Source organism: Nocardia sp. NPDC056100 (genome assembly GCF_042266325.1).
Taxonomy (GTDB): Bacteria; Actinomycetota; Actinomycetes; order Mycobacteriales; family Mycobacteriaceae; genus Nocardia.
Window position 1 is genome coordinate 1,493,123 of record NZ_JBHJVY010000003.1, and the last position, 57,671, is coordinate 1,550,793.

Annotated in this window: 27 protein-coding genes (2 of these 27 running past the window's edge); 19 read left to right on the forward strand and 8 right to left on the reverse strand. The window is 66.9% G+C overall.

Annotation, left to right across the window (positions count from 1 at the left end; genetic code table 11):
• The 8 genes from ACFC0O_RS28795 to ACFC0O_RS28830 form a co-directional block, all read left to right on the forward strand.
• Positions 1-28,720 carry the 3' portion of a hypothetical protein gene (locus tag ACFC0O_RS28795; RefSeq protein ID WP_375963049.1) on the forward strand. The gene continues 5,729 nt to the left of window position 1, outside the view, so only the last 28,720 of its 34,449 coding nucleotides appear in the window; its start codon lies beyond the left edge, outside the window; the stop codon is at positions 28,718-28,720.
• Between the two features lie 104 nt (positions 28,721-28,824).
• Positions 28,825-29,094: a hypothetical protein gene (locus ACFC0O_RS28800; protein WP_375963051.1), complete on the forward strand. Its 270-nt coding sequence runs from the start codon at positions 28,825-28,827 to the stop codon at positions 29,092-29,094.
• 49 nt (positions 29,095-29,143) lie between these two features.
• Positions 29,144-30,697 (forward strand): hypothetical protein, encoded by a 1,554-nt coding sequence (locus tag ACFC0O_RS28805; protein ID WP_375963053.1) that lies wholly within the window; start codon positions 29,144-29,146, stop codon positions 30,695-30,697.
• Between the two features lie 77 nt (positions 30,698-30,774).
• Positions 30,775-32,565, forward strand: coding sequence for a WXG100 family type VII secretion target (locus ACFC0O_RS28810; protein ID WP_375963055.1), 1,791 nt, complete (start codon positions 30,775-30,777; stop codon positions 32,563-32,565).
• A gap of 5 nt (positions 32,566-32,570) precedes the next feature.
• Positions 32,571-33,347, forward strand: coding sequence for an ESX secretion-associated protein EspG (locus ACFC0O_RS28815; RefSeq protein WP_375963057.1), 777 nt, complete (start codon positions 32,571-32,573; stop codon positions 33,345-33,347).
• 23 nt (positions 33,348-33,370) lie between these two features.
• Entirely contained in the window at positions 33,371-33,712 is a 342-nt protein-coding gene (locus ACFC0O_RS28820; protein ID WP_364640942.1) for a hypothetical protein, read from the forward strand.
• A gap of 183 nt (positions 33,713-33,895) precedes the next feature.
• On the forward strand, positions 33,896-34,213 hold the full coding sequence (locus ACFC0O_RS28825; RefSeq protein ID WP_375963059.1) for a type VII secretion target: 318 nt from the start codon (positions 33,896-33,898) through the stop codon (positions 34,211-34,213).
• Complete coding sequence (locus tag ACFC0O_RS28830) at positions 34,210-35,451, forward strand: hypothetical protein (RefSeq protein WP_375963062.1); 1,242 nt, start codon at positions 34,210-34,212, stop codon at positions 35,449-35,451. Before ACFC0O_RS28825 ends, ACFC0O_RS28830 begins: the two co-directional genes overlap by 4 nt.
• Here the strand turns inward: ACFC0O_RS28830 and ACFC0O_RS28835 are convergent.
• Positions 35,438-36,187, reverse strand: coding sequence for a hypothetical protein (locus ACFC0O_RS28835; protein ID WP_375963064.1), 750 nt, complete (start codon positions 36,185-36,187; stop codon positions 35,438-35,440). The two genes, ACFC0O_RS28830 and ACFC0O_RS28835, sit on opposite strands and share 14 nt — an antisense overlap.
• 18 nt (positions 36,188-36,205) lie before the next feature.
• Complete coding sequence (locus ACFC0O_RS28840) at positions 36,206-36,577, reverse strand: hypothetical protein (RefSeq protein ID WP_364640931.1); 372 nt, start codon at positions 36,575-36,577, stop codon at positions 36,206-36,208.
• Between the two features lie 153 nt (positions 36,578-36,730).
• Between ACFC0O_RS28840 and ACFC0O_RS28845 the strand changes: the two genes are divergently transcribed.
• Together ACFC0O_RS28845 and ACFC0O_RS28850 are read left to right on the forward strand one after the other, a co-directional pair.
• Positions 36,731-37,129 (forward strand): hypothetical protein, encoded by a 399-nt coding sequence (locus ACFC0O_RS28845; protein WP_375963066.1) that lies wholly within the window; start codon positions 36,731-36,733, stop codon positions 37,127-37,129.
• Positions 37,130-37,202: 73 nt separating this feature from the next.
• Positions 37,203-39,083, forward strand: coding sequence for a serine/threonine-protein kinase (locus tag ACFC0O_RS28850; RefSeq protein WP_375963068.1), 1,881 nt, complete (start codon positions 37,203-37,205; stop codon positions 39,081-39,083).
• A gap of 352 nt (positions 39,084-39,435) precedes the next feature.
• Here ACFC0O_RS28850 and ACFC0O_RS28855 read toward each other — a convergent pair whose 3' ends face one another.
• The 5 genes from ACFC0O_RS28855 to ACFC0O_RS28875 all read right to left on the reverse strand — a co-directional run bounded on the left by ACFC0O_RS28855 (position 39,436) and on the right by ACFC0O_RS28875 (position 43,187).
• Positions 39,436-39,759 carry a hypothetical protein gene (locus ACFC0O_RS28855; protein WP_375963070.1) on the reverse strand — a complete coding sequence of 108 codons (324 nt, stop codon included), beginning with the start codon at positions 39,757-39,759 and terminating at the stop codon, positions 39,436-39,438.
• Positions 39,760-39,782: 23 nt separating this feature from the next.
• Positions 39,783-40,280 carry a YbaB/EbfC family nucleoid-associated protein gene (locus tag ACFC0O_RS28860; RefSeq protein ID WP_375963072.1) on the reverse strand — a complete coding sequence of 166 codons (498 nt, stop codon included), beginning with the start codon at positions 40,278-40,280 and terminating at the stop codon, positions 39,783-39,785.
• A 3-nt stretch (positions 40,281-40,283) separates the two neighbouring features.
• A complete protein-coding gene (locus ACFC0O_RS28865; protein ID WP_375963074.1) occupies positions 40,284-40,607 on the reverse strand; it encodes a hypothetical protein in 324 nt (107 codons plus the stop codon).
• Positions 40,608-40,693: 86 nt separating this feature from the next.
• A complete protein-coding gene (locus ACFC0O_RS28870; protein ID WP_375963077.1) occupies positions 40,694-42,220 on the reverse strand; it encodes a hypothetical protein in 1,527 nt (508 codons plus the stop codon).
• 112 nt (positions 42,221-42,332) lie between these two features.
• On the reverse strand, positions 42,333-43,187 hold the full coding sequence (locus tag ACFC0O_RS28875; RefSeq protein WP_375963080.1) for a hypothetical protein: 855 nt from the start codon (positions 43,185-43,187) through the stop codon (positions 42,333-42,335).
• Between the two features lie 263 nt (positions 43,188-43,450).
• On the opposite strand from ACFC0O_RS28875, the gene ACFC0O_RS28880 reads away from it, so the two are divergent.
• From ACFC0O_RS28880 to ACFC0O_RS28915, 8 genes are all read left to right on the forward strand, one after another.
• Positions 43,451-50,998: an alpha/beta hydrolase gene (locus ACFC0O_RS28880; protein WP_375963082.1), complete on the forward strand. Its 7,548-nt coding sequence runs from the start codon at positions 43,451-43,453 to the stop codon at positions 50,996-50,998.
• Positions 50,991-52,325, forward strand: coding sequence for a hypothetical protein (locus tag ACFC0O_RS28885; protein WP_375963085.1), 1,335 nt, complete (start codon positions 50,991-50,993; stop codon positions 52,323-52,325). Before ACFC0O_RS28880 ends, ACFC0O_RS28885 begins: the two co-directional genes overlap by 8 nt.
• Positions 52,325-53,110, forward strand: a complete 786-nt coding sequence (locus ACFC0O_RS28890) for a hypothetical protein (protein WP_375963087.1) — start codon at positions 52,325-52,327, stop codon at positions 53,108-53,110. Before ACFC0O_RS28885 ends, ACFC0O_RS28890 begins: the two co-directional genes overlap by 1 nt.
• Positions 53,111-53,152: 42 nt before the next feature.
• Positions 53,153-53,599: an SUKH-3 domain-containing protein gene (locus ACFC0O_RS28895; protein WP_375963920.1), complete on the forward strand. Its 447-nt coding sequence runs from the start codon at positions 53,153-53,155 to the stop codon at positions 53,597-53,599.
• Positions 53,600-53,635: 36 nt separating this feature from the next.
• A complete protein-coding gene (locus tag ACFC0O_RS28900) occupies positions 53,636-54,565 on the forward strand; it encodes a hypothetical protein (RefSeq protein WP_375963089.1) in 930 nt (309 codons plus the stop codon).
• A gap of 5 nt (positions 54,566-54,570) precedes the next feature.
• On the forward strand, positions 54,571-54,912 hold the full coding sequence (locus ACFC0O_RS28905) for a toxin-antitoxin system YwqK family antitoxin (RefSeq protein WP_375963092.1): 342 nt from the start codon (positions 54,571-54,573) through the stop codon (positions 54,910-54,912).
• 511 nt (positions 54,913-55,423) lie between these two features.
• Positions 55,424-55,855, forward strand: a complete 432-nt coding sequence (locus ACFC0O_RS28910) for a hypothetical protein (protein ID WP_375963094.1) — start codon at positions 55,424-55,426, stop codon at positions 55,853-55,855.
• A gap of 38 nt (positions 55,856-55,893) precedes the next feature.
• Positions 55,894-56,127, forward strand: a complete 234-nt coding sequence (locus ACFC0O_RS28915) for a hypothetical protein (protein ID WP_375963096.1) — start codon at positions 55,894-55,896, stop codon at positions 56,125-56,127.
• Between the two features lie 10 nt (positions 56,128-56,137).
• Here ACFC0O_RS28915 and ACFC0O_RS28920 read toward each other — a convergent pair whose 3' ends face one another.
• Complete coding sequence (locus ACFC0O_RS28920) at positions 56,138-56,746, reverse strand: DUF4126 domain-containing protein (protein ID WP_375963098.1); 609 nt, start codon at positions 56,744-56,746, stop codon at positions 56,138-56,140.
• Positions 56,747-57,108: 362 nt separating this feature from the next.
• Between ACFC0O_RS28920 and ACFC0O_RS28925 the strand changes: the two genes are divergently transcribed.
• A protein-coding gene (locus ACFC0O_RS28925; protein ID WP_375963101.1) for a YncE family protein crosses the window boundary here: on the forward strand, positions 57,109-57,671 show its 5' portion. The gene runs 967 nt beyond the window's last position; only the first 563 of its 1,530 coding nucleotides appear in the window; it begins with the start codon at positions 57,109-57,111; its stop codon lies beyond the right edge, outside the window.

Sequence of the window (57,671 nt, forward strand, 5' to 3'; positions counted from 1 at the left end):
CCTGGATGATGGCACCTGGCAGCAGGATGGTGCGCCGGATCAGCTGCGTCACAACGACGGCAGTTGGGAGCCGGACGGCCCGCCCGAGCAATCCCGGCAGTCCGACGGCTCATGGGAATCGGGTGCGGAGCCGCCCCGCACGTCGGATGCCGCGTCACCGGACGCGCCGCGTAATCCGGACGGCACCTGGAATTCGGACGACCCGAACACAACCCGGGTCGATGGCACCCGCACCGATTTGCCGGTAGCCGACCACACCCGTACCGATGACACGCGGACGGATCTCGCCGGTCCCGACCGCACGCGCACCGACGACACGCAGACGGATCTCACCGCCCCCGAGCACACCCGTGCCGATGACACGCGAACCGATCTGCCGCCTGCCGAGCCGACCCCGGTGGCTCCCGCGCATACGGATGCTCAAGTGTGGCCGGAGGTTTCGCCCGCGGCCGTGCAGCCGGAGCGTCCCGCGACCGCACTCGGCCGCGCGGCCCAGCAGTTGCGGGAGATCGGGACCGAGATTCGCCGTCTGCTCGGCGAGCACGCGCCGATTCTCAAACATGCCTCGGGCAGCAGGCTCGACGGATTCGGTGCGAAGTTCACCGAGAACGCCATCGTGGAGTTGGCCGGTGGTCATGTCGATCAGCACGAAACTTCGAACGGTGGCGTCCGAGCGCTCAAGGAATTGGTCGAGCTGTTCCGGCAGCGTCGCCGAATCATCGAATTCATGCGCGGTATCAATGCCGCCCGCCCCGATGATTTCGTCATTCCGCGTAATCCGGACGGTTCGGAGAACAGGTACTGGGAGACCGAGGCCGATCCGCGCCTGGCCGCAGGCGTCGATATCCCGGAGCGCATGCGCGAGCACTGGGAAGCCTTGGATGCGGCTCTGCCCCAGCCGGATCCGTCCGATACGAACTCGACCGCCGACACCCGCGCGGATATCGCCCTTCCTTCGCGCGACGATATCGACCGCCATGCCCTCCAGTCCGAGTTGTCCCGTCTGGCAGAGCATTTCGGTATCGCCCTGCCGGATTACAGCCCCCTGTCACTGGGATTGGCCGAAGGCGAAATCCGTGACCGAGCCCAGCAGCGCCAAGCGGATATCGACCGTTTCGACGAGGTCGCGAACCGCTACGACGAGGAGGATCGCCGAGCGCCGTTCAGCCGCGAATTGCCCCTGGATCTCAAGGGCCTGCTCGGCGACGATCCCGGCCGCCGTTTCCTGCGCGAACTCATGGGCCCCGAAGCGTTTTCGGCGCTGGACCACCCCGGCGTCAACAACGGTCACGAAACCGGTTCGCTGGACACCGAATTCATCGACCGCTACCGCGAAATCGCCGAGCGCCGCCAGGAGTTGGCGGGCGAGCGCGCCGACCTGGCCGACCTCCTCGGCATCGACCTCGAACACGAGAACCTCCTCCCCGCCCTGGAGCGAGTGCGCGCCGACGCCATGCGCCAGGAACTCCTGGCCGACGTCTTCGCCGAATACGTCGCCCAACACCAACTCCTCCCCGAACCCACCCGCCCCACCCCCATCGACTCCGCCCCCACCCGCCCAGAGCCACTGCCCCCGAATGCAACTCGCGCCGACGACACCCGCCCGCAGCCGCTCCCGGCGGATGTGACTCGTGCGGAGGTGGCGGACTCCGCACCGGAGCAGCCGCGCCGCCAAGACGGTTCCTGGCTCACTGACGAGCCCGGCGCGGACGCGGCCGACCGGACCCGATCCGATGCGACTCGGCCGGAACAGGTTTGGCCGGAGCCGGATCAGACGCGTCGGCCGGACGGCTCCTGGCGCACGGATGGCCCGGCGGGGGAGCAGTCCGAGCCGGGATCGCGGCGCTCATCCGAGGACGAAGCCGAAGGTCCCGAGTTCTTCGACGACGATGACTGGGGAACGGTCGATCACACCCAGCCCGTCGCCGATTCGCCGGATGAGTCTGCGCCGGAACATCATTCGCCGGACGATTCTGGTTCCGGCGATGGTTCGCCCCCGCCGATCGCGCCGGATTGGCAACCACCCCCGGATGATTCGTGGTCCGGCAAGAATGCCGAGGAGATCGAGCAGGAGCTGCGCACGCGCTTCGGCCTCGAGGTCGAGGGCTTCGGCAATACGAACGTGCATCCGGAAGTGTTGCGCGAGTTCGCCCGTGCGGTCGAGGACATGCTGGCCCGCCATCCCTATATCGATCTCCGGGGCGTATCCGTGGGCCCGATCAGGGACGCGAACGTATTCGCGGTCGCGGTGGACGGTGAGGGCCCCGGCGGCCGCAAGCACACCGATCGACTCGTCCTCAACGAGCGTTTCGCCACCGATCCACAGGAGTTCCACCGCCGCGTCGTGGCCGATGAGGCGGAGGGCATCCGCGTCCCGGGAGCCGGTGAGCGCCCGGTGTATTCGTCCCTGGTGCACGAACTCGGCCACGGCGTCGATTTCGCGGGCGGCGAGGTGGCGAACCAGCGCGCCTTCAATGACCTGGCGGACTACTACGAACAGCGTTACGGCCCCATCCGGGACAACAGCGCCGCCTTCGACACCTGGCTGAAACAGCTCAGCGGGTACAGCTTCCGCGAAGACGGCATGTTGTTGGCGCAGGAGGCCCTGCCCGAAGCCTTCGCCGATGTCGAACTCAACGAGGATGCCGCGAGCGAACCCGCCAAGGTATTGAACCGCACCCTGGTGAATACCGCCCGCGAACACTGGCGCGCCCTGGGCCACGAGATCGAGGATCTGGGCCCGGTTCAGCACACGGAACAACCGCGCGCCCGCCCGATCGAGTCCCCCGAAGCCCCGCTGGGCGATGCCGACGTGCGCCCGATGGAATCCTCGGAAGCCCCGCCGGACGATGTCGACGCCCGAACCGATGAGCCTCCGGAAGATCCTGGTGCACAGCCGGTTCGACCGAAATCCCCGGATGATTCGGGTGACGGTGCGGGCAGCCTGCATCCCGAACCCCTTCCCGAGGACCCGGCTCCCGCGGCCGGGGACAGCGACCGGTCCGATCGGCAGGACCGGGACTCGGGTTCGCATCGGCCCGACGATGGCGTTCCGCCGGAGCAGCGCGCCGTTCGCGACCTGGCCTATCCCCACAACGCGCCCGATACCTGGGCGGGCCGCCCCGCCCGTCCGGAGGTCATCGCGATCTCGGAGGTGCTGGCGCACACCGAGATCGGGCGCGAGGCCCTGGCCGCGCTTCGCGATGCGGGCGTCACCCTCCGCCTCACCGATACCGAGGGCCTGGGCCACCCGGACTCCTTCGACGCGGACACCCGTGAACTCGTCATAGACACCCACGGCCGTGACCAACTGGGGCAGGCGTCCGCGGTGGTCGCCGCCGTCGCACACCTCGATACCCTGACCAGCGCCACCCAGGCCGGTCCCGCCGACCGCGCACCCGACGAGCACGCATCGCGCGAGGACTCCCTCGGATTCGGCAGCGATGCAGTGCGTTTCGGCGACGACAGTCTTTCCGGCGATTCGGTGCGGAACAGCGCGGACGCGACTCGCGTCGGCGCGGACGATCCGCTGCCCCCGGATCATGCTCCGGCCCGCGAAACCGCGCCCACCCGCGAGGAGGCGCTGCACTCGGCCGCCGAATCATTCGGCAGGCAAGCCGAATTCGAGCGCGCCCTGCGCGATGCGGGCTATGACCCGAGCGGTGGTCCACTGCGGGATCGCGCGGAATCGGAATACCGTCGCGGACTGCAGGACGACTATCTGACCGCCGGTGACGAGGCGGCCGCCGCCGCGCGCGCCCGCACCCCGGAGATCTCCGAAGCCGAACTGCGCCGTATCGCGCACGAGGCGGGTATCGAAGCACTGCTCGCGGACCATCGCTTCACCGGCGGCACGGATGAGAACCTCCCGCTCGGCCTGGCGGACGAGCACACCGCCCCGCCCGTGCACGGTCACGAGCAGCCGGACTCGGACCGCATCCCCGGAGCCTGGGCGAATCATCCGGAGCCACTGGCCCTGGATGTCGCCCGCGACCAGATTCGCCTGACCGCGCTCAGCCACGACAGCGGCACCGACATCAGCCGCTGGGCGGTGCAAACGCTGGACCGGCACGGTGTCGATATCCGATTCAGCGGCGAGCCGGAGGCGTCCACCGGCCTCGGACCGGACGGCCGCACCCGCCAGGGTTCGCTGCTCGGGTACGACCCGGCGACGAATACCGTTGTGCTGCCCTACCCGGTGAGCTCGTTCAACCACGCGGTCGGCGAGCTCGTGCACGCCGCGCTGGTGGCGGATGCGATCCATGCGGTCGACGGCCCGCTCGAGCGCTTCGACCTGACCCGCGACGAATACGTGCAGACCATGCTGGGCAGGCATGCCGAGGGACTGGCGCTGTCCTTCGAGAATCACCGTGTCTGGTACGCGAATTCGGGCTTCGAACGCGCGCCGGTGCGCGATCCGCTGGAGCGCGCCTTCCTGGCGACCCGCGAACAGGCGCTCGAAACGGCGCAGCGCGCGTACAAGGGAAATGACAGCGCCACCCAGCGCATGCTGGAGGCCGCCGCCTATCGCGCCGCCGTTCGCGAGGTGACCGCGCGCATCACCACCGACGGCCCGCTGGTATCGCAGCGTGATCTGGGTGTCGTGCACGGCGCGGCATGGGATCGCGCACACGGCATTCCGGCGAGCACCGAACCGACGCACGCCCCGGCCCCGCAGGGCAGGGACACCCCGCAGGCCCGGGATCGCCGTGCCGCCGACTACGCCGTGGAGATCGAGCACCTCCGCCTGCTGCGCGAATCCGGTACCCCGATCCTGGTCGGCCCCGCCGAACGCGCCTATACCGCCGCCTACGACAGGGCGATGGACCGCCCCGGCCGTACGGGTACTCCCGAGTCCCGCGCCTACGAGGCGGGCGTCGACGCCCTGCGCAAATACCTCCGGAAGACCGGCCTGGACGCCGCCGAGGTCGCCTTCGACGTGGTCCGCTCCTACGGCGAGGCCGGCGACCCCCGCTGGGGCAGACCGGCTTTCACCGACACCCCGCATATCGACACCCCCGCCGACACCCGGTCGGACCGCCCGAACACCGCCGATCCGCACCCGGACCTCCCGCGCATCGCCGAACCTCGTTCCGACCTCCCGTGGGCGAACACCCCGGGCTCGGAGGTGCCCCGGCCGATCGACGCCCCAGGCGCAACCGACCCCCGCCCGGAAGCACCCCGCACGGATCCCGCCGCGGATCGCGTCCCCGCCGATGGTAGCGACGAGTCCGATACGCATCCCGCGCGCCCGGATGCGACCGAATTGTCCAGGGACGCTTCGGAAGCGGAGTTGCAGCGGACATATCCCGCGGGGGAGCGGCTTTCCGATCAGGTGATCCGGACGCGCGATACGGTGGGCACCCGGGACACCCTGGTGGTCTTCGCGCCCGAGGGTGGGCATATGCGCGCGCTGCGTGAGCTGGCCGCCGCGGATCCGCGTTACGCGGACGCGCTGTGGGACGGCACGCACCGCATCGAATACCGCGAGGTCACCCCGCACGGTGACGGCGTCCGGATCCGGAACCTGTTCGCGAGCGAGGCCGAGGGCCCGATGCGCAGGCCCAATCACCGTGAAGCGGTGGCCGAGATGCTCGCGCACTATCTGCGCTATCGCGAAGAGGGTTCCACCACACTGGGTTTCGAGCAGTGGCTGGGCCAGCTCGGCGGGGACGCCTTCGATCACACGACGCGCCCGAAATTCTCGCTGCGCCGCGACGGTATGCACGAGCAGGTGCCGACCAGGCTCTCCGACCGGTTCATGGAGGCCGGTCACCGGCAGGCCGAGAACGATCCCGCGGTGACCTATCCACATCCGGCCGCCGTCGCCCGCGACCTGATGACCCGCCGCCTGTCCATGCCCGATCTCCCGGACGAGGCTCCCGATGAGCACCGCGTCCGAGATCGCGACCGCTACAGCCGATTCCCGCTGAAGATCGGCAAGGTCGAACTCAATCTCTGGCTGGAGCGCGACGGTCACGGCGGCTGGCGCGTGCCGCCGCCCACCGGCGCGGGCACCGCCTCGGATCATCTGGCCGCCAGATTCCAGCACATGTCCGAAACCGACCCGCAGCACCTGGTGGACCGGATCGCCGCGCGTGTGCTCGATGGTGCCGCACCGTTGACCGCCGAACCCGAACGCGCCCGCGGACTTTGGGAACGCCTCACCGACCGCTTCGGCGGCGGCCGCGATGCCGACGCGCCCCGCGCGCTGCCCGCGCACGATGACGCGTCCGGGACCCGGCCCGAGGGTTCCGATCGGCCCGGCGGTGAAACCCCGCGTGCCCGACCCGAAGCCGACGGCGACGGCCCGCGCCCCGAAGACGGCCCGCAGCGCCGCATGACCTTCCCGGACGACGCACAACCGCATCCACGGGATTCGCCTGCCCAGCACGAGGATTCGACGCACCCGCACGACGATTCACCGTCGGACGACAGCCATGACCCCGCACCGGACTGGTCGCCGCGCCCGGATGACGAATGGTCGCAAATGGATTCGCGGCAGATCGAGGATCTGCTGACCGAGCGCTGGGGTCTGGAGATCACCGGATTCCAGGACCCCCGAATCAATGTCGAGGTGCTGCGTGAATTCGCGCGCGCGGTCGACGACCGGCTGACCGCGCATCCCGGTACCAAACTGCGCGCTCTGGAGGTCGACGATTTCACCGCCGACCCCGAGGACGGCGAATCCGGCGATGAGGGCGAATCCGGTGGCGGCCTGGAGAACACCGCAGCCTTCGTCGATGACGAGACCGGACCCGACGGCAGGGTGTCCGCCGAATGCATCGTGCTGAATATGGACGTGGCCGAGAACCCGGAGAAGTGGGCGGCGCAAGCCAGGAGCGGCGATGCGGACGGCAGCTTCGCACCGGGTCACGGTGAGCGACCGATCTATTCGACGATCGTGCACGAATTCGGCCATGTGCTGGAGTTGCACGGTGAGAGCAGGGCCCTGGCTCTGGCCGACCAGACGCTGCTCGATCACTACACCGAAACCCGTGGCACCACGGTCGGCTACGCCGTGTGGCTGGATCAGCTGAGCCGGTACTGCTTCGACGAATACGGGCTGCTCAACCCGGAAGAAGCGGTGGCGGAAGCCTATGCCGACGTCACCCGCAACGGCGACGCCGCCAGCGAGCCCGCGAAGGTCCTGCACAAGCTGTTGCTCGACACCGCGGCCCTGCGCGGAACCGAACCGATCGAACCGCCCGCCGCCGCGAACGCCCCCGAACCGGCCGCCGCCATCGCCCCGCCCGCCGACCCGTACACCCCCTTCAATCCGGACGGCACCCTGAAGCCGCCGGAACCAGTCACGCCCGCCGAGGCGTACACCCCGTTCAATCCGGACGGCACCCTCAAACCCCCGGAAGCCACCCCGCTCACCTCGGAGGGCACACCGGAGCCCCCAGGCGACGCCGACTCGAATCCCGATCGCGGTGACGGACCGCAGCGCCGCCAGATGGCCTACGGCCCGAACGAAAATGACCCGACGGTCCCCCTCACCCCGGGTGATCCGGCGGCGAATGACCCGGCCGCACCGCGGCATTCGCCCGACGCGGAAACCCTGGAACTGCCGGTGCCCGCCTCGGAGGCTCCGACTGTCGAGTTGCCCGCGCCGAGCCCGGAGGGGGATAGCGCGAATACCGTCGCGCCCCCGATAGATCCGGCCATCGCCTCGCCCGTCCTGCGCGATATCGCGGATCATCTGCGTCAGCTGCCGCCGCAGCAGGAAACGATCCCGCGCACTCCCGAGCAGCAGGCGCAGATCGCCCGCCTGGTGGACGCGCTGGGCCTGGGTGATGCACTCGGCAGGCATCCGGATCCCCTGGCGGCGCTGCGGGAAATCGCCGAAACCGCGCATGCCCGAGACCTTTTCGGTGATCCGGACCAGAACCGCCCGCCGACGCCCATGCGTCCCGAGGATCTGGTTCCGCTCACCGCCGAAGAACGCTACGCGGGTGAGGAATACTGGCGCACCGAGGCGGATCCGGCCCAGGTAGCGGCCATGGAGGCCGAGCTGCGCCGACTCGGCCTCGATGAACGTCTCGCCCGCGCCGGTGCCGAGGAAGACGCCGCTCAGGCGGCACGTGAACTCGCCGGACAGCCGGACCGCCCCGAGCTGGCTTCGGGTACGAACCGTCCCGAGTCGACTCCCGGCGATCCCGACCTGAACTCCGGCGCGAACCATCCGGAGCACGAATCCGGCGCTGCGCCACGGGAACTCCCACTCAACCCGTGGGACGGCCCCGTCCGCGAGGGTGTCCCGGCGGAGCCGCGCGCGCTGTCCATGTCCGAACTGCGCGACGATATCGCCGCCCGCCTGCACCTGGACGAATCCGATCTGTCCCCGCACCGCCTCGCCGAACTCGCCGGTGAGCTGCAATACCGAAATCTATTGCGCGCCGGTGCCATCGAGGAGCTCGCACGCCTGGCCGAACATCACGACGCCACCACCGATCCGGCGCACCGTGACCGGATCGCCGCCCTCCGTGATGACTGGGCGCGCCTGCTGGGCCGCGACCCGCAGGATCTCGCGCCCCAGCACCGCGAGGCCACCCTCACCGAGCTGCGCGATGAAACCCTGCGCCGCGCAGAGGATGTCGCGGATCTGGTGCGCGCGGCCAATTACACCGGCGATACCCCGACCAGCCGTCATATGGTGCTGGAGGCCGACGGCGAGCGCGTACACGTGCGGGTCAGCACCGATGCGGACGGTCATCAGCGCATCGAGGTCGCCACCCGCCCCGGCCTCCCCGAACAGCCGGGTGCGCCCAAGACGACTCCGGAGCAGCCGCATCGTTCGCTGCTGCGCAAGCTCTGGGATGCCTTCAAGGGCGGATATGGCGGCTACTCACCGAAATACGGCTCCGGCTCCAAACAGGACGGCAAGTATCAGGTCGAAATCGTTCACGATGTCGGCGCCCTGATCCACAGTCACGAGCTGGAGACCCTGAAGGACGGCTTCAACCCCGTCCGGCTGGGCAAGGAGGGCGCGACCATCTGGAAGGCGCGCGAGCGAATGCCGCTGCTGCGCCTGCTGAGCCGCCGGGTCGCGACCATCGCGGGCGACGGCGTGCCCATGCGCACCCGGAACGGCGAGTACCAGCCCTGGCTCACCGAGGGCGACCCGAAGGTGCGCGCGGCCATCGAGGAAAGTCTGCGCCTGTCGGGTCTGGAGATCACCGCGGGACCGACGCATGCCGAACTCCCGCCCGGCCAAGCGCATAACGAACTCCCGCCGGGGGAGGGGCAGCACGAACCGGCTTCCAGCGAATCACCCACCGAACCCCAATCGGCACAGGGTGATCCGTCCACCCCCGAGCACCCTCGGCACCCCGCGGACCTGCCGCAGCCTTTCGCCGACGCCCTCGACGCCCGCGATACCGCACTGGCCGAATTGCAGCGGCACGCCGGTCGCGCCGGTATCGACCTCACGGACGTGGACGCCGCCACCCTGCGCCGCGCCCTGGACGAGTCCAACTACCTCGCCCTGCGCCAGGCCGGTGCCATCGAGGGCCTGCGCAGCGCATCGGAGCGCTACAACACCGAGAATGCCAGCATCGCCTACAGCGATGAGGTCAGCATTTTCGATAACGACCCGCTCAGCGGATTCCTGCGCGAGGTCGCACGCTCCCAGGGTCTGAGCACCACCATGCTGCAGTGGGAGGGCGTCAACAACAGCGCCGAACCCGGCCGTGAATTCGACGATCTCGGCGATGACGCGAACACCTCCAAGGGCGGCCCGCTGTTCGAGCGGTCCCTGTTGCGCGACCAGATTCGCGATGAACGGTCGAATTGGGCGCAGTTGCTCGGCGTCGAGCTGGATGCGCTCGCACCGGACGAGCGACTCAATCGCACCCTTGCCGAACTTCGCTTGGATCTGCGTGACCGGATCGACGCGATATCCGACTTCTCCACTGCCGTGGACGATTTCCTGACCGCGGATGCGGCCGCGCGCGAACAGCGGCAGCTGGTCGTCGACGATATCGCGCACGGCTGGGTGGATGAGCACGGCGGCGTCACCCTCGATCCGAGCGTCGGCGTCTACCCGGGTGACGCGTCCGGCGATCCGCACCGGCTGGTCGTCATGCGCGCCGAGGATGACCACGACACGCATCTGGCGGGCTTCCTCGCCGAACACCCGCATATCGGCGAACTGCTGAATTCCGGTGCGCTGCACCTGGATTACCGCCTGGCGCTGATCGATGACGCGGGCCAGGTGCACATCATGGAGAGCGAGCGGCCCCCGGAGGCGCGCTTCCAGGACGTCGATGTGGACGGCCGTCCCATGCCGGTCACCATGCTGCGCACCGATGACGGTCCCTGGCGGGTGGCCTCACCCGGTCTGGATGCCGTTGCCCCGCACCCGGATTCGGTCACCACGCACCCGGCGACACCGCACGATCCGGACGCGGTGCGCGCGGCTCGCAATGAGATCGCGGCCCGTCTCACGCAGTACCACATGGACCTCAACTCGGCCCGGCTGGCCGACACCATCGCGGCGCTGCATCACGACAATGCCCTGCGTGCCGCGCAGATCGAGGGCATGGCTGATTTCATCCGCAGCAGCGATGCCATCGACAACTTCCACAAGCTGAACGAGGCGCGGGACAACCTGGCGAACCGTCTCGGGCTGGAGCCGGACGAACTCGACCCGGCGCGGGTGGCGCAGCTGCTCGCCGATCCCAAGACTCCCGCCGTGCTGCGCGCACAGCAGGTCAAGGATCTGGCCAACTACGCCAAACTGCTGCGCGGTATGGATGAGCCCGCGGCGCTGGCGGCCCGCGATCGGCTCGCGACGCGACTCGGCATCGAGCCCGAGGAGCTGTTCCCCAAGAAGCACAGCAAGGATCTGTCCACCTACGCACCGGATCCCAAGGGCATTCACCCGCCGGCGCTGCAGGAAGCCATCGCCAATCTGATGCATCGGCCCGGCGACCGGCCGAACCTGCTGGCCGCGCTGACCGAATACGTCGGTGCGCTGGACCGTATCGACCCGTTCACCGACGGCCTGCGCCTGGATCCGAACCTGGATCCGCGCGTCGCCGAAGGTGAACTGCCGATTCACAATTCGACGGACGTCGCATCGCTGCGCGGCCTGATGACCGACCGCGTCGGCGAGCCGCAGACCTCGGACGCGCCGTCCATGGCCACCGACGCGTGGTCGCGACTGCTGGGTGTGGAGCTGGGCAGCGATCCCAAGCGCTGGGCCGAGGTGTACGAGGTCTACCGCGACGGCAGGATCGATCAGCATGAGCGGCTCACGCCCAAGATGCTCGACGAGGTGCTGGGCAAGCTGCGCGAGGAAGTCGCGACCCGCACCGCCGATATCAACGAGCTGGAGCGACTGGCCGCCGCGCATAACGCCCTCACCGAACCCGCGCCCGCGCCGCATGCGGCCGATCCGAGGCAGCTGGCCGCCGAATTGGGCAGGGCGCGAGCGGATCTCGACGGTGCGCGCACCACCAGGGACTACGACCTCGCCCGCATTCCGGCCGATCCGGTGCGCGCCATAGGCGATTCCGATCTGACGCCGGGGCGACTCAACGGCACCCTCGACTACCTGGGCACCCGGGAACCGGTGGGGACGTCGCAGGCGCAGCTCGACCAGCGGGTGGAAGCCCTGCGGGCCTCCGCCGAGGAGCACAACCGGCTCACCGACCGCGTGGCGGAGCTGCAATCCGCTTTGGACACAGCGGTTTCGGAGTCCGCGAATCCGGCGGAGACGCCGATCGAGGCGTGGCGAAGCGAACTCGAGCGGGCGCACGCCGATCTCCGCGAAGCCATCGGCAACCTGCCGCTCGACCCCGCCGACCTGACACCCGACAACTACCTCGCGGCAATCGACGAGGTCGCCGGACGGCGACTGCCGGTGGAGGAGCAGGCCGCCTGGCATGACCGCATACAGGACATCGTCGACGGTGCCCGACGCGTGCACCTGGCCGAGAATGGTTTGGCCGCAGCGCAATCCGACGCCGTCGACGCCTTCCGCGCCGCCGAGACGCCGATCGACACCGCGCGCCGCGCCCTGACCGATGCCGAATTCGACCTCCGCACCGCCGAAATCCTGCGCGATGTCACCGGTATCGGCCGCGACGGCCAGGACCCCTCCCGCCCCCGCCCCAACGATCCGCAGGCCCGAGCCGAAATAGCCGCCGCCACAGATCGAGTGGACCGCGCCCGCGACACCGTCTCCCGCTGGCAGGCGGAACTGGCCCGCCTCGAATCCGCCGCCGCCGTCGCGGCGGAACCCGTCACCGACGCCGCCAACCGCGCCCGCGACACCGCCCGCGATGCCCTGCGCGACGCCATCACCAACCTCCGAGAAGTAACCGGCCTGCACACCTCCGAAGCCGACCTGACCCCCGCCCTCCTCGCCGACACCATGGCCGACCTGCAATCCCGCACGGTCCGCGTCGACCAGGGCGACCCCGTCGCCGCCTTCACCGAACTCCATTCCGCCGCAGCGAATTTCCACCGAGCCGACGCCTTCGCCGACTGGGTCGCCGACAACCTCACCCCCCGCCCCGACCCCACCCCACCCACAGACCCCCGCGCGCAATGGGCCGACTACCCCCGCCCGGATCCCGCCACCCCACCCACCGACCCCCGTGCCGCCTGGGCCGACTACCCGCGCCCGGACTCGGAGACCGCGCCGACCGATCCGCGCGCCGCCTGGGCCGACTACCCGCGCCCGGATCCGGAGACCACGCCGACCGATCCGCGTGTGGAGTGGGCCGACTACACCCGTCCCGATCCGGAAGGTCCCGCTGATCCGCGGGTGGAGTGGGGCAACTACCCGCCGCCGCCCGATGGTGAGGTGCCGCCGCAGGAGCCCGGTACACCGCCGGGTTCCGATCCGGGCGGGGCCTCGCCCGCGCGACCGGGTGGTCCGAAGCCGGGTATGGATCCCGCGGCCGGTCAGTCCGCGCCCGCCGATCCCCGTGCGCGGTGGGCGGATTACCCACGGCCACAGGATGGTGCCTCGACGGACTCGCCGCCGGAGCCGGGTATGGCGGGCGGCGATGAGCCGCCGGGTGAGACTCCGCCTGCTGCGGGAGCTTTCGACTCCGGGGATTCGGCATGGCTCGAACAGCAGTTGGCCGTGCAGGCCGAATGGCGTGCGCGAATGGACGCCGAGCACGACGCCTGGGTCCGGGAATTGGCCGATGGGGGTGAACCCGGCAGTTCGGCTCGGGACGATGACGCGTCGTCGCCGACGGATCCGCAGCCGGAGGCGGGTATGGCCGGGGGCGATGAGCCGCCGGGCGAGACTCCGGTCCCCGCCGCGCCTTTCGGGCCCGACGATTCGCCGTGGCTCAAGCATCAGCTCGCGGTGCAGGCCGATTGGCGCGCCCGGATGGACGCCGAGCATGCCGCATGGTTGCGGGAGATCGCGGATGCGAGCGAGCCCGGCAGCTCGACCGAGAGCTGGGCGCGCTTCCAGGCCGACGCAGCCGAGGATCTGGCCCGCATCGCCGCCGAACGCGCCGACTTCCTCTGGGAGCACGCGGGCGGCCGCCCCGACCCCGGCGACGATTCCGCGCCCCCGGTCGGTCCGCGCCCCGACGGCCCACCGGACTCCGGACCCTCCGACACCGGTGCCGCCGCTCGCCCCGACACCGATTCGGACACCTCGGCCACAGATCGCACACAGTCGGAAACCGCTGAGCTGCCCACCGATCCGCGTATCGACTGGGCGGACTACCCGACGCCGCCGAATGCCGAAGCCCCGCCGACGGATCCGCGTATCGAGTGGGCGGATTATCCGACGCAACCGAATGCCGAGGCCCCGCCGACAGATCCGCGCGTGGAGTGGGCAGACTACCCTCGCCCCGATTCGGAAGCGCCGACCGTAGAGGTCGATACCTCGAAGTTCGCGGTGCCGCCGAGTGAGGCTCCGACGGTTGAGGTCGATACGTCGAAGTTCGCGGTGCCGCCGAGTGAGGCTCCGACGGTTGATCTCGGTGCGCCCGCGAGTGAGGCGACGACGGTTCCGAATCACGGGGAGGCCGGACCGGCGCATCCGGCGACCGCCGAGGTCACCGTGCGGGATCCGGGCGCGGTCGCACCCGCGAATTCCACTGGGACGGAACCGCATTCCGCGCCGACGCAGGCAGCGGAGGTATCCGCGCCCGCGCATCAGCACCCGGTGGATCCGGCGGTGGCCTCGCCCGCGCTGCGTGCACTGGGGGATCACCTGCGGCAGGCTCCCGGCCCGATGGCGGGTCCGCGCGATCCGGCGCGGGAGGCGTACGGGCGGCAGCTCGCGCATGATCTCGGGCTGGGCGAGGCCATGCGGCGGCATGGCGATCCGCTGGGCTCGCTGCGCGAAATCGCCGAGATGGCGCGTGCGCGCGGGCATTTCGGCGATCCGGATCAGGGACGCCCGCCGGTGTCGATGCGCTCGGACGATCTCGGCAAGCTCGGCCCGGCGGAGCGAGACGCGGGGCAGTTCCCGCAGAACCGTCCGGAGCCCGCCGGTCAACCGCGCCGCGATCTGCCGCTGGAACCCTGGTCCAGCGTGCCTCGCGATATGTCGCACGATGACCCGCACGTACTCACCCTCGACCAGCTCCGCACCGAGATCGCCGACCGCCTCGGCCTCACCGATCAGCAGCGCAGCCTGTCCCAGCTGCCCGATGTGGCCGGTGAACTCCAGTTCCGAAACGCGTTGCGCGCCGGTGCGATCGACGCCCTCGACCGCGCCATGCGGCACTACGACCAGGCCACCGATCCGGGCGAACGCGCCCGCCTGGCCGCCGATCGCGACGAATGGGCCCGCCTGCTCGGCGTGACCGATCCGCAGAGCCTGGATCCGAGCCGCCGCGATGCCACCCTGGCCGCGCTGCACGACGAAACCCTGCGTCGCGCAGCCGATATCGCGGACCTGATGGCCGCCACCTTCCACAATCCGTACGCCGAGGACGGCACCCGCCTGGTCTTCGCGGCCGGTGACGATCGCGTGCACGTCCGCATTACCGAATCCCCCGACGGCACCAGGCATATCGAGGCGGTCCAGCGCCCCGACCTCCCGAAACCGGTGAGCGCCAAGGCGGTAGAGGTAGCCAAGCGTCCCGGTCTGCTGCGCCGCATCTGGCAGCGCATGATGGGCGGCTACCACGCCGACACCCCGAAATACCCCTCCGGTTCGGGCTGGGATAAGAAGGGCCAGGTCAACCTCACGCACGGCCTGGGCGATCTCATCCACAACGATTTCCTCGCCCATATCGACGACGATTTCAACCCCGTCCGCGCGGCCAAGGAAATCGCCACCATCTACCAGGACCGCGAACGCATGCCGGTGCTGTGGCGCTTCACCGGCCGGATCGCGGAGATCTCCGCCGACGTGGTCCCCATGCACACCCGTGACGGACAGGAGTACCAGCCCTGGTACACCGAGGCCGATCCGGTGCTGCGCGCCGAGGTCGAGGAGAGCCTGCGCCTGGCGGGCCTCCCGACCGAGGAGGACTACGCCGGAATCGCCGCCGACGAAGCGAATCCGGATGGCGGTCACCCGAACCCGGACCGTGCACTGCCGGATGCCGAGCGCCCGCGCCTGGAATCCCCGGGTGAGCGGAACTGGGGGCCGAACCTGCCGGAGCCGCTGGTCTCGGCTCTCGAAGCGCGCGATGCCGCCCTCGCCGATCTGGTGCGCGCAGCCGCCCAGCTGCACATCGACCTGCCCGACGCCGACCCCGCCACGCTGCGCCGCGCCGTCGACGAGGCCACCTATCAGCTCATGCGCCGCGCGGGTGCGATCGAGGCGCTGCGGGACGCGGCGACTCGTTTCAATGTCGAAGACGAGCGCATTCCGTACAGCCCGGTCAGCATTTTCGACAAGGATCCGCTGGGCCGCTACGTCCGCGAAACCCGGCTCGCCGAATCGATCCGCATCGAGGAGGAGCGCGCCCAGCGCCGCCGCGAGGAGGCCGGAGCCGATCCCGACGACGACTCACTCGAGTTCCGCCCCCGCGAACCGCGCGCCTCCCTGCTGGACGCGGTCGGGGTCAACAATGGCGGCGAATGGGCCAGGCACTTCGAAGATCCGGACGAGCAGCTCTCCTCGCGCCGTGAGGGCCAGCTCTTCGAGGACGCGCTCATGCGCGATCAGATCCGTGATGAACGCTCCAACTGGGCGCAGCTGATCGGTGAGGCGCTCGACGGGCTCGGCCCGGACGAGCTCCGGCACACCCTCGGCGATCTGCGCATGGCCCTGCGCGACAGCGTCGATCAGCTGAGCGAATTCATCGCTGCCGCAGATCATTTCCAGCAACTGGAGGGCGCGGCGCGGGCCCGCGCGAGCGAGCTGGTCGATATCGCCGCGCATGTCTGGCTCGATGCGCAGGGCGGCGTCATGCTGGAGCCGGGCGTCGGGGTGTACCCGGGTGAGCATCCGGGCGCGCCCAACCGGCTGGTCGTCATCAGCGGCGATATCGACCACCACGTCCGCCTCGCAGACGCCCTCGCCGCCCGTCCCGATCTGGGCGCACAGCTCAATCGCGGTGACCTCCAACTCGACTACCGCGTGGTCGGCCTGAACGATGACGGCCGACTCCACATCATGGACCGCGAACCACCGCAGGCCCTCTACCAGGAGGTGAACGCGGCGGGCGAGCGCCTGCCCGCGCTCATGCTGCGCGATGGCGACGGCCCGTGGCGGGTGGTGCAGGCGACCTCCGATCCGGTCGCACCGCACCCCGCGCCGAGCACCGAGCCCGCGGTTCCGCGCGACCCGGATGTGGTTCGCGCCGAACGCAACGAGGTCGCGGCCCGGCTGTCGGTGTATCGCATGGACCTCGGCCCGGGCCGGATCCTCGAGGAGACCATCGCTGCGCTGCGGCACGACAACGCGCTGCGCGCCGCGCAGATCGAGGGCATGGCGGACTTCATCCGCAGCAGCGACGCCATCGATAATTTCCACGACCTGGATCGCACGCTCCAGAATCTGGCGCATCGACTCGGCCTCGACCCGGAGAACCTCTCGCCCAAGCGACTGGCCGAGGCGATGGCCGATCCGAGCATGCGCCAGGTGCGCCGCCTGCAAGCGCTCGGAGACCTGCTCGACTACGCGAAGGTGTTGCGGGACAACGTCGATTCCGGTGCGGTGCTGGCCGCGCGTGATCGGCTCGCGCACCGGCTCGGTGTGGAACCGGACGAGCTGTACTCGTCCAAGCACGTGGTCGACAAGAAGCTGGGCGAGGTCGTCGGCTACGCGCCCGATCCGAAGAGCACCAACCCCAAGGAGCTGCTGAACGCGGTCAACGATCTGCTGCATCGCTCCGGCGAGAATCCGGAACTGCTTGCCGCACTGGGCGAATACGTCAGCGCGCTCAGCGAACTCGATCCGTTCCGGCAGAATCTGCGCTTCGATCCGTTCGCCGATCCGCGCGCCGCCGACGGCGAGGTGCCGATCCACGATCGCGACGCACCGGCGCTATTGCGCGCGCTCATGAGCGAATCCATCGGTGAGCCACCGGTTTCCGACAACCCCTCGCAGGCGGCGGGCGTCTGGTCGCGACTGCTGGGCGTGGATCTCGGCAATATCCCGCGCACCGTCGCGCTCTACGAGCAGCACGGCGGGGCAATGCACGATCGGTTGAGCCCGCACCAGCTGGGCGAGGTGCTGCGCATCCTGGAAAGCGGTGATACGCAGGCCGCCTACGATGCCTACCGGGACAGCACCCCCGACGCGAACAAGCGGCTCAGTCCGGACGAACTGACCGATGTGGTGGATCAGGTCCGCAATGCCCGCTACGCCGAGGTGTACGAGTACTACCGCGACGGCAAGATCGACAAGCATGAGCGCCTCACCCCGGAGAAGCTGGCCGAGGCGGTCGACACCATGCGCGCGGAGGTGGCCGCCCGCGAAGCCGACATCACGGCATTGGAGCGGCTCGCCGACGAGCACAACCGGCTCACCCGGCCGCCGGAACCCACACCGCCGCAACGGAATCTGGACGAGCTGGCAACGGATCTCGCCGCCGCCCGGCACGAGTTCGAGCTGGCGCGGGACGGCCGCGAGCACGCTCTCGGCCGCATGTACCTGGAGAACAACCGGCCGATCCAGGACAGCGACCTCACCCCCGAACGCATCGCGGGCACCGCCGACTATCTCGGCACCCGCAATGCCGCCGAGGCCGGGACGCTGCCGGATCATGAGCAGCGCATCGCGGATCTCGTCGCGGCAGCGGGTGACTACACGCGCACCGAGGCGCGGGTGACCGAACTGGAAGCGGCACTGGCACAGGCGGTCGACAGTGCGCGGGCCGCCGGTGAGACCCCGGTCGATGTCTGGCAGCGCCAATTGGATTCCGCCAGAACCGATCTGCAAGCGCTGATCGACGCCGACCCGAGCCTGGCGCGCGCCGGATTCGATCGGGTCGTCGATCAGGTCGACCGCATGTCCCGCATGCCGCTGGACCAGGCCGACGTCTGGACCGACGACCTCATCCCGCTGCGCGACGCCGTACACCGCTATCAGCACGCGCTGGAAAACCTCGACGCCGCCCACGCCGACGCCGTCCAGGCTTCCCGCGCCGCCGATACCCCGGAACAGGCCGCCCGCCGCGAATTCGCCGATGCGCAGCGAGAGCTGCTCGCCGCCAACGCTTTACGCGACGCGGCGCTGATCGGCCTGCCCTTCACCACCGCCGACCTCACCCCGAACTGGGTGGACGCCACCCGACGCGAATTCGCCGACGCGCACCGCCCCAACCTCCCCGCCGCCGACCGCGCCCGCCTGGACCTCGCCGATGCCGCCGAACGACAGCACCGCGCCCAGGACCGCGTCTCCCGCTGGGAAGCCGAACAATCCCGCCAGCAGGCCGCCGCCGCCATCGCCGCCGACACCCCCGAGGCGGCGGCCCAGCGCGCCCACGACGCCGCCCACACCGCCCTCCGCGAAGCGATCACCAACCTCCGCGAAGCGACCGGCCTGAACGTGGACGAATCCCTGCTCACCCCGGCCCTGCTCGACCACACCATGCAGGACCTGCAGGGCCGCACCATCATCCTCAACGCCACCGCCGACCCCGGCGGGGCCTTCGACCAATTGCGCTCCGCCGCCGAACGATTCCACCGCGCCGAAGCCTTCTCCGACTGGGTGGCCACCCACGCCCCCACCCCGCCCCTCGACCCCCGAATCGCCTTCGCCAACCACAACGAAAGTCCCGCGCTCCCCACCTCCGAGTCGGCCCGCACCCCGCACCCGCAGTCCGAATCCGCACCCGCCACGAAGCCGGTCGATCCACGCATCGCGTTCGCGGATCGCGGCGATACCGCGCACACCCCGGAGCCCGAAGCAGGCGGTGCGGGCGACGGCACACCGCCGAACAAGCCCCCTCGCACCCCCTCGCCCTCCGATCCCGATGAGGGGCCGCACAATTCGTCCGATCCCACCGACCCGGGCGATACCGGCCCCACCGCACCGCCGGACGACCCGACCCCGGGTGGGTCCCCGAGTTCCGGCCCGGGCCCCATTCGCCCGGCGGCCCCGGCGGGGGAAGCCGCGTCCCCGCAGCCCAAGACTTCCGGCTCGGCGACGAGCGAGTTGGGGACCGGGCGGCCCAAGCCGCCCGAGAGCGCCCCGGCCACCCCGGTCGATCCGAATCAGGGTCGTGCACAGGCTGATCCGCGCGCGGGATCGGCGGGGGAGCAGGCCACCCCGATTCATGAGGCGACCCATGAGGCGACGGTGGCGGCTACCGTGCGCGATCCGCTGGCGGCTCCCGCGCCGGTGCCGGAGGCCGAGGTGGATCCGCATACGGCGCAGACGCAGACCATGGAGCTGCCCGCCCAGCCCACCGCGGGTGCGGTCGTGCACCCGGTGGATCCGGTGGCCGCCTCGCCTGCGCTGCGGGCGGTGGCGGACTTCCTGCGGGAGTCGCAGGTCGGACCGGTATCGCCGGTGCGGTCGCCCGAGCGGGATGCGTATGTGCGTCAGCTCGCCGAGGATCTCGGGTTGGGGCAGGCGCTCACCCGGCACGGTGATCCGCTCGCAACGCTCTGGGAGATCGCCGAAATGGCGCGGGCGCGTGAGCATTTCGGCGACCCGGAACGGGGCGATCAGCCAACGGCCATGGGGCGGGACGCCTTCCGGCCGCTCTCGCTGGAAGAGGTCTACGGCGGCGAGCGGTACTGGCGGACCGAGGTCGCGCCGGAAGAACTGCGCGCCATCGACAGTGAGCGCCGCGCCCTCGGCCTGGACGACCGCAGCGCCACCGCCGAGCTGGAAGCCCCCACCCGCCCCGAACTCCCGAGTTCCGAGCCCCGCCCGGAGCTGTCGGAGGCCGAGACTCAGCCGCTGCCCGGACCGGGGCAGACGCTGCGCGACCTTCCGCTCGCCCCGTGGGCCGAGGCGAATCGCCCCGCACCGCAGGCGGAGCCGCGCGCGCTCTCGCTCGAGGAATTGCGCACGGAGATCGCCGGGCGGCTCGGCCTGTCCGATGCCGAGCTGACCCCACCGCGCCTGTCCGAGGTGGCCGGTGACCTCCAGTTCCGAAACCTGTTGCGCGCTGGCGGGATCGAGGCGCTGGAACAGGCCGGTCTACGCCACGAGTCCGAGACCGATCCCGAGGCCCGTGCGCTGCACGCCGCGGATCGCGACGATTGGGCGCGTCGCCTCGGTGTGGACCCGGAGCGCGTCGCCACACCGGAGCTGCTCGATACCGCCGTGCGCGAGCTGCGCGCCGAAACCCTGCGCCGCGCAGCCGATGTCGCGGACCTGGTCGCCGCCACCCTGTACCACCCGGCGGACGGTCCGCGCGCGGTGCTGGAGGCCGACGGCAACCGGGTGCACGTGCGCATCATCGAGCGCCCGGACGGCACCCATCGCGTCGAGCTGGCCACGCGCCCCGATCTGCCGTCGCACCCGGTGCCGAAGACCGACGCGGCCGCGCCGCGGCCGAAGCTGCTCACCCGCATGTGGCGTCGCCTCATGCACGGATTCGAGGATCAGACCCCGAAGTACCCGTCCGGCTCGAGCCAGGACAAGAAGTTCTTCATCAGTGTGGGCAAGAGTTTCGGCACCGAGATCCACCATCACGAACTCGAACACCTCGACGCGGAGCACGACGACCTCAACCCGCCGCGCGTATGGAAGGAGCTGGCCACTCTCGTCAAGCAGCGCGAGCATCTGCCACTGGTGGATTACTGGCCGTGGCTGGCGGAGAAGATCGGCCGGGTGCACGACATCTCGGCGGATGCGGTCCCCATGTACATGCGCGATGGCGAGGAGTATCAGCCCTGGTACTCCGAAGCCGATCCGCAGCTGCGGGCCGAGGTCGAGGAATCCCTCCGCATGGCCGAAATGCCTACCGAGGCAGACTATCTCGCGGAGGCCGCCGAACAGCGGGCCGCGCTGCCGCCCGCGGAGCCCACGCTCCCGGAGCCGAGGCGCGTGACGGACTGGGGCGCGTCGGTGCCCGAACCGCTCGCCGCCGCCTTCGACGCCCGCGATATCGCGCTGGCCGATCTGCTGCGGATCACCGGCGCGCAGCGCATCGAGGTGACCGGCCTGGACCATGACAGCCTGCGGCAGCTGGTCGAGGCCGAGACCGCTCAGCTCATCCGGCGTGCGGGTGCGATCGATGCCCTGCGCGATGCCGCCCTCCGATTCGATGAACAGCATCAGGCGGTCCCGTACAGCGAGGTCAGCTTCTTCGACAAGGATCCGCTCGGCCGATACGTGCGCGAGTCCCATCGGGTGGACGCGCAGGCGATCGAGGACGAGAAGGCCGCGCGCCGAAGGGAACTCGCCGGGGTCGATCCTGATGACACCTCGCTCGAATGGCGTCCCCGGCAACCACCGGTCACCGCGCTCGACTTCCTGGGCACGAACAACGGCGGCGAATGGGCCAGGCACTTCGACGATTTGGATCACGAGCGGCCCGACAGCCGTTCGGGCACGCTCTTCGAGACCGCGCTCAAGCGCGACCAGATTCGTGATGAGCGGTCCAACTGGGCACAGCTGCTCGAGGTCCCGCTGACGAGCCTGGAGACGCCCGAAGGCATCGCGCACACCATTGCCGATCTGCGGATGCGACTGCGCGACAGCTACGACCAACTCGGTGAACTGTCTTCCGCTGTCGATGATTTCGTGCACGCCGATACCGAAGCCAGGGCGCGTGCGACCGACGTGTCCGAGGGCATTGCCCGGGCCTGGCTGGACGCGCACGGAGGTATCGAGCTCGAGCCGGGACTCGGCGTGGTCCCGGGTGCCCATCCCGGCGACCCGAACCGGCTGGTGGTCATTCGCGGCGACACCAACCATGACGTCGGCCTCGCGACCGCCCTGGCCGCGCATCCCGAGCTGGGCGCGCAGCTCAATCGTGGTGAGCTGCAACTGTTCTACCGCTCGATCGGCCTGACCCAGGACGGCCCGTTCGTGCGCGCCGTCGCCGCGCCCGACGCGTTCTATCACGAGCTGAATGCCCAGGGCGATCGTGTTCCCGCCCTGCTGCTGCGGGACGGCGACGGATCCTGGCGCGTCGTGCAGCCGGAACACGTTGCCCTCGAGCCGCATTCCGCGCCGAGCAGCGAGGCGGCGGTCCCGCGCGATCCGGATGTGGTGCGCGAGGAGCGCAATGCGGTGGCCAAACGCCTGAGCATCTACACCATGGATCTCGGCGAGAACCTCGCCCGCACGATCGCCGGACTGGAGCAGGACAACGCACTGCGCGCCGGGCAGATCGAGGGTATGGCGGATTTCATCCGCGCCAGCGATGCCATCGACAGCTTCCACGACCTCGACCGCACGCTGAAGAATCTCGCACATCGCCTGAAGCTGGATCCGGACGTGATGACGCCCGAGACCGTGGCGCAGGCGCTGGCGGACCCCGGCATCCGGCATGCGCGGCGATTGCAGGCCGTCGAGGATCTGCTCGGTTACGCGGAGGCGATCACCAAGTCCGGAGTCGAGGATTCGGTGATACTCGCGGCGCGTGATCGGCTGGCGGAGCGGCTCGGGATACCGCCCGAACAGCTGTACGCGCACAAGCATCAGATCGACAAGGCGACCAGGCAGGTCATCGGCTACGCACCGGACGCGGAGTCCACCAGTCCGAAGGCGATGCTGGAGGCGATCAACAACCTGCTGCACCGCACCGCGGAACGGCCGCAATTGCTCGCCGGGCTCACCGAATACGTGCGGACCATCGGCGATCTCGATCCGTTCCGGCAGAATATGCGCTTCGATCCGTTCCGTGATCCGCGCGTGGCCGATGGCGAGCTGCCGAACCATGACGGGAGATCGCCCGAGCTGCTGCGTGGGCTACCCGCCGAATCCATTGGCGAGCCGAAGATCTCCGATTCGCCGCCGGAGGGCGCGAGCGTGCGGTCGCGGTTGCTCGGCTTCGAGATCGACAATGTCGAGCGACAGGTCCGGCTCTACACCAAGCACGCCAAGGAACTGCACGACTGGGTGACCCCGGCGCAGTTCGCCGAGGTGCTGAACACCCTCGAGCGCGGCACCCCGGAGCAGGCGTACGAGGGTTACCGCGCCGGTGTCGAGGATCCGCGCAGGGCGCTGACCTCCGATCAGCTGTCGGACCTGGTGGAGAAGGTGCGCAACGCGCGCTACGCCGAGGTGTACGAGTACTACCGCGACGGCAAGATCGATAAGCATGAGCGGCTCGAAGCCGCCGAATTCAAGCAGGTCCTGGAGACCATGCGTGCCGAGGTCCAGGCACGTGCGGCCGATATCCGGGAGTTGGCGCGCCTGGCCGCCGAGCATCACGACCTCACCACCCCACCCGAACCCGAACCGCCGGTGGGCACGCCGCGAGAATTGGCGACCGAACTCGCCGAGGCGCGGCAGCGCCTGATGCTGGCGGGCGACGGTCGCGATTACGCCGTCGGGCGCATGTACCTCGAGGACAATCGCCCACTGCGCGCGAGTGACCTCACCCCGCAGCGCATGCCGGGCACCGCCGACTACCTGGGTACCCGTACCGCCGCCGAGGCGGGCACGCTGCCGGGCCACGAGCAGCGCATCTCCGATCTGGTCGACGCGGCGCGCGCGTACTCCGAGGCCGAAACGCGGGTGACGGATCTGGAGTCGGCATTGCGACGATCGGTCGACGCCACCGCCGGTCCGGATGAGACACCCGTGGACGTGTGGCAACGCCAAGTCGATTCCGCGCGAACCGAACTCGAAGCGGTGATCGCGGCCGATCCGGGTTTGGCGCGGCTCGGTGTCGACCGCGTGCTGGACCAGGTCGACCGCATGTCGCGGCTGGCGCACGAGCGCGCCGATGTCTGGACCGATGACCTCATCCCCGTGCGCGACGCCGCGCAGCACTACCGGCTGGCACAGGAATTCCTCGCCACCGCCCAGGACGATGCCGTCGCCGCCTACCGTGACGGCGCGACGCCCGAACAGACCGCACAGCGTGAACTCTCCAACGCGCGAATCGAATTGGAGGGTGCGGCCGCGCTCCGCGACACCCTGCTCGCCTTCGATCGATCGCTGAGCGCGGACGATCTGACCCGCGAGTGGATCCGCGCCACCCGCGCCGAGGTCGGCGACGCCCACCGCCCCAGCCTGTCCGCTCCCGAGCGCGCCCGGCTTGAACTGGCCGACGCCGCCGAACACCACATCCGCGCCCAGGACCGGGTTTCGCGCTGGGAGGCCGAACAGCAGCGCCTGGACGCCGCCGCCCGCGCCGCCGCCGACACCCCGGAGGCCGCCGCCCACCGCGCCGTCGACACCGCTCGCGCCCAACTCCGCGAGGCCATCGCCAACCTTCGCGAAACCACCGGCCTCAACACCAGCGAACGCGACCTCACGCACGACCAACTCGACCGCGCCATGGCGGAGCTCGAGGGCAAAACCATCCGGATCGGCACCGGCGACGCCGCCGAGGCTTTCCGGCAATTGCGTTCCGCCGCAGAGCGACTGCACAGCGCCGAAGCCTTCGTCGACTGGGTCGCCGAACACGCTCCGTCCCCGGCCGCGCCGCTGACCCACGCGGCACCCGCGGCCCTGGAACCCGGTACACACCGAACCGGTTCGGACGGGACCGAGCCGCCGAACCCTCCCACCGGTCCCGATACGGATCCGGGTGAATCCGATGGCGGCGCGACCCCGGCCGAGCCGGGCGGCCCCACGCACCCCGGTGCCGGTCCGGCCCATGCCGACCCGCGCGTGGTGAACGGTCCGGAGTCGGGTGCGCACGCGGCGAAGCCGGCCGGTGCGGAGCCCGTCGGAGATCCGGCGCATCCTGTGCCCGATCCGGCATCCGAGCCCGAAGCGCATGCGGCACAGCCGGTTCCGGAGCACCCGGGCGGCTGGCGGGAAGCCGGAACGGCCCGCGTGCATCAGCCGACGACCCCGCAGGTTCGAGCCCGGATCGAAGGCCATGAGGCGCAGTCCCGGGCCGCGGCCGAGCGCGCTGAGACCGCCCTGGCCGAAGCCGGACGCGTGGCGCGCGAACTCGGGGTCGATCCCACGGGCCTGAACCGGGAAGATCTGGAAAACGCGGTGGGCGCCGTGTTGAGCGCCGAAGCCGTGCGCCTGGCGGAGGTCATGGACCGCACCGGCGTCCAGGGGCATCAGCTCTCGGCCTACATGTATGAACGGGACGCCGCCAAACTGCGTTCCGGCGAACTGTCCAAACTCCGCAGCGCCTTCACCGCCCAGACCCAGCAGCACGCCACCTTCAACCGGCGCTCGATCGACGAACACACTCGAGCCGCCCTGGTCGCGGCCAACGACGTAGTCACCGCTGCCGGAGCAGAGCCGCGCGGCGAGGGTGTCGGCCTGCTCGCCACCGAGCGCCGAGTCCTGGTCGCGACCCCGCTCTCGGACCCGTCCGAGGTCCTCGGCAGCGATCTCGCAGACAGCTTGCGGGCTCAAGGCATCACTGTCGACTACCAGTGGGTCCGAGTCCACGACACGGGCACTCTCCTCCCCGACGGCACCGTCGCCCGCGACCTGACCGTCACCACCACCGCCGTCCTGCCCCCCGACCCCTCCGGCAGCCCCGCGCCCGCCCAACCCCCACACCAGCCACCCGGCGGATCCCCCGGCGCAGCCAAACCCCCGCGCCCGGCCTCCGAACCGGCCGCCCACCAGCTCCCCGCACCTGATCAGGGCCGACCCCAGCAGCCCCCGACGGCCGACCAGAGCCGCCCGCAACAGTCGCTCCCGTCGGAAAAGGCTGTGCCGCAGCCGCATTCTGGGACGGAAGCGGATCCCGCGCCGCAGCCCGCAACCGTCGAGCCGGATGCACCGGTCCAGCCAGCGGTCGAGCAAGCACGACCGGAGCAGCCGCACGCGGTCGAACCGGTTGCGCAGCAAGATCTTCCGGTGGTCGAGCAGGCCGCGCCGCAGGCTGATCACGATGGGATCGTGCTGTTCGAGGGCACCCTGCCCGAGGGGGGTGAACCGCTGTACCGGGGCGTGCCGCGCCTGCTGCCGGACGGTTCGGTGAACCCCTCGTACACCGCCGCCCTGTCCGGGGTGGTGCCCCCGCGTGGCAGCCTGGATCTGGACTACGAAGGCCACACCTCGCACCTCGGCGAACAGAGCGACGCCACCTCCTGGTCCCGAAACCGCGTCACCGCAGGCGTTTTCGCGGGCCGCGACGGTCTCATCCTGGAATGGGCCACCGGCCTCCCGCCCGCCGACGCCGCCTGGCGCTTCAAGCCCATCTACGTCCAGGACGACTTCGCCCAGGTCCTGATCCAAGGCACCCTCACCGGCGCCCGAGCCGTCCGTTTCCTCCCCGACACCCCCGCGCCGATCACGCCGGAAGAGCACCCCACCCCGGAACGCTCGGTGACCCCCGAGTCCGGCCTCCCGGCCAAACCCGTTCCACCGCAGTCGAACACCACCGAGGCAGCCGATGCCGACGCTGACTCGCAGCCGGGACCCTCCGGTTCCGGTCATGACTCCGGTTCGGGAGCCGGCGGCGGCCGACATCCCGGAGACACCGCCACCGGGGACGACGGCAACGGCGACGACAACACCGGTCGCGACAACGGAAATGACTCCGACGCAACGGGTCCGAACCTCGACACCTCCAACCCGGACTCCCCGGGCGTGGATCCCGACGGCGCAGACCCGAACAACTCAACCCCACATGCCTTGAATCCTGACGAATCCGACCCGGACGGCTCGGACCCAGATGGCTCGGACCCCGATGGCTCAGACCCAGAGGGGTCGGATCCTGATGGTTCCGATCCGGATGGGTCCGACCCCGGTGGTTCGGATCCCGATGGTTCGGATCCGGATGGCGCAGGACCTGATTCGGACGAGTCGGATGGTGATGATTCCGATTCATCGGGGGCGCGGCGTCGAGCCGAGTTGAACTGGGCGCATGTGCGGTCGCATCTGCCTCACGTTCCGCATCGGGAACCCGACTATGGACTGCCGGAGTACACACCGGAGCCTTCACGGCAGCCGTATCCGTGGACTCCGCCACCTGCTGACGAGCCGCAACCGCAGCCTCAGCCGCAGCCCCAACCTGAGCCGCAACCTCAGCCCCAACCGCAACCTCAGCCGGAACCCCAGCCCCAGCCGTACCCGCAGCCGGGCGGACCCGGGGGTCCGTCGATGCCGCACCTGCCACAGATCCCGCAGCCGCAGCTACCGGAGATTCCGCAGCCGCAGCTACCGCAGCTGCCGGAAGTCCCGGTGTCGCCGAATATTCCGACGCCTCCGGAGGGTTGGCCGCCGGGCCTGCCCTGGCCCCCGACCGCCCCGTATCCGCCTGCCGGTTGGCCGCCGGAATTCCCCTGGCCCCCGACCGATTCGTGGCCTCCGGGCTGCCCGATGCCGGGATCGCAGCCCCCGGCGGGCTGGCCCGATGGGATGCCGTGGCCGCCTGCCGATGGTCGGCCGGGCGATTCGTGGCCGGGTGGCACGACCCCGCCGTACGGCTGGCCGGGTTCATCCCAGTCGCCGGGTTCTGCCTGGCCGTCGCAGCCAGCTCCGTCGAGCGGGCTGCCGTCCACGTCGCCTCCGCCGAATGGCGCACCCCCGCAGTACGATCCGGCGGAGGCTGTGAACCGCCTGCTGGAATCCCTTGGTGGCCAAGCGAATCCTGGCGGTCCGGGTGCTCCGGGCCTGACACCGCTGCACGGTGGCCCCGGCTCATCTCCGGGTTTCGACCCGACCTCCGGCGGACTCACGGATCCCGGCACCTCGCACGGCGCGACCCCGGGCGACCCGTCCGCGAATGGCGCCGCGGCGCAGAACGGTTCGGGTGCACCGATGGGTGGTTCACCCGCGATGCCGCCGGGCAATTCGGCCGGTGCGGGCAATGGCGCGAAGGGCAACGGCCGCGGCGATCGTCGCTTCCCGCGTGCGGGCGGCGGCCCGGCGAAGAACGGGATGATCTATCTCCGTTCGCATTCCGGGTACGGCGAGTTCGCCACCTTCGATCCCGGTACCGGACTGTTGCAGTCGGCGCCGGTCGCGGCGGGCGCGCTCTCGGGCGTCTATGGCGACTGCGATGGCATCCAGGTGGTCTTCTATCGCGCCTCGCGCGGTCTGGTGCTGCGGGTGGGGGAGCAGGAGATCGAGGTCGATCAGCTGGGCGCGGAAGCCGGCTGGGAGCGCACCGCTCAGGGCTTCACTCGTTTCGTGGTCTCCGCGGGTGGGCACACGCAGTGTGAACTGCGCTATCGACCGGTGGGCGCGGACGCGGATCTGGGTCTGCTGATTCGCGATGTGCTCGCCGATCCGGTGCGACGAGGCGGGATTTTCGGGTGAGCGGGCGATCGAGTAGTTCGCCTGTTGGACCGATTCCGGCAACCGCCCGGTTGGCTCGAATATGCGATGCTGAGGGTTGGGTCGGACGAACGAGGAGGACGGACGTGCGCTACGGCGGCCATCCGAGCAAGGAGCAGTTGCAGCGCAATTTCGACAGCATGCTGCGGCGGGTGTTGTCCGGTAGCGGCCTGCGCACCGAGACGGGCCTCGATCAGCAGACCATGAAGGCGCTGCGGGAGCTCGGATCGGCGTACCCGAACGCTTCGCAGGAGCTCGAAGCGGCGGCCCGCCGGGCCTTCGCCGGGCAATTGGACGGCACCAATGCCGCCCAGCGGCGCGCGGAGCTGGATCGAATGATCGCCGAGCGCGAATAGCCGTGGGCGCCACCGTCTCGAGTGTGACCGTCGAGGGGACTTTTTACGCGTGACCAGGAATCACGAGTTCAGCGAAGCAGTCATCGGCGCATCGATGAGCGAATCGGGCGATATCGTCGAGAATTCCACGGGGCAAAGCGAATTCGTCGAGGATGCGGAGAAATCCGCCCCCGATGTCGGCTTCAATATCACCCCCGATCCGGCAGACACCCCCGGCGCGATGGATATCGCCGATCAAGCCAGGGGTGTGGCGCACCGGATCGCGCAGGAGCTGATGAGCCTGGGCCCGGACGGCTGGAATTCCGTGCACGCGGCCTTCGCGCTGACCGTGACCGGCCAGCTGTCCCGCATCACCTACTCCGATGATCGGCAACGCCAGGTCCGGATCCTGCCCTCCCCGGAGGTGCTGAACCTGGTCGCAACCCATCGCGCGGTCTCGGCGGAACTCGGCGACGGCCCGTGGTGGCGCTTCGAGATGACATTGACCGCGGCGGGCGAGCTCGAGGTCGATCACGACTACGGTGACGACCCCTTCCCGGATGATCAGCTTTTCGCACCGCAGGAGTACGCGGCCGATCTGGCGGCGTATCCGCGCGCGAGCCTGCCGACCTGGCTGGCCGCCTATGTGCACCACGGCAATCGGCAGGGCCGCACCCCGCAGCAGGCTGCCGTCTCGGCCCGCGCCGATCGTGAATCCGGGCTGCTGCCAACGGTTTCCGAGCAGGACTTCCCCGATTTCGACCTGCTGTGGGCGCGTTGGTCCGCGCTCGCCGCGGCCTTCGTCGCCATCGGCTCGGATTGGGGTCCGCGCGTCCTGCCGTCGTTCGGCTGGTTCGAGGGCTCGCGCCGCTCCGGCTCATCGCTGTACGCCCTGCCGGGTGGTCGCGCGGTGCTTTCCGGTGGTGTCTGGAACGCCCCGGAACTCGAGGCCGCGTACAACGGCAGAACCGAGCTACCGCAGCTGTATTCGGCCGCGCCGGAATGGGTTGCCAACTCGGTCTTGAACTCTCGCGCCAGCGGTGGCCTGCTGACCTTCTGCTACTGGTGGGAGCGCGGCCGCTGGTATCGCGCCGAATCCCCGCGCGCGACCGAGCTGGCCGCGGCCGTTCCCGGCATCTGGACCTCCGGGACCGTGACGGACGTGATCTGCGGTCTGCTCGCGGACAATTCGGGCGATGCGTTGCGCGATGCGGTCACCGCATATGTCGAGGCAGCGGAGCGCGCCGATATCACTCGCGCTCAGCTGGCCGAAACCTTCGGCGGCACAGCTGATCTCGATGGCGCGTACTACCAGCTCACCGTGGCCGGGGTGGCCCGCACGGGTCCGGAGCCACTGCCGCGGGATGAGGCGATTGCCGAGGTGCTGCGCTATATCGATGCGACCGGCCTCGATACGACCGGTTACCCGCTGGATGAACTTCGCGCGGAACGCCTTCCGGTCGGATGGCTCGTTTACGCCCCCGCGGATCCGAATGAGATCTCGGTGCAGCGGGCATTGTTCTACATAGCGGATGACGGTGTCGTCGAGGCGGCGACCTCGGCCACCCCGCCGTCGGTCTATCTTCCCGGTTTCCGGCAGCGTTTCCGCACCAGGCACGCATAAAGGAATCGCTCTGATGATGGCTGAGTTGTATTGGTGCGCATTAGGGTTCGACCAATCCCTGAGGGCAGGAGCGGAACGTGGGTGACGAAGACAATCCGTGGCGGGGGCTGGCCCAGCAGGCGCGCGGGGGCACCCTGCATTTGAGCGAGGGGGCGGGCGCCGCGGCGGCCAAGATCGCCGCCGATGTGGCGAACACGCTGGGTATCGCGCTGACCTATCAACCATTGCTCACCGAGCACAAGGGCTTCGGCGATTACGCGATTCTGCCGTCGGCGGGGAATCTGCAGGACCGCTTCAATACGCAGGGCAAGAACCTCGGCACCGTCCTGAAGCGGTATATCGACCTGGTCGAGGCCATGGCCGACACCATGATCGTGGCGGATAACAATTACAAAGCGACAGAGGAAGATTCGAAGGCCATGTTCACCCGGTTCAAGAATGAATCGACGGTGCACCCGGCCCCCGGAGCCCCGACACTGGTCGGCAACACCAAAATTCCGGTGTGGAACGATGAGACGGCCCCGCCGCTGGACAGCAAGAACGGTAACGGGGGCCTGGCGAAGATCGCCGAGGAGAAGGGCCATTACGACGCCCTCGACCCCGAGAATCCGAACGATAAGGATCGGGTCTGGCTCCATCAGGCGGGCACGGGCATGAATCCGCAGTTGGTGTCCGATATCGGTGGCACCTGGCTATTGGTCGCGGACAAGGTGGATACCAGCTTCGACCAGCTCACCAAGCGGCTGGATGAAATGAAGAACGGCTGGAGCGGTCGCGGCGGAGATGCCGCGCGCCGCGTGGCCGGGGAATTCAAGACCGAGGCCGACGGCCTCACCGCCGATATGCGCGCGATGGCGGCCAATCTGACCTATGTGGCGGGCTGGCTGGACAACACCAAGGTGCGGATGCCCAGCGCGCCAACCGATTTCGATTACGACCATCCGCAGCGCGAGGATCGGATCGTCAAGGCCGCCCGATTGGCCTTTCAGAACTTCTATGTCACCGGCATGATCGCGGGCAGTCCCGCCATTCCGCATCTGATCGACCCGCTGGCGCAGTTGCCCGGGCTGGCCACGAAGACCACGACGGATGGCGGCGGTGGCGGAGACGGTGGCGGTGGTGGCGGCACCAGCCCCAAGAGCAAGCTCGGACTGGCTGCGGCGAGCCTGCCTGCCAACTCCCTGCAGCCGAACGGCACCGGCCCGAACGCCAAACAGTCGCCGGGCACCGATCCGAACAAGACCGATCCCGGCAAGACCGATCCCAACGGCAAGACCGACCCGAACGGTAAGACGGACCCGAGCAAGACCGATCCGGGCAAGTCCGGACCGGGATCGACGGATCCCGGCCAGAACTCGGGTGACGGTACCTCGCAACAGAGTTCGAACGGCTCCTCGGATGCCTCGCAGCTGTCCAGTGCCCTGCAACAGGGCCTGCAGGGCCTGACCTCGACCGCGAATCAGGCCAAGACGACCGATCCCAGCTCCACCCTGGCCGGTATCCCCAATATGCTCAGCAACCTGACCAAGGATCTGGCCAAGGGCGGCGGCGGCCCCGGCGGCGGTGGTCCGGGTGTCAGCCCGGCGTCCGCGCCGAAGGAGCTCACCTCGAAACTGTTCCCGCGCGCCGCGCTCTCGGCCGAGGTCGAGGGTGCCATCGCGACGGGTACGCGGGCTGGAATCGCCACCGCCGGTGCGGCTCCCATGGGCGGTATGGGCGGCGCACCGATGGGCGGCGGCCATGGCGCGGGTGGTCAGGGCGGTCAGGGCAAGGAACACAAGCGACCGGAATTCCTGGACTCCACCGAATATCTGGAGGAGGCCATGGGCGCGGCCCCGATCGTGGCGAAACCCGTGGTGGAGGGCTGAGTTCGGTGCTTCGAACCTTCTCGTTCACCGATCTGGAGTTCATGGTGCTGTGGGCGGAACGCGGCGCGGAATTCCTGCCCGAGCCGCTGCTGTTCTCCAGTCGCGCCCGGCGGTGGAGCGAGCACGTGGAGGAGTTGGCGCGCACCCGCGACGATCTGCGCGAACGCGACCCCGAATGGCAGGACATCTTCGACACCCTGTCACTACCCGATGTCCGGGTGGAGGTGTGCGGTCGTGACGGTCGGGACGCGTCCGATCCCAAGGGCAGCATCCGCCTGCTCGGCGTCCGGCGCGGCGATATCGGCTACGTGGTCGTACAACAACCCGGTGAAACCGTCAGTCACAGTGCGGGTTTCGATGTCATCGCATGTGACGCGCCACAACTGGCGGCCGAATTGATGGCGGTGCTGCCGGATACCGCGCCGGGCCACGGTCCCGAGCTGGTGCTGGCCGAGCCCGCCGATATCGAGGAGCACGACTACGGTTTCGGCCTGTCTCCGGCGCACGAGACCATGGACGGTTCGGTCATCGACCGCGCCGCCGAATTCCTGGCCGCCCCGGCGGTCAGCCGGGGCGTGATCGAAGTGGTGCAGGGCTATTCCCGGTTCGGCCCGCGCGGTATCACCCGGCATCGGGTGGACTGGCGCGATCTGGTCGATGACGGCCGCTATGTGCTCACCGGTGACCATCCGCGGGTGGCGGCTCCCGCCGACCTGCGGCGAATGACCGCGACGGTGCAGGCTCGGATCGCCGAGGTGCTCGTCGCGATCGAGGATGAATGACGAGCGAAAAAGAAGGTGTACCAGTGCAACTGGAGGATCAGTTCCCCACCGAGTTCACCATCGCCTCACGGACCGGAGCGGTGGTCGTCTGCACCACCGAACAGGGTCTGCCGCTCGCGGTGAGCGTGGAACGCGATCAGCTGCGCGGTGATCCGGCCGCACTGGCGGCGGAGGTGCTGCGGTTGTGCAAGCAGTCCGCCGCGCGCGCCGGTGCGCAGCGCCGCGAGCAATTGCGTTCAGCCGGTCTCGCGCCCGAGATGCTGGCCTTGACCGGATTGCCTACGCTGTCGGAGGTGACCCGGCAGGAAATTATCGAGGAACAGGACTTCGACACCGAACCGGACAGCTGGCTGCGGCCCATTTGAGCCAATGCCTCGGCGGAAACGGACGAAAGCCCCAGTGTGGCAACCCGATCCGAGCTGCGAAGATAACCCGCCGCTCACCCGCCGTTAACGCTTTGCGTTTGGAATTCGCTCAGATTTTGATGAGCTCACCGAATATTCGCTCTGTATAGTTCATTTCGAGTTGATCTTCCTGATGGGGGTCTCATGAGCAATCTCGCAGCCAACTCTGACACGATCCGGCACTACGGTGACGTCTCCGCAGCCATGGCATCCACGATCGCCGGCGTCGCCGCCGCCGATCAGGCCGCCACCGTGGCGGCGGTCGTCCCGGTCTTCGGTTTGATCGGCCAGGAATTCCTGCTGAGTTTCGCGGGCGCGCAAGGTAATCACTTCGCCGCCACCGCGGATCTCGCCGCCGTGCACGCCGGTACCGCGGTCACCGCGCACGAGGCCGCCGCGGCCTACGACGCGGTCGAGGAGCGGTCCAGCGTCGACTTCCTGTCGCTGTCGCTGGAGTCATGAGCGCGCCGCAGCCGGATCCCACGGTGGCGGATATCCTGCGCGGCACCGATATCGGTGCGCTGCTGGACCGCCCGGTCAATGACGTCCTGCGTGATCTCGGCCTGTCGGCGCTGCCGCAATTGACCGCCATGCCGCCGCTGCCGGGTATGCCGGTGCTACCGGTGCTCGACCTGTCCACCCTCGCGCGCCCGCTCACCGATCTCGCGCAATCCTTCGGGACCGGCAAGCTCGGCGGTGCGAGCGTGGATCCCACACAGGTGCTGTCGAGCGTTTCCAGTGCGCTGCAACAGATCATGACCATGGCGACCTCGCTCATGTCGATGGCCTCCTCCGGTGATTGGCAGGGCTCCGGGGCTACCAGCGCGCTCGCGAAAGGCACTGCGGCACAAGCGGACGCGGTGCAGCTCGAGACCCAGAACGGGCAGCAGAAAATGGTACTCGGCGGTGCGGCGGGCACCGTGGCGACCGGTGCGGCATCGATGTCCGCGATCATCGCCAAATTCCTTGCCGCCGTTGTCGCTTCGGCGCCATTCCTGGTGACGCCGCCCGGACAGGCCTTCCTGCTGTCCATGGCGGGGGAGACCGCGGCCGAAGCCACCGCCGTGGTCGCCAAGACCAAGGGCGAGCTGGCCGTGCACAGCGCGAATATGACCGCGGCCGGGCAGAAGGTGAAGGTCACCAATGCCCCGAGCGGCGTGGATTCGCTCTCGCAGGTGACCCAGCTGCTCGGGTTGCTCTCGCCGCTGGCGAGTGCGGCGAATACCGGTGTGCAGCAGGTGCAGTCGATCGCGCAGACGCTGACCGCCACCGAGACGGCCGAACAGATCACGCCGGTGGCGGATGCTCTCGATCCGAGCAAGAGCGGCGGTTTCGCACCCGGTGGCATGCCGCTCGGCGCTCTTGGGCTGAGCACTCCTACGCAGCTGAGCGAGTACAGCGGTACCCGTTCGGCTTCCGCGCCTCCCGGAAATGCCGCTGCCGCAACGCAACCGGCGGCGAATTCCCGTGCGGCCGCGACTCCCGGACCTAGCATGATGCCGCCGATGGCTGGTGCGGGCCTGGCTCCGCGGTCGGAGGACGGCGAAGGCGATGCGGAGATTCGCTCGCAGCTTGTCACCGGTGAACACGGCGACGATGTGGTCGGCGACCTCGGCAATACCGGGGTGCCGGTGGTGGGTGCGGTCGGTGCTGCCAGTCCGCGGGTGCCTACGACGAACCTGAACGTCAGTAACGGGTGATCTCGCCGTTGTAGATGTATTGCGCCCGTCGGTCGACATCGAGATCGAGGTAGGGGCAGTCCGCCGCGCCCGTACGCAGCGTGGCTGTGTGGTCGCCCGGTGCGATCCACAGCAGCTTGCCCGCGTCGAGCCAGGGGAGCAGCTCGAAATCCGCGCTTCGGCTGGGCATCTGGTCGGCGTATTCGCGATCCAGGCTGGTCGGATCGAAGATCGGATTGCGGCATTGCCCCCAGATATCCTCGAGTGAGATATCTTTCGGGCGCTTCGGCGCGAAATAGGTTATCGCCCAGCTGATATCGGTGCCGATCGGAATCTGCGCGAGTACGGCCCGGGTCTCCGGTGGTGCCAGCAGATGCGCCGATACGAAGGGCGCGCCGGGACCGGGGCGGCAATCGAAAGGCGCGATCGCGGCGGGCTCGGCAACGCGCACAGCGCCTTTCAAGGCGATCCAGGTCGCGGGCAGGCCGATCGGCCGCCGTTGCACCGGATTGTTGTACTCCCAGTACCAGCCGTCCAGACCGCCGGTGTCCAATGGCCAGCGCACGATGCGATCGGTCATCGGACAGCGCGCGATGACCGTCTCCGGCAGCAGTTGCCGGTACTCCTGGTGCAGATCGGATATTCGGTTGAAGGCGGCCCTGGTCTCCGGTGAGTACGGGGTCTGGCGGTAGTACACCTCGAGCGGAAAGCCCTCGTCGAGCAGTTCGCGTCGCCTCACCAGATCGAAATCACTCATCCGCCGGCACCTTTCGACTCAGCCGGTGATGAGCCGGACGGCGGCGTCCTTGGCCGCCTCATCCACCTCGGCAACGCGGCAGTCACGCGCCAGAATGTGGGTAACCAAATCCATCTCCGGCGGCAGCCCGTGCTTGCGCAGATAATGCGGCACCGAGCCCGACCACACCCACACCCCGTCGGTCCGGAAATTCAACGGCACATCGCGCTGCCCGGGCGCGAATTCGTCCACATCGAAACTGCGTGCCGCCAGCACCACCGGCGCGGATTCGAGATATTCGAGCACCCGCTCGGTGAACCACGGAATCACCGGTGCACGGTCCGCCACCGGCCGTCCGTCGGCGTCCCGGCCGTCGTAGACCCGGGCCATGCGCAAGGAGTGCTCGAACATGAATCGCAGCCTATGCCAGTCGCGCGCCGGACCGCTGCGTTGTTTATCGGTCTCGGCCCGCGATATCCACCAATGGCGAGTCCTGCCCGCCGCCGCGAGGGGTGCCGGTCGCGCCCGCACCGAGTGATAGTGTCCGCCCGGAGAGGAGTTCGCATGGGCGAAGTACCAGGTGCACGGGCCGAACTGGACCGACTCGGAAACGCGCTGCGCACCCAACTTCTCGCCCTGATCACCGAACTGACCCCCGACGCGGACCGCACCCTGCTCTTCCTGGACGAGCCCACCCCCGTCGACGATGAACACCCGTCCGCCCACCACTACGCGACAACCTTCCGCGGCAAACGCCCCGACTCCGTCACCGCCGCCGACACGGTCCGCCACGCCGCATCTCTCCTGGCGAACTCCGGCTGGGAAGTCTCCGAATCCCGCGAAGTAAACCGCACCCTGATCACCGCCTACCGATCCGGCTGCACCCTGGAACTCCGCATCCCCGACCACACCCCCACGGTCCTCTACAGCGCCACCACCCCCGCCTTCCCCCTCCCGGAGTAATTCCCCACCCGGCGGACGGTCACCACCCTGATCTAGGCTGTCCGAGCACCGGATAGATCAGCTAGGGGGAACCGTGGTTCAGCTGAGTGCGGGCCAATCGTTCGCGGAATACACACTCGACGGGATGCTCGGCCAAGGGGGAATGGGCAGCGTCTACCTCGCCCACCACCCCCGCCTGCCCCGCCAAGTCGCCCTCAAACTGCTGGGCCAAGAGGTCTCCACCGACCCCGAACTACGCAAACGCTTCGAACAGGAAGCGAATGCCATTGCCCGCCTGGACCATCCGAATATCGTCGGCATCCACGACCGCGGCGTCCACGACGGCCACCTCTGGATCGCCATGCAATACGTCCAGGGCGTCGACGCCTCGCGCCTCGATCCTCGCCAGGTATCAGTTCAACGTGCCCTCCGGATCATCACCGAGACCGCCTCGGCACTGGATTTCGCACACAGCCGCGGCGTACTGCACCGAGATGTGAAGCCCGCCAACATCCTTCTCTCGGCAGCCGACACCGGCCGCGAAGAACGCGCCATCCTCACCGACTTCGGAATCGCCCGGCTCCTGGACTCCAACACCCAACTCACCTCAACCGGAATGTTCACGGCAACTCTGGCCTATGCATCCCCGGAACAGCTGTCCGGCGAGCAGGTAGACCACCGCGCCGATCAGTATTCGCTCGGATGCACGCTTTTCGCTCTCCTGGCGGGCCGGCCGCCTTTCGCATCCACGAATCCCGGCCAAGTTGTCGCCGCGCACCTCGGCCAACCGCTCCCTCGGCTGAGCCAACTTCGAAATGATGTGCCGCCACAGCTGGATGACGTGATCGCCCGGGCGACAGCCAAGCGCCGAGAGGATCGCTTCGCCAGCTGCACCGAATTCGCGGCTGCTGTATGGAACACCCAGAGCGGCCGATCACCGGCTCTGTCCTCCCGATCGGCTCCGACCGTCATTGCGCAGCACAACATCCCGGCGGCCCCATTCGGGCAGCTGCCACACGGGGGTGACCGCGGATCGATCGTTGATCCGCCCGGAGTTGCCGCCGGTATCAATCGTGCGCTGGGAGGCCAGCTACTGCTTATCGCGGCACTCCTGGCCATTGGCTCCTTCACGGCTCTCGCGACCAGAGCAGAGAGCGGCGACCTATGGGAGGCATGGCGATTCGGTGGTGATGGACCGCGCTTCGGCGATGGTGCCAACCTCAATCTGCTGGGTGTCGTCCTCGCCGCCTGCGTACTGCTCACCGGTGCCGCGGGGATACTCTCGCTGATTCGTGCCGAATTGCCCGGCCGCGCGACGCGGTGGTTCACGGCGTTGGCCGCAGGCTTGGCCTTCGGCGGAAGCCTCACCGCGGTAGTCGAAACAGTCGTGATCTTGAAGCCGGACGACAGTCAGGTCGGGGGTTCGCCGGGTGCCGGATTCTGGCTGTTGATCGCGGCAGCCATCGTCTCGTTGATTGCGGTACTCACCTGCGGAGCAGCCGCCTCAAAAATTTCTGATACCGCGGCGGCAAGGTCCGCGTCCAGTGGCGTAGCGGGTGTTCTGCTGTTGTCGGTCGCCGTGACAGCTTTCGTTGCCTCTAGTATGAAGATAAACACGATGGACTACATGGGACTTCCCACCCGTCACGGAGTATTTGTGGTCGGTGAGTTCCAGTTGCCCAGCGTGGCGCTGATAGCAGCGGCAATCCTGGATATGGCGGCAGCGCTGGCGCTGCTGGCTGGCACGCGAAAACGAGCTCGGGCCCGCTCCTTCGCAATATCGACTGCCGCATTGTCCCTGAGCGTCGCCGTCACACTCGATGTCGAAGCTCTTTCGCAGAACCTGTATTTCGGCAGCTACTTCGAAAGCCTCACTTCCGGTTTCTTCGCACTGGTGCTCACGACCGTGCTGGCCCTGGCAGCCCTCATCACATTGGCTGGAAGGGACGGATCGCCCGCGAGGTCTGCTGTCTAGGATCATCCTCACCCACGAACCAAAGGAGTGCCGGTGCCGGACATCCTCGCCTTTGTTCAAACCAACGCCGAAGCGAGTAGGAGTACGAGATGCTTTACTACCGTGCGGTTTACAAGGGTGAGTATGGGACGACTTCGCCCTTCACCATCTTCGTGACGAGCGATAGGTCCGACGATGCGCTCGTCTGGGCTCAGCGAATTGCCGAGTGAGGATTGGATCGAGTGGTTTTTGCTTGGAAGGGCGATCCGCCGGATCACGAAGATGTCTCATGGGACAGTGACCTTCACATTCGGAAGCTGAAGGAAGACGGAGCGCGCCAACAAGATCCGTAGCATTGGTGGATCCGTCTCGGCTAATACTCGAAGGTCCCCAGTTCCGGCCAGGTCTGGTTCTGGCGATTCGCGTATGCCCAGGATTTCGCGAGGGCTGCTGGCTCGGGGATACCGTGCTCGTTCGTTCGGGAGCGCAGAGTCTTCTTGTCTATCACCAGCTGGAGTTCAGTTGTCGGGTGCGAGGTTTCGAGCAGTGACCGGGTCAGCACGTGGTACTCGATCCCGGTCTGATCTTCCCGGATCCGCTGCACCGTCACACTCCAGCGGAGCGGATAAACCTGGCGACCCTGCACCAGTTGCCCGGCCCTGATCGCCTGGAAGATATGGGCCAGCAATTGCTCCACTTGGTCCCGGGTCCGGTACCGAGTCACCAGTCGTCGGCGCTGATTCGGCTGGGGCGGAGGTCGTCGAGATCTTCGACGTCGGTGAAGACCATGCCTGGGTCGTGTTGTTGGCGTTCGGGGGAGTTCGGGGGTGCGAGGGAGGCGGGGATCAGTTCGGGGAGGTGGGTGTCGAGGTTGGGGAAGTCCTCGATTAGGTCGGACATTTTCGGCATGCGGCCGCGTTGTTGCTGGATGGGGTTCATCAGGTCGGCTGTTTTGCGGGACAGCTCGGCGGCGGCTTCCTGGGCGGCTTCGGTGACAGCCTTGGCGAGTTCCTCGTGGGTGAGGTCGTCGGTGTCGGTGAATCGCGCTTCGATGACGACGCCATCGGCGTTGAGCGTCACCGTGATTCGCTTCTGGGAAGCGGTTCCGGAGGCGGTGAGGCGGGCTCGCCGCTGCTGGACGTCGGCGAGCACCGTCATCTGCTTCTGGAACTCGTCCATCATCGAGGCGAGTTCGCCCTTCAGGAATTCGTTCGCCATGAGCTACTTCTTGAAGGCGTTGGCGCTGTTCGTATCGGTATTGTCGTGCAGCTTCGACGAATCGTTCTGCGCGTTCGCCTGATCCTCGGCCTGTTTGGTGTAGTCGGTAGTGAGTTCTTTGAGGTTGTCGCGCGCGGCGGTGTAACCGTTGTTCGCCTCACCATTGGCGAACTTCGTACCGTAGGTATCGCTGCCCCAGGGCTGGCCCAGGCCGTCGGCCGCCGCGGACAGATTGGCGAACACATCGCGGACCTTATCGGTCACATCCAAGGTCTTGGCGGACGCCTGCCGCAGCAATTCCGCGTTGACCTCTACTTTTCCGGTCATGAAACCGACTCCTCCCCAATCAGTATTGCCGCCGACGATAACCGCTGATCAGCATCGGCGGCAATGCGAACCATGTGTTTTCGCGCTCAGACGCTGCGAGCTCGATAGCGCTGGGTGAATCCCGCGATGTACACGGCGGGCGGAACCGATGACGATGACGCCTCGATGACACCGTCATCGGCGATGTAGTAGATCGCCCGCCCCAGCATGATCTCGCCCGGCTGGGTCGGCACATAAACCATCCAGCCCGATTCGATGCGATCCGCAGTCAGCTGATCGAGCGGATATCCGGTGGTGTCCGAGCCTTTGTCCACAATGTGCGCCCGCACCTGCTCGATAGCGTCGACCCGCGACAGCGGGGGAGCGGTCACGAAGGTGCGCAAACCCGCGAGCGTGAACTGATTGAGCGCCGCATCCACATCGAATCGCGCGGGATCGATTGCGGCGGTGATGGTTTCGAACGTGACAACCCCGGCTTCGGCGGCGGCGACCAGCGTTGCCACCGCACTCCTGTCCTGATCACTCAGCGGCGCACCGGTCGCCTGCGCGAGCGCCCCGGTAATGATCTCGGCGGTGACATCGGAGGTCCAGACCCCGGGGCAGGCCAGAGCCAATCCCGGCCCACTCGGCGACTCACCGCGATACCACCGTCCGTTCTCCCACCAGTAGCAGAACGACAACAGCCCGGACGCCGTACGCGGGTTCAACACCGCATCGGTCACCCAATCCGGCGCTCCCGCATACAGTTCCGGCATCGGAGCCTCGCCGTTGTACGCGGCGTCGAGCTCCGGCGAATTCCAGACCCCGCCGGAGATGACCGCCCGATCACCCGGCAGCACATACAGCGTGCTGCCACTGCGCTTGGTCGTCTCGAACCACGCCAGCGACGGCAGAATGCGCGGCCCCTGTGTCACCTCGAGCGCGGCATAGGTCGCCGCAATCGCGGTCCATCGCGCCCAAAGCAGCGGCAGCACAGGGAAATCCGTTGTGGAGACTTCCCCGCGAACCCCTTTCCCCCGATCGAGCCGTGACTGCTCCGCCGCCACCCGCGGCGGCCGCGCCTGCCGCCCTTCATGACCGACATACGCCGCCAGCCACACCGGCAACCGCCGCCGCGGATACTCCGCGAGATCGGCCTGATAGGCCTCCGGCGGAAACAACTGATCATCGGGAAACGGCTCATCGCCGTAGTCGTAATCGGTCTGGATCTCACCCTTATCGGTGAGCACGATCCGCATCCGCCACCACGGCCCCTCGGACAGCTGCGCGGCGACCTCCCGCTGCTCCTGCACCAAAAGCAATGTCGCCTGCGGAGGTTCGGCCCGCACCCCGCGCCCCTGCGCCGAATAGATCACATTCCAGGCTTGTGTGGCGACCGTCCACGCGAACACCGCGTCGATCCGCTCCCAGCCCTCGGGTCCGTCGGCCGCGAGCGCCCGTGCGATCTCGTGAGTGAGTTCGCGCGCCCGCTCGGTGATCTGCTTCTCATCGGGACCGCTCGGCTGACCGGGATGAGAGACGATCGTCATGCCGACGTCGCCGCCGGCCTGCGTGAAACCGTCCATGAATGTCTTCATGAAGTCGTCCGGGCTCCCGGCCTGCGGATTGTTCACGATATCGCTCCCCTCCTCGACCGGGCGTCAGCGGCCGCCCGTTCGGATACGCCTGCGACCCTACACATTCGTGGGCGGTGTTTCAGGTCCGGCTATTGCGGTAGCGGGAGATTCACTCGCCGGGAAGTCCTATGCGTCCAGCGGCGTCGATATCCAGCCTTGCGAGGGCGTGTAGAGCGGAATCACCGGTGATGGCGATCTGCCAGCCGTTGTCGGCGCGATGAGCCCGCAGCCGCGCGCGACGCAAATCGACGCCCGCTCCCCGGAGGTAAAGTCGCACGCGCGTAAGCGCTTCGGATCGTGCGATGCCACCGGTGAGCGCGACGTGCACCGGCCACTCGCGACTCTTGTATCCGAGACGGCGGACTTCACGCGCGGTGTTCTCCGCGAGATTCGAGTCTCGCCCGCGCACCACGATCCGCCAGCCGGGATCGCGCTTCGCCCAGCGATAGAAGTACGGCCCGGAGACGATTTCCAGTCCGGCGGTTATTCGCTGTTCGCTTGTCTTCTGTAGGAGCGTGATGACACCGCTGTGTCCCCATCGCGCCGCCAGCCGCACGACCAGAGTGCGCCCACGTGCGGTCGTGCGATCGTGGGTATCGCGAACCACGGCATCCGGCATTGCCGCGAACAGCCGCACCAGCTCATCGAATTCGACCGGCGGACCATCGAACCGCGCGGTAATCCAATGCGTCCGCCCGTTGAACCCCTTGTCGAAACGGTTGAATCCCTCACCGACGAAATCGGTCCGCCGCCAGCTTTCCGAACCGTCGAGCTTCGAAACGAATCCGGCCCCTTCGAGTAGCGATACCGCCTCCCGCGCCCGCCGCTGCCCGCGCGCCGAAACAGCCGCCGCCTGCCGCCCGGTGATCGGATTCAACGTTGACGAGAATCCACCCCAATAGGGTGTGCGCCGATCCGGCCCGATGAACGTAATGCCGTGCGGAATGAACCACAGCGACCGCATGGCGTTCCCCCATCCCGGATTCGGCCTGTTCCGGCCGAACATACCCGAGCCACAGGGCTGCTGGCCGATAGCGGACCGCACCGGCCCAGTTGCTGATCGCCCGGTTCTATGGCAGCGTGGCGCGAGATCACTGCCCCGCGTCGGTGAAAACCGCCGCCCGGCAGCGCAATAGCTGACAGTCGGTCGAATCCGGGGGCGGGAGTGGCAGTTCGGGGGGCGAAAGCCGCTGCTGGGTGCGCGATTCCCGGTGCGGGCAGGCAGCGATGATCTGGCGTCCGCCCGGCGCCGACTATTACGGCTGGCTCGTCGGCATGCAATGGCCCGAGGGCAATGAAGACCGCATGTGGGACCTGGCAGACGACTGGAAAGCCGCCGCCACAAATCTCGAGAACGTCAAAGCCGATATCGACGCAGCGATATCGGCGGTGCGCATCGCCTATCCGGAGGGTGATGGCGGCGACGCGATGCTGGTGCAGCTCAACTCGCTCAAGTACGGCGATTTGAGCAAGGACGGCGCCGGATCGATCGACAGCTTCGTGAAATGGTTCGAGAGCATTGCCTCGATGGCGGAGAACACCGGCACCGAGTTCGAATACACCAAGCTGATGTTCCACGCCATGTTGCTGATCATCGCGGCGGACATGCTGATCGCCGGGGCCAGTTTGCTCGCCGCGCCCGCAGCCGAGGCTGCGGTCATCGCCGCGGGCCGGGTGGCCGCGCGGATCATCGCGAAGAAGCTGTTGAGCAAGCTGTTCGCCGAGGGTCTCAAGGCCGCCGAGATTGCCGCGCTCAAGGGAGCGCTCAAGGAGTTGGCGATCAGTGCGGGCAGGACCGCATTGCTGTCCGCCTCGCTCGGCGCGGGTATGGGAGCGGCTCCGGATGCCGCGATTCAGTTGTGGCAGCGCTACAACGGGCGACGCGAGAAGTTCGACTGGGATCAGGTCGGCGTCATGGCGGCCGCCGGAGCCGCCGGTGGACTCGTCGCCGCCGGGGTCGGTGGCCGTCTGCACAATATGTTCGGCATGCCCTCGAACATCACCAAGCGGGTGGTGACGACCGGAGCCACCATGGTGGCGGCCGGTGGTTCGGCCGGTCTGGCCGGTTGGGCCACAGCGGGATTGATCACCAAGCATTGGGAACTCGATCCGCGGATGATCACCGCGGGCATGTGGGGTGGTGCCGCGCCGGGCGCGATTCGAGCCATGAAGCCGACGGCGCACGTGCCGAGCGGGGCCGCCCCGGGCGCCCTTGCCAAGAGCGATGTGGCAGCGCCGAAGCCCGCCGCTGCCGAGCACGTACCGTCCACGCCTTCCGCCACCGCGGAGGGTGCGGCGCCGACCTCGGGTGCACCGCGCGCGGGGGACTCCACCAGCATCGGAATTGAGGCGGCACCCGTCGCACCCGCGGCCGCCCCTGCCGCGGGGCTCGCAGGTGAGCCGCAGGCGGCGGTACCTGCCGGGCGCAACGATATTGCGGGTGCCCCATTGGCCAACGGCCAGAGCGTGGCTCCCGCGCCGGCGCATCCGGCACCCGCCGCACAGCCCGCGGTGGCGCCCAAGATCGACGGCGGCGCTCAATCCGCCGGTGCCGCACACCCTTCGGGTGAACCCAAGACACCGCCGGAGAGCCGTCCGCAGGTGCCTCGCACCGAGAGTCCGGCCACGACCACGCCCCCCGCGGACCGAGTCGCCGGTGCCGCGCCAGGCCGCGAGACTCCGGCGCAGGCGCCGCACGCGCAGGCGAAAGCCACTGGTGTGGAAGCGGCTTCGCGCGCCGAGCGTTTGGACGCCACCTCGAACGACCGCACGAGCGTCCCGGCCTCGGATCGGCCGAAGGGTCAGATCGGCGGCCTTCAGGAGCATCAGCAACCGCACGATTCCGCCCGCGCCTACAACGACGACGCTGCCCACGGGGACCGAAACCCGCAGCGGGACAACGACACAACGCGGGACGGTCACGGCGACCGGGACAGTCATCCGGGGCGCGACGGTCACGCGGACCGGGACGGCCATACGGATCGCGATGGGCACGCCGATCGTGATGGTCAACCCGCTCGCGATGGCCAACAGGATCGCACCGGGCAGCCCGCACGTGACGGCCAGCCGGATCACAACCCGCAGCCGAGCCACGACCCGCAGCCATCGCATCCAGAGCCGTCTAGTTCCGGCGATCACGCGCCGAGACCTGTACTGCCGGTTGATCATCCGATCACCGCCGCCGAGCACCAGCACGCGGCTGATGCTCTGGCCAAGCTCGGTCATGACGCCGAGCCCCGGCAACTCCTGCACGCCGACAACGTCGATCAGGCCGGTGCTCACCAGAAGGCCCGGGAAAACCACGACTGGTGGCAGGAGCTGACGCCTGACCAGCAGTCGGCGATGACCCGCCTGCACCCGCACGAGATCGGTAATGCCGACGGCGTGCCCCCGCACGTTCGCGATCAGGCCAACCGCCTCTCGATCGCCCGCGATCTCGCCGAACTCCGGGACCGCAATCCACGTGTGGACAAGTGGACGAGCCGCTTTTCCGATCCCGAGGGTCGCCAGCAGTTCCAGAACCTGCAGAGCACTATCCACAACCTCGAGCACGCGGAAACACTCGCGGACACTTTCGCGAACCGCGATCGCACCGATCCGAGCGATCCGCCCGGCTACCGCCCGCCGGTGCACGTACTGTCTTATGACTCAACGGCTTTCAATGGCGAGGGACGCGCGGTCGTAGCGATCGGCGACGTAGATCACGCGTCGACCGTCTCCTTCCATATCCCCGGCATCACCACGACCGTCCGCAGCCTCGAAGTGAACCTGAACAACGCGTTCAATCACTTCTGGGCGACCTCGGACAACGTGCACGACCCGAGCATGGTCGCCTCGATCGCCTGGATCGGTTACGACGCCCCGAGTGGTTCGCGCATCGGCCGGGAGATGACGAATCCCGCTCTGGCCCAACGCGGTGGTCAGTTACTCGCGCGAGATGTAGCCGCGTTCAACCAGACTCGAAAGATCAATGCCGGTCTCCCCGGCGGTTCACCGCCCCCCGACGTGCACCTGTTCGGCCACAGCTACGGCTCCACCACAACGAGCTACGCCGGTTCGGGCGGCCGCCTCACCGGCGAAGTCAGCACCATCACGCTCCTGGGTTCCCCGGGCGCGGGCCCGGTCGTGCACGCCTCCGAATTCGGCATAGGCGCTGAGAACGTCTTCGTAGCCAGCTCTTCCCGCGACCCCGTCACCTGGATCGGCTCCAGCACCCCCGGCGAAATCGCCCGAGCCGCACCAGGTCTCAGTATGGGCCTGGGCATGGACCCCTCGGTCGAGGCCTTCGGCGCGCGCCGAGTGATCGCTCAATTCCCCGGCGGCGTACAAACTTTCAGCAATATCGGCACCCACACCGGCTACTACAAGTTCCATGACGAGTCCCACTCGATCCCGAGCGAGTCCCTCTACAACTTCGCCAAGATCGCCGCGGGCGACAAAGCCAACATCATCCCCGAATTCGCCCGCCCCGACCACGAGAGCCTCAACGCCTGGCAACGCAACATAGGCTCCCTCCCCAGCGACCCAGCCCACCTGCGCCCACCCATCTTCGACTCGCACGAGGGCGCCCCCTTCGGCTATGAACACCTCGTAGACGAATTCCGCCACCCCGACCCCGTTCCAGAGCACCCCACCCTCCCCGCAGACCACCAGCCGGTAAACGACTGCGGCCCTCAAGCGCTCCGCCACGCCCAAGAACTCACCGGCAACGAAAACATCCGCATCCCACACGATCCGGAAATCGCCGAACGCGGCATGACGGCGCACGACCTCGAAACGGCCGCGGGCGGCCGCATGCAACGCATGGAAACCCCGGGCGTCCTGGCCGATCACCTCACCCGCCTCGGCGAAGGCGCAACCGCCATCGTCGTCTCCGAATTCCACGGCCCCACAGACACAAACGGCATCGGCGCCCACGCCTACACGGTCACCAACGATGGTGGCCGCCTGGTAGTCCATGACTCCGCCATTCCAGGTGGCCCCCACCCCTTCCCCGCCAGCAGCACCAATGTTCGCGCCACCTACGCGGTTCTCTACGACGCGCACGGAAGTCCCGTGCGTCCCATCGAGTCCGCCACTCCGGTACACCCCGGAGCGCATCCGGAGGTCCGTATCGGCCAGCCGGAGCCTCATGGGCAACAGCCAGGACATGAGCAGCCGCACTCGACACCGCGACATCAGACGGAAACTCCTGCTGTCCAGCATGATTCGATCCGTCGATTCGACACCGATGACGCCGGACTGAAGTTCGGCGACGAGACGATGGGGTCCCATATGGACTCCCTGTCCGAAGCTGAGCGCCAGGAGGTGAGTCGCTACGTACGGCATGCGTGGATCAATGAATTGTTGCGCGATCCCGACCCGGGTGCGAGATTCACACAGCTCGTGGCAGACCGTGCGATTCAGCACCAGCTGTCCCGCTTGAACGAAGGGAAGTCGTTCGAGCCGAGCCTCGAGCTGCTCAAATCCTACGACCGGTACCCGAATCTCGACCCGCCATTGCGGGCTTCCCTCGATAACGTGCTCCGCGACCCGCATCCTCAGCAGCGTTTGAGCGAATTGTGGTCGAACGCCCAGGACCATATGGTCATCGAAGGCATTCTCGACACCGCGCCGACCGGCGAGATTCTCAACCAGCATGTACAGACTCTGGACCGGTTGACGGATAACGCAACACCACAGGGATTCGAGATCCAGCGTGGCATCGGCACCAGCGGTGTCAGGCACCTGACCATCGATAATCACGGGACGATGCTCGGCGAGCGGAGTGTCCTGGAGCTGAAAGGCACGCTCCAGACCGAGCGTGGCTATCTTTCGACCAGTCTGGGCGAGAAGCCGCCGGGTGGCTTCAAGGGGAGCAGCATCCGAATCGAACTCGATGTGCCCGCGGGTTCCAAGGGCTTGTGGATCGGTGGTTCCGAACACGAATTCTTGATGCCTCGCGGCACCCGATACCTGATCACCGATGTCATCGAGAACCCGTCCGGGTCCAAATACGAGGGTGCCCGCTATTTGATCAGGGGCACGGTGGTGGGCGCCGACTATGTGCACGACCCCCGGTCGGCCACGAATCATGTTTCACGCCAAGAAGATCCGTCTCCGCATGCGTCGACTCCACACGAGGTCGAACCAACCCCGCATAGCGCCGAACCGGCCGTACCTCTCGATTCTCTAGACCTTCCGCCACACACGAAGCCGGAACCGGACCCGGTCGACAAGCCGAGCAACCTGAACGACATTCCAGCTCAGGCGGAGCCGAAACCCGCGCACCCCATAGCGCCGGACGACCGCCCGGCGACCCTTACCCCGCATCTGCAGGGGCGATTCGACGAATTGAAGTCGCTGGCAACCGAGATCTCCAGCGCACTGCGGGATCCCGATCGTCATCACGAACTACCGCACCTCCGTGATGATTTCGTCGAGGTTCTCGACAAAACCGGATTCATGGACAAGACGACGGCGGTCACGCCTTGGCGCTTGCTCACCGAGCACGATCCGATGTTCAGGGATTACCTCGGCAAGTACGGCAATGACCTCCTCACTGCCGTACCGGAGCCGAGAACACCCGACCATCAGGGACCCGCGTCCGCGCACTCCGCATCCGAGAACCCTCAGCACCCGAATACTTCTCACCCGCAAGAGAATCCGGCGCACTCGGATCCAGGCAACGCCCATCCCGCCAACGAACCGCATCCGTCCCCGGTCCAGGAAACCGAAGCCGGAGCATCCTTCCACCCCGACGACCCCGTCGTCGCAGACCTAGCCTCCCGAATAGCCAAGGACCCCAACCACTTCACCGCCGATGTCCACATAACCGAAGACGGCCACGCCCGCATCGGCGACCGCACCTACACCCCCGAAGAGTTCGCAAACCTACTACGTGGGACCAGCTGGGACGGTAAGACACCTATCCGACTAGTCGGCTGCGACGCCGCCGCCAACGGTTTCGCAGCCCGACTAGCCCACCACTTGGGCGTAGATGTCATGGCACCCACCAAACCAGCCTGGTCCGACTCGCACGGCCGCCTGTACACCAGCACCGCTGAGCTACACCCGGACGGCACCCGCCGTCCACGCATCCCACCAGATGGCGCATGGGAAACACATCATCCCGATGGCACCAAATCGAAGGCCGCCGAGGACGGTTTCGCCCCGGGGACTCGGGCAGAGGACAAACACCACCTCGATCCGGATGGGGCAAGGTTCCGTGGTGACGACGACAGCGAGGCCACACCCCAGACGAAGCCTGAGCTGCACCCAGACTCCCCATTCGCAGTGCGATTCGATCCTCCGGATCGGGTGAGCGTCCCGGAAACTGCGCCACCTGATATCCCGTTCAGTGCTCGCACAGACTTGGAGCCCAACACCCGATACGACGTCGCGGGTAGGGGCACTTTCTGGACTAATGAACACGGCCGCATCACTCATATCGAGGCTGAGACGCCGAACGCCCATGACAGCCATAACCCAGATGTCAGATACGCACTGCCCAATACGACGTACCGGGTACATACTGACCAAGGTGCGATTACTTTTCATACGGATCATCTGGGAAATCCCCCACGTGCGGCTGTTTTTGATCCTCCTAAGGACCGGCCATTCTTTCAGATTGGGGATCCGGAAGGCGGTCATACTCGAAGTACGAGCGACGTGCAACTTCCTAAGGTGCCGAAACCGGGCGAAGGATTCGCTAATCAAAAGGGATTGCCACACAACGCTGAGATCAAGGTGTATGACACCAGCGGAAATTACGTAGGTACCTTCCATACGAATGACTCTGGCAAGGTAACGCACTTGGGCGTCGAGTCGGGTCGCCAGTATCGAGGCCATCCTGAACTTGGAAAGAATGTCAAGACGAGCATCCAATATCGGCTGAGTCCCGACTTCGATGTCAATACTCCGCACACCGATTCTCCGGGCTTCCGGCCACCGGCTACTGTTCACGAGACTCGGGTGGTTCTGGAGGAACCGAATGCGACTCAGCAAGACTTCAGGAACGCGCGAAGCGATGTCAATCTAAGAGCTCATCTAGACGAGTCGAATCTTACTCGACGTCCGAGTACCACTGATCCGTTCGTAAATAGAAAGCTCGAGCCAAATCAAAAATATGTGGTCGAGGTCCTGCGAGATGAGGAGACGGGGCTGGAGCCATATGGCATCTTCTATACGAATGACTCGGGGAAGGTGGTCGCGGTAGACACCTTCAAACCGTTCAATAGAGATCTCATCAGCCCTCCGCGTAGTGCGCAAATCAATGTCGAGAATGGGCCCACTGTTATCAATACCAGGGAGCCTGTTAATGTACATGCTCCGACGAAAAGCAACCCGGATCGTACTAGGCCTTACGTTGGGCCTCACGCGATAAGTCATGAGCCCGAGTATGCGCATCCCCACAATAAGCTCCGCCGGGATACCGCTGGCCAGACGGCCGTTGGCAACGTTGGGCGTGGTGAATTCCCGGAGGAGGTGTGGGCTGGTGGACACGGAATGCGAAACGCTGAAAAGCTCGGTGGGGAAGACTCGCACCAGGTTCCACAGCTCGACTCTCAGAACAGTGGCCGAAATCTGTCGCCCGAAGAGAAGCCTCAATCGTGGTACGACATGGAAAATGGTCGTGTCGCGCGGCACGATTCGGGAACTGACATCGGGCCCATCAACCTCATCACCGGTAACCAGCCCCGCCTGGGTACTCCGCCGGTGATGTGGCAGGTTTGGACGGAACGCCCAGCAGGCGGTAGCCCCGAGATATGGATCAGGAGTTTCTGGAATGTCTGAATCGCAGGGGTCCGGAGCAGGACTTGATCTCGAACGCAGGCAGACGTTGGAGAGCAGGATCGGATCGTCCTTGCTCGACATCGCGCCTGAAAGTGGCTGGCGGCGAGTGGAGTTGAGGGCTGCGGTGACAGTTCTGGGCTACCAGTTGCGTCTAGCGATCATCATGGATGACGGAAGCACCTATGTGCCCGAATCGTCGGCCATCGACCCGGATGCATTGAGTCGAATTGATGGTGCGTTGCCCGAGCTTCGCCGGGTGATGTACCGGCCGGGTCGAGGTACATGGTTTTCGATGCGACTGTGTTTGAACTCCCCCGAAAGCTATGCGGTCGCATACAACTTCCACCATGATCCCGAATGGCATCCGCCCCTCCCGCCGGAGGCGTACCTGCGGGACTTCGAACAGTTTCCCCGAGATCCCTTTCATATCCCACTGTGGCAACGCGAGCGGCTGGAACAGGCCGATCCAGGAAAATGGGAACAGGGCGGGGTGGTCCACGTCGGCTCGATGACAGCCGAGGATCAGAGCGAACTCGCAGATGAGATCACCGCCTTGCTGATCGAGGACCTGCCACCCGGCTACGTGATGTTCGATATCAGCTTCAACACGGTAGGACGCTTCGTAGATATCGGCTACAGCGTTCTCGATGTGTTTTCGCAAAGACTTGATTGGACGCCAGCAGCTGAGCTGCTCCACATGCTGAGCCGGTTGCGCCAGGGTATGTACCGTCCAGGGCAGGGAACCTGGTTCGGCGTTCATCTGCGCTTGGACTACATCGCCAGACTTGCACTGGAATTCAATTGGACTGAAGAGCCTCGGTGGGAACAACATTCGCCACCTCGAGCGGCTTATCAGCAGGAGCTCGAGCTGTTTCCTCGGGAGGTCGATGCTGTGCCGACGTGGCTCGAACAGAAAGCTACACAGGTCGGTCCGGTGCTTCGGATCGTTGATGTATACGACAGGAAGATCCTTGCCCCAGCGTATCCACACGGCTATCCGATGTGGATTGATCGCCCGAAGCTGTCCGACAGAGAGAGGGCCGAGGTGCTTGCCTACCTCGAACAGGCACCCGTCGTACTGACTCTCGAGGGTTTCGAGCCGGACATGCTCGAACCCGCTCAACCGAATTCGATTCCACGTGAGTTCCATACCGACGGTACGTGGATCTGGCCTGCTTCTGTGTCGTATTACATGCGTGAGCATAACGCCACCCCTCAAGCTCCATTTATCGAACACATCAGAGGCCTCGGATATCACGTTCCTGACGTAGATGAGCAGACCCGGTCGACCGCGGTGACCACCATTGAGCGCGAGTGGAAGCAGTGATGAGTACAGAAGCATCGCAGGGTCGATATGAGGTGTGGACGCGTCGTCCCGTTACGTACCTGCCAATCACGCTTGGAGACAAGCTTGTTGGTTATCTGTGGGGTGCGGAGTCGGGATCCGCGGCGGGCTACTTCGCCCGCATGAATTCAGGCATCGATCACGTCGACTCGTCGATCTATTGGTACGACAAGCTTGGTGAGTCGTATCAGCTCGGCCTGAAACCTGTTGAAGCAATCCGTCATTGGGTCGGAAGGCCCGAGGATCCTCAATACGGCGGAATCTCGAGTGGTGCCGAGCAGGGCGAGGCGCGAACCATTCAGGATCTGGCGCTGCGGCTGAATCCTGATGCGCCACTGGGTGATGGGCCCTGGGTGCAAGATGGAGAATATCCAAGCGGTGCGCCGGTGGATCGTTCCAAGGGCTGGGGCCCGCTGTTCTCGACCCCGACCAAGACCTATCCCGAAGACGCCAACGGCCCCGTCACGTATCTGCCTGTGGCCCGGAACGGTGTGGTGCTGGGTTACATCTGGGCATCTGAAGCCGACAACGCCGCGGGTTATGTACAGCGAACTTCAACCGGGTCCGAAGGCATGCTCGCTGGAGGCCTCTGGCGCTCACGCTTCATCGATACGTTCGGCATGGGCTTGCCGGCACTCGATGCGATGCGCCGAAACCGCTCGTTGCCCGCCCACGCCCCCGAGCTTTTCGGAGTGGTCGACGAGACGGTCACGGAGCAGCGGGCCGCGAGTCTCGCAGACCTCCGCCGCCTGGCCGATAGCGATTGATTACCCGTTGCCGAAAGTCGGCCGTGAAGGAAGGAAAGCCTGCTGTGCCGGCTCGGATCGGGAGGCTGGTTTCCGACTCGGGATATCGGTGAGCGAGCCGACGATCTCATCGAGTTTCGAGTGAATGATGCTGCGCGCCAAGGCTCGACGCTACAGGTGATCGATCCGGCCAGGCGCTTCATCCACTCTTACGGTGAGTTGGAGCTACCGCTGAAGAAGTCTTCGGAAGCGATGCTCATCATCGATCCCACCGTCGGCTATGAGGGCGACGTCGAGGATTTCGCCGAGTGCGCCGCAGGTTTGGGTAGGGCCATCTTCCCGGTTGGAGCCGAGACACATGAGTACGGCCTATGGGTGATCGACGAACTTGGCCGATTCTTCTACCGCCACCATACCGGCTTCTACTTCCTCGGAAACGATGAGCTGGAAGCATTTTCCGCTCTCCTGATCGGCAACCAACTCGTAGAAGCCGAAGAACTCTACATCTGATTACACCTCCTGATCGCCGGAGTAGGAGTCAACTCGGTGTCCTATGTTCATCCCCATGACAGACTGGGGCATCCCCGCCAGTCACAACGAGATCGGGAAGCTCAGTCCAACCTCATCTTGGATTGGGTCGTAGGGAGACTGCTACGGGAGGCTGATGAGGATTGGGTCCGTATCGACTTGAAGGTCGCAATAATCGCAGACCGTCGGGATTTCGTACTTGTGTCCTTGGGCAGCTGTGGCTCGAAGCAGATCCGGGAAGTGCCGCCGGAGATAGTTCGGGCGTTTCTCGATTTACGAAATATCCGCTTCGAGGACGGGATCGGTTCGTGGTTTTCCATGCGTATTCAGGTGGAGCCACCAGATCGATACAAAGCGATATATAACTATACGGTGGACCCGATGTGGGATCCGCCTGCATTGCCTGATCTGTATGTCGCAGACCTGCAGTTGTATCCCAGGCTCAAAGAGAACACTCCCCGCTGGCTCCGGGCGAAGATGAATCCGGATGTCGAAACTCCGGAAATTCGGCCCGGAAACATCTTTGCTATCTCCGAATATGCGAATTCAGCGATTATGCAATTGAAATTGGCCTTACCGCATGGTTGGGTGCATGCGCAAATTCATTTCTCGGAACTCGGCGGATATTTCGAGATAGGTGCCGTGGTGCGGGACGTTACAGGTCGAACGAGTCCGTGGTCTCCTCCGATAGAAGTCGTCAACCGCCTCAGCGAACTGCGGTCGGCCTCGCGGAGCAGGCCGGTTACGTGGTATACGGCAGCGATTGACATCTCTTATGTTGGTGAGGAGGATTTCCGAACATTCGCCGATGAAGAGCCGGATTGGATTTCTGGTCCGCCACCGGAAGCGTACTCGGAGGAGCTGCGCCGCGCGGGCGGATTCGACTGCGGCCTGCCTGATTGGCTGACCAGAGAATTAAATAATCCGCTGAGTGAGTCGGGCAGATGATGCGAGTGAACATCGACGACCTCATCTACTTCGATGAAGACACCGCCTATGTCGACGGTGTCCCGTTCACTGGAATCGCCTACGAGGAAAACGCTCTGGGTAACCGAATAGCTGAGTCGGAGTTCAGGAACGGCATCGAGGAGGGGTGGTCGGCTGAGTGGTACCCGGATGGCATTGCCAAAAGGTCCGAAGGCGAGATTCGGTACGGTTTCGCATGGGGAACCTACCGGGTTTGGTACTCGAACGGTCTGCTCGCAGAGGAGACCGAGTACGACGACAGGGGAGAGCCTCGGGTCATTCGCAAGTGGGACAACGAGGGCATGCTGACCTCGGAAATTGTTCGTTGAGCGCTGGGGGACCTGTGTCCAACGGTTATCACTCTGGCCGGAGGTTGATAGTGGAAGACCGGTTCTGTGACTTCGTCAGCGGCGCACTACATATCGAGACGATCGCCGATTTCCCGACGGTAATGGAGCTGTCCCGCGGTCGCGGCGGGCAGAGCGCGGAGTAAGTTCGCTCCTGTCTTCGAAACTTACTGCAGTGCAAGAACATTAGTGCGAGTGAGTGGTACCACCTGACCTATGTCGAGTTCGAGTATGAGGAGCACCTCCGCCGGTTTCTGGGCGAGCTCTATGAGTACCTCTTCGAGGGACGGTCCGAGCCTCCGGAACTACCGGATGACTGTTAAGAGGGCCACCCAGAGATCAACAGGCCGAGCCTTCGGAGTAGCGCAGAAAATCCCTCCGATCCTGCCGACGGAGTGGATGCGGTTGGTGCTCCGCGCCAAAGTGATTGGCAAGAATGTGAGGCGGGGAACCGGTGGCATGCTGTCGGATGACCCGGAGAGGATTTGTGAATATGACGGAACAGGATTCATCCGACCTTGCTGTGCAGGCTGAGATTCAAGAAGCCATCACACGCGCACTCGTAGCGGCTGCGTCACCCGACTGGCATCAGCTCCGGTACGAGTTCCGCGCGACAATCCAGATCGATGGTGACATGTTCGAGTCGATCTCTTCCGACGGCACAGCGACCCGGATCTCAGCTCCCCTCCTGATCATGGAGAAGTGCGCAGAACTGCGATCGGTGATGTACCAGCCTGGTAGAGGAACCTGGTTCACCGTCAGGTGCGTGATCGATCATAACGCCACTTGGACAATGGATTTCGACTACGAGGGCGAGCCCGCCTTCAACCCGCAACTCACCCCTGATGCGTTCGCATTGGACCTCGAATACTTCCCGCGGGATCCCGCGCACATGCCGCAATGGCTGAGCGAGATGCTTCGGTGAGTGCGCGATGATCAGGTGATAGAACGGCGGCCGCATCGATGACCTTCATGGATGAACTGATCGGGCAGTTGGTCGGACTTGGCCTGGTGGTGACGGATGCCTTGCGTGGGTGCAGCGAGGCGGAGAATCTTGCGGTGCCGGATCCGAATTTCTGGATCTACCTGGGCGACGAGCCCGTTCGGGATAGCGGGCTCTCTTTCAACCAGTGGCTGCGCTCGCTGGCGGACTATCTTCCCGCGGCGATCGAGCTGCGGCAAGAGTTCGGGCTGTGAGTGGTTGACCTCACCGGTCTTGTCGCAGTCCGGATTCCTTTCGCTCGCGTCGCTTGCGCATCCACCTCGCGGCGCGGAATGCGATCCAGCCCAACACAATCAGCAGGATCAGTACCACGATGAACGCCACAATCGGAACAGCCAGCGCTAACACCGTGAGCGCCAGCGACGTTCCGTCCTCGGCACTCGATACAACCGGATTCCCCACTCCCGCAGTGGTTCCCGTCACGAACGGCCGCGCCACCGATCGGCCGACGTGCACACTACCCGCAGTGATCGCCCCGAGAACCGCGGCGACCGCCGGCGGCATATTCGAGGACAGGCTGGTCTCGGCGGTGAAGAGGATCGCGCCGGATGCCGGAGCGATGAGGGTTCCGATGCTGTGCAGCACCGAATCCAGGGCGGGAATCTTGTCTCCGATGAGGTCGAGCAGGAAGACCAATCCGATCGCGATCAGTGCCGGAGTCGAGGACAGCCAGCCGTATGAGCTGCCGAGATCGATCCAGCCGAACCGGTCCGCGATGCCGACCGCGAGCAAGGGCAGCCAGGCGTTGAGCCCGGCCGCGCCCGAGAGGCCGAAGGCGCCGAGGACGGCGCTGACAGCCGATGTGATCTCCATGCCACGAGTGTGAGGCCGGGGCACGGATTCGGCTGTATTTGGATGGTCACATCGGATCGAGCCGGATGCCGAGTGTGATGTAGGTGCCGCGTCTGATCGGCTGGTTCCGGCAGCGCGTGCGGGTTAGGGTCGGTGCGATTGCCGGATTGCAAGGGGGGTTTGTGGAGCAGCACTTTGATCAGGGCGCGCCGTCCGGAAGGCATAGTGCACCGGAACCGCAGAATGCACCGGATCGGCCCGGTCGGCATGCACGGCCCGAGACTGCCCTGGAGGTTTCGTACACCGCTGACTCGCGTACCGCCTTACGGCTCAGCCGGGCGCTGGAGTTGGCGCGATGGCGGACCCCACGACCCTGGGTGATTGTGGCCGTGCTGCCCCTGATCATCATGGCTCGCCGCGTCTTCGAGCTGATCACGGGTGAAAGTCAGTCCGGACAGGGGATTCTCGGAATCCTCGGTGTGTACCTCGTCTTGCTGATTCCGGCTGCGATCACGGCTGCGCTGATCACCGCGATTCGCATGATGAGGCAGAATCCGCTGGTTACCTCCTATGCGGCTGTAGGCATCCAGATATGGGCGCGATATCGCGACGAGTCGATGGATGTGCCGCCCGCGACCGGTTACGCGACTCTCGACTATGACGAACTCGCGGATGTCGTTGTTATCGGTACCGCCGTAGTCATTCGGCCCAAGGCCGGGCAGGCGTTCGCGCTGCCGAGGGAGTTGGTGCCGGACGAGGCGTTGGCGGCACTCCGATCCGGTTTTCGCCCTGCCCCGCGAGCATCCGGTGCCGCAGTCGATGTGCATCCCGATAATGATGATGCCGAGCCAGCGCCTGTCTCTCGTCGGCGCAGGGCCATAATCGCGGTGTGTGCCGTCGGTGCGGCCGTGGCGGTTTTCGCGACGATCGGACTGACTACGGGAGG

What these genes read in the sequence shown, in the direction of transcription:
- ACFC0O_RS28825 (WP_375963059.1), top strand. Translation starts at nt 33,896, where the DNA reads ATGAGCAATCTCGCAGCCAACTCTGACACGATCCGGCACTACGGTGAC.
- ACFC0O_RS28830 (WP_375963062.1), top strand. Translation starts at nt 34,210, where the DNA reads ATGAGCGCGCCGCAGCCGGATCCCACGGTGGCGGATATCCTGCGCGGC.
- ACFC0O_RS28835 (WP_375963064.1), bottom strand. Translation starts at nt 36,187, where the DNA reads ATGAGTGATTTCGATCTGGTGAGGCGACGCGAACTGCTCGACGAGGGC.
- ACFC0O_RS28840 (WP_364640931.1), bottom strand. Translation starts at nt 36,577, where the DNA reads ATGTTCGAGCACTCCTTGCGCATGGCCCGGGTCTACGACGGCCGGGAC.
- ACFC0O_RS28845 (WP_375963066.1), top strand. Translation starts at nt 36,731, where the DNA reads ATGGGCGAAGTACCAGGTGCACGGGCCGAACTGGACCGACTCGGAAAC.
- ACFC0O_RS28860 (WP_375963072.1), bottom strand. Translation starts at nt 40,280, where the DNA reads ATGGCGAACGAATTCCTGAAGGGCGAACTCGCCTCGATGATGGACGAG.
- ACFC0O_RS28865 (WP_375963074.1), bottom strand. Translation starts at nt 40,607, where the DNA reads ATGACCGGAAAAGTAGAGGTCAACGCGGAATTGCTGCGGCAGGCGTCC.
- ACFC0O_RS28875 (WP_375963080.1), bottom strand. Translation starts at nt 43,187, where the DNA reads ATGCGGTCGCTGTGGTTCATTCCGCACGGCATTACGTTCATCGGGCCG.
- ACFC0O_RS28880 (WP_375963082.1), top strand. Translation starts at nt 43,451, where the DNA reads ATGATCTGGCGTCCGCCCGGCGCCGACTATTACGGCTGGCTCGTCGGC.
- ACFC0O_RS28885 (WP_375963085.1), top strand. Translation starts at nt 50,991, where the DNA reads ATGTCTGAATCGCAGGGGTCCGGAGCAGGACTTGATCTCGAACGCAGG.
- ACFC0O_RS28890 (WP_375963087.1), top strand. Translation starts at nt 52,325, where the DNA reads ATGAGTACAGAAGCATCGCAGGGTCGATATGAGGTGTGGACGCGTCGT.
- ACFC0O_RS28910 (WP_375963094.1), top strand. Translation starts at nt 55,424, where the DNA reads ATGACGGAACAGGATTCATCCGACCTTGCTGTGCAGGCTGAGATTCAA.
- ACFC0O_RS28915 (WP_375963096.1), top strand. Translation starts at nt 55,894, where the DNA reads ATGACCTTCATGGATGAACTGATCGGGCAGTTGGTCGGACTTGGCCTG.
- ACFC0O_RS28920 (WP_375963098.1), bottom strand. Translation starts at nt 56,746, where the DNA reads ATGGAGATCACATCGGCTGTCAGCGCCGTCCTCGGCGCCTTCGGCCTC.